Annotated in this window: 46 protein-coding genes; 20 read left to right on the top strand and 26 right to left on the bottom strand. The window is 71.6% G+C overall.

What is annotated here, in order from left to right; translation table 11 throughout:
- Positions 1-77 precede the first annotated feature (77 nt).
- From AB0M47_RS24210 to AB0M47_RS24220, 3 genes are read left to right on the top strand one after another with little or no spacing between them, the layout of a single operon-like run.
- Positions 78-800 (top strand): ATP-binding cassette domain-containing protein, encoded by a 723-nt coding sequence (locus AB0M47_RS24210; RefSeq protein WP_363417826.1) that lies wholly within the window; start codon positions 78-80, stop codon positions 798-800.
- Entirely contained in the window at positions 797-3,580 is a 2,784-nt protein-coding gene (locus tag AB0M47_RS24215) for a branched-chain amino acid ABC transporter permease/ATP-binding protein (protein WP_363417829.1), read from the top strand. The genes AB0M47_RS24210 and AB0M47_RS24215 overlap by 4 nt, the downstream gene beginning before the upstream one ends.
- A gap of 27 nt (positions 3,581-3,607) precedes the next feature.
- Positions 3,608-4,198, top strand: coding sequence for a neocarzinostatin apoprotein domain-containing protein (locus AB0M47_RS24220; RefSeq protein WP_363417832.1), 591 nt, complete (start codon positions 3,608-3,610; stop codon positions 4,196-4,198).
- Between the two features lie 63 nt (positions 4,199-4,261).
- On the opposite strand, the gene AB0M47_RS24225 is transcribed toward AB0M47_RS24220, so the two are convergent.
- From AB0M47_RS24225 to AB0M47_RS24265, 9 genes are read right to left on the bottom strand one after another with little or no spacing between them, the layout of a single operon-like run.
- Positions 4,262-5,005: an arylmalonate decarboxylase gene (locus AB0M47_RS24225; RefSeq protein ID WP_363417835.1), complete on the bottom strand. Its 744-nt coding sequence runs from the start codon at positions 5,003-5,005 to the stop codon at positions 4,262-4,264.
- The gene (locus AB0M47_RS24230; protein ID WP_363417838.1) at positions 5,002-5,619 is read right to left on the bottom strand and encodes a hypothetical protein; all 618 of its coding nucleotides are present in this window, start codon (positions 5,617-5,619) and stop codon (positions 5,002-5,004) included. Before AB0M47_RS24230 ends, AB0M47_RS24225 begins: the two co-directional genes overlap by 4 nt.
- Complete coding sequence (locus AB0M47_RS24235) at positions 5,616-6,401, bottom strand: SDR family oxidoreductase (RefSeq protein ID WP_363417841.1); 786 nt, start codon at positions 6,399-6,401, stop codon at positions 5,616-5,618. Before AB0M47_RS24235 ends, AB0M47_RS24230 begins: the two co-directional genes overlap by 4 nt.
- Positions 6,398-7,345 (bottom strand): hypothetical protein, encoded by a 948-nt coding sequence (locus AB0M47_RS24240; RefSeq protein ID WP_363417844.1) that lies wholly within the window; start codon positions 7,343-7,345, stop codon positions 6,398-6,400. Before AB0M47_RS24240 ends, AB0M47_RS24235 begins: the two co-directional genes overlap by 4 nt.
- On the bottom strand, positions 7,338-8,057 hold the full coding sequence (locus tag AB0M47_RS24245) for a hypothetical protein (RefSeq protein ID WP_363417847.1): 720 nt from the start codon (positions 8,055-8,057) through the stop codon (positions 7,338-7,340). The genes AB0M47_RS24240 and AB0M47_RS24245 overlap by 8 nt, the downstream gene beginning before the upstream one ends.
- Complete coding sequence (locus AB0M47_RS24250; protein ID WP_363417850.1) at positions 8,054-9,247, bottom strand: aromatic ring-hydroxylating dioxygenase subunit alpha; 1,194 nt, start codon at positions 9,245-9,247, stop codon at positions 8,054-8,056. Before AB0M47_RS24250 ends, AB0M47_RS24245 begins: the two co-directional genes overlap by 4 nt.
- Before the next feature lie 5 nt (positions 9,248-9,252).
- Positions 9,253-10,221: a dienelactone hydrolase family protein gene (locus AB0M47_RS24255; RefSeq protein ID WP_363417853.1), complete on the bottom strand. Its 969-nt coding sequence runs from the start codon at positions 10,219-10,221 to the stop codon at positions 9,253-9,255.
- Entirely contained in the window at positions 10,218-11,021 is an 804-nt protein-coding gene (locus tag AB0M47_RS24260) for an oxidoreductase (RefSeq protein ID WP_363417856.1), read from the bottom strand. Before AB0M47_RS24260 ends, AB0M47_RS24255 begins: the two co-directional genes overlap by 4 nt.
- Positions 11,022-11,029: 8 nt before the next feature.
- Positions 11,030-12,622: a nitrilase-related carbon-nitrogen hydrolase gene (locus AB0M47_RS24265; protein WP_363417859.1), complete on the bottom strand. Its 1,593-nt coding sequence runs from the start codon at positions 12,620-12,622 to the stop codon at positions 11,030-11,032.
- 88 nt (positions 12,623-12,710) lie between these two features.
- Here AB0M47_RS24265 and AB0M47_RS24270 point away from each other — a divergent pair, with 88 nt between their 5' ends.
- Complete coding sequence (locus AB0M47_RS24270; protein WP_363417862.1) at positions 12,711-12,992, top strand: Dabb family protein; 282 nt, start codon at positions 12,711-12,713, stop codon at positions 12,990-12,992.
- 55 nt (positions 12,993-13,047) lie between these two features.
- Here AB0M47_RS24270 and AB0M47_RS24275 read toward each other — a convergent pair whose 3' ends face one another.
- Genes AB0M47_RS24275 through AB0M47_RS24300 form a run of 6 tightly spaced genes read right to left on the bottom strand, consistent with a single transcriptional unit; the run spans position 13,048 to position 20,352 of the window.
- Entirely contained in the window at positions 13,048-14,484 is a 1,437-nt protein-coding gene (locus tag AB0M47_RS24275; protein ID WP_363417865.1) for an aldehyde dehydrogenase family protein, read from the bottom strand.
- The gene (locus AB0M47_RS24280) at positions 14,481-15,740 is read right to left on the bottom strand and encodes an NAD(P)/FAD-dependent oxidoreductase (protein ID WP_363417868.1); all 1,260 of its coding nucleotides are present in this window, start codon (positions 15,738-15,740) and stop codon (positions 14,481-14,483) included. Before AB0M47_RS24280 ends, AB0M47_RS24275 begins: the two co-directional genes overlap by 4 nt.
- Complete coding sequence (locus AB0M47_RS24285) at positions 15,737-16,579, bottom strand: isocitrate lyase/phosphoenolpyruvate mutase family protein (RefSeq protein ID WP_363417871.1); 843 nt, start codon at positions 16,577-16,579, stop codon at positions 15,737-15,739. Before AB0M47_RS24285 ends, AB0M47_RS24280 begins: the two co-directional genes overlap by 4 nt.
- Positions 16,576-18,048 (bottom strand): aldehyde dehydrogenase family protein, encoded by a 1,473-nt coding sequence (locus tag AB0M47_RS24290; RefSeq protein ID WP_363417874.1) that lies wholly within the window; start codon positions 18,046-18,048, stop codon positions 16,576-16,578. Before AB0M47_RS24290 ends, AB0M47_RS24285 begins: the two co-directional genes overlap by 4 nt.
- Positions 18,045-19,340 (bottom strand): acyl-CoA dehydrogenase family protein, encoded by a 1,296-nt coding sequence (locus AB0M47_RS24295; RefSeq protein WP_363417877.1) that lies wholly within the window; start codon positions 19,338-19,340, stop codon positions 18,045-18,047. Before AB0M47_RS24295 ends, AB0M47_RS24290 begins: the two co-directional genes overlap by 4 nt.
- A gap of 4 nt (positions 19,341-19,344) precedes the next feature.
- Positions 19,345-20,352: a flavin reductase gene (locus AB0M47_RS24300; protein WP_363417880.1), complete on the bottom strand. Its 1,008-nt coding sequence runs from the start codon at positions 20,350-20,352 to the stop codon at positions 19,345-19,347.
- Positions 20,353-20,476: 124 nt separating this feature from the next.
- Here AB0M47_RS24300 and AB0M47_RS24305 point away from each other — a divergent pair, with 124 nt between their 5' ends.
- A complete protein-coding gene (locus AB0M47_RS24305; protein WP_363417883.1) occupies positions 20,477-21,286 on the top strand; it encodes an IclR family transcriptional regulator in 810 nt (269 codons plus the stop codon).
- 37 nt (positions 21,287-21,323) lie between these two features.
- Here the strand turns inward: AB0M47_RS24305 and AB0M47_RS24310 are convergent, their stop codons facing one another.
- Positions 21,324-22,274, bottom strand: a complete 951-nt coding sequence (locus AB0M47_RS24310) for a hypothetical protein (protein WP_363417886.1) — start codon at positions 22,272-22,274, stop codon at positions 21,324-21,326.
- Positions 22,275-22,323: 49 nt separating this feature from the next.
- A complete protein-coding gene (locus tag AB0M47_RS24315) occupies positions 22,324-23,031 on the bottom strand; it encodes a hypothetical protein (RefSeq protein WP_363417889.1) in 708 nt (235 codons plus the stop codon).
- A 77-nt stretch (positions 23,032-23,108) separates the two neighbouring features.
- On the opposite strand from AB0M47_RS24315, the gene AB0M47_RS24320 reads away from it, so the two are divergent.
- The 11 genes from AB0M47_RS24320 to AB0M47_RS24370 all read left to right on the top strand — a co-directional run bounded on the left by AB0M47_RS24320 (position 23,109) and on the right by AB0M47_RS24370 (position 32,603).
- Positions 23,109-23,609: a MaoC family dehydratase gene (locus AB0M47_RS24320; protein ID WP_363417892.1), complete on the top strand. Its 501-nt coding sequence runs from the start codon at positions 23,109-23,111 to the stop codon at positions 23,607-23,609.
- A complete protein-coding gene (locus AB0M47_RS24325) occupies positions 23,606-24,628 on the top strand; it encodes an LLM class flavin-dependent oxidoreductase (protein WP_363417895.1) in 1,023 nt (340 codons plus the stop codon). The genes AB0M47_RS24320 and AB0M47_RS24325 overlap by 4 nt, the downstream gene beginning before the upstream one ends.
- Positions 24,625-25,818 carry a CoA transferase gene (locus tag AB0M47_RS24330; protein ID WP_363417898.1) on the top strand — a complete coding sequence of 398 codons (1,194 nt, stop codon included), beginning with the start codon at positions 24,625-24,627 and terminating at the stop codon, positions 25,816-25,818. The genes AB0M47_RS24325 and AB0M47_RS24330 overlap by 4 nt, the downstream gene beginning before the upstream one ends.
- Positions 25,811-27,169 carry an MmgE/PrpD family protein gene (locus AB0M47_RS24335; protein ID WP_363417900.1) on the top strand — a complete coding sequence of 453 codons (1,359 nt, stop codon included), beginning with the start codon at positions 25,811-25,813 and terminating at the stop codon, positions 27,167-27,169. The genes AB0M47_RS24330 and AB0M47_RS24335 overlap by 8 nt, the downstream gene beginning before the upstream one ends.
- Before the next feature lie 64 nt (positions 27,170-27,233).
- Entirely contained in the window at positions 27,234-28,208 is a 975-nt protein-coding gene (locus AB0M47_RS24340) for a RidA family protein (RefSeq protein ID WP_363417903.1), read from the top strand.
- Positions 28,205-28,684 (top strand): MaoC family dehydratase N-terminal domain-containing protein, encoded by a 480-nt coding sequence (locus AB0M47_RS24345; protein ID WP_363417906.1) that lies wholly within the window; start codon positions 28,205-28,207, stop codon positions 28,682-28,684. The genes AB0M47_RS24340 and AB0M47_RS24345 overlap by 4 nt, the downstream gene beginning before the upstream one ends.
- The gene (locus AB0M47_RS24350; RefSeq protein WP_363417909.1) at positions 28,681-29,085 is read left to right on the top strand and encodes a MaoC/PaaZ C-terminal domain-containing protein; all 405 of its coding nucleotides are present in this window, start codon (positions 28,681-28,683) and stop codon (positions 29,083-29,085) included. Before AB0M47_RS24345 ends, AB0M47_RS24350 begins: the two co-directional genes overlap by 4 nt.
- Entirely contained in the window at positions 29,082-30,194 is a 1,113-nt protein-coding gene (locus AB0M47_RS24355) for a thiolase (protein ID WP_363417912.1), read from the top strand. Before AB0M47_RS24350 ends, AB0M47_RS24355 begins: the two co-directional genes overlap by 4 nt.
- Complete coding sequence (locus AB0M47_RS24360) at positions 30,191-30,589, top strand: Zn-ribbon domain-containing OB-fold protein (RefSeq protein ID WP_363417915.1); 399 nt, start codon at positions 30,191-30,193, stop codon at positions 30,587-30,589. The genes AB0M47_RS24355 and AB0M47_RS24360 overlap by 4 nt, the downstream gene beginning before the upstream one ends.
- Before the next feature lie 2 nt (positions 30,590-30,591).
- On the top strand, positions 30,592-31,755 hold the full coding sequence (locus AB0M47_RS24365) for an acyl-CoA dehydrogenase family protein (RefSeq protein ID WP_363417918.1): 1,164 nt from the start codon (positions 30,592-30,594) through the stop codon (positions 31,753-31,755).
- Positions 31,752-32,603: a CoA ester lyase gene (locus AB0M47_RS24370; protein WP_363417921.1), complete on the top strand. Its 852-nt coding sequence runs from the start codon at positions 31,752-31,754 to the stop codon at positions 32,601-32,603. The genes AB0M47_RS24365 and AB0M47_RS24370 overlap by 4 nt, the downstream gene beginning before the upstream one ends.
- Here AB0M47_RS24370 and AB0M47_RS24375 read toward each other — a convergent pair.
- A complete protein-coding gene (locus AB0M47_RS24375; RefSeq protein ID WP_363417924.1) occupies positions 32,574-33,614 on the bottom strand; it encodes a hypothetical protein in 1,041 nt (346 codons plus the stop codon). The two genes, AB0M47_RS24370 and AB0M47_RS24375, sit on opposite strands and share 30 nt — an antisense overlap.
- A 254-nt stretch (positions 33,615-33,868) precedes the next feature.
- Between AB0M47_RS24375 and AB0M47_RS24380 the strand changes: the two genes are divergently transcribed.
- Positions 33,869-34,408: a hypothetical protein gene (locus AB0M47_RS24380; RefSeq protein WP_363417927.1), complete on the top strand. Its 540-nt coding sequence runs from the start codon at positions 33,869-33,871 to the stop codon at positions 34,406-34,408.
- Positions 34,409-34,568: 160 nt separating this feature from the next.
- Here the strand turns inward: AB0M47_RS24380 and AB0M47_RS24385 are convergent, their stop codons facing one another.
- The 3 genes from AB0M47_RS24385 to AB0M47_RS24395 all read right to left on the bottom strand — a co-directional run bounded on the left by AB0M47_RS24385 (position 34,569) and on the right by AB0M47_RS24395 (position 38,045).
- Positions 34,569-35,954: an MmgE/PrpD family protein gene (locus tag AB0M47_RS24385; protein WP_363417930.1), complete on the bottom strand. Its 1,386-nt coding sequence runs from the start codon at positions 35,952-35,954 to the stop codon at positions 34,569-34,571.
- 103 nt (positions 35,955-36,057) lie between these two features.
- Positions 36,058-36,849 (bottom strand): cyclase family protein, encoded by a 792-nt coding sequence (locus AB0M47_RS24390; RefSeq protein WP_363417933.1) that lies wholly within the window; start codon positions 36,847-36,849, stop codon positions 36,058-36,060.
- The gene (locus tag AB0M47_RS24395; RefSeq protein WP_363417936.1) at positions 36,849-38,045 is read right to left on the bottom strand and encodes a CoA transferase; all 1,197 of its coding nucleotides are present in this window, start codon (positions 38,043-38,045) and stop codon (positions 36,849-36,851) included. Before AB0M47_RS24395 ends, AB0M47_RS24390 begins: the two co-directional genes overlap by 1 nt.
- Before the next feature lie 79 nt (positions 38,046-38,124).
- Here AB0M47_RS24395 and AB0M47_RS24400 point away from each other — a divergent pair, with 79 nt between their 5' ends.
- A complete protein-coding gene (locus tag AB0M47_RS24400; protein ID WP_363417939.1) occupies positions 38,125-39,552 on the top strand; it encodes a dihydroorotase family protein in 1,428 nt (475 codons plus the stop codon).
- Positions 39,553-39,601: 49 nt separating this feature from the next.
- Here AB0M47_RS24400 and AB0M47_RS24405 read toward each other — a convergent pair whose 3' ends face one another.
- From AB0M47_RS24405 to AB0M47_RS24415, 3 genes are read right to left on the bottom strand one after another with little or no spacing between them, the layout of a single operon-like run.
- On the bottom strand, positions 39,602-40,444 hold the full coding sequence (locus AB0M47_RS24405; RefSeq protein ID WP_363417942.1) for a DUF4437 domain-containing protein: 843 nt from the start codon (positions 40,442-40,444) through the stop codon (positions 39,602-39,604).
- Positions 40,441-41,937, bottom strand: a complete 1,497-nt coding sequence (locus AB0M47_RS24410) for an AMP-binding protein (RefSeq protein ID WP_363417945.1) — start codon at positions 41,935-41,937, stop codon at positions 40,441-40,443. The genes AB0M47_RS24405 and AB0M47_RS24410 overlap by 4 nt, the downstream gene beginning before the upstream one ends.
- Positions 41,938-41,981: 44 nt before the next feature.
- Complete coding sequence (locus tag AB0M47_RS24415) at positions 41,982-42,881, bottom strand: hydroxymethylglutaryl-CoA lyase (protein WP_363417948.1); 900 nt, start codon at positions 42,879-42,881, stop codon at positions 41,982-41,984.
- A gap of 57 nt (positions 42,882-42,938) precedes the next feature.
- On the opposite strand from AB0M47_RS24415, the gene AB0M47_RS24420 reads away from it, so the two are divergent.
- Together AB0M47_RS24420 and AB0M47_RS24425 are read left to right on the top strand one after the other, a co-directional pair.
- Positions 42,939-44,132, top strand: coding sequence for a CoA transferase (locus tag AB0M47_RS24420; protein ID WP_363417950.1), 1,194 nt, complete (start codon positions 42,939-42,941; stop codon positions 44,130-44,132).
- 1 nt (position 44,133) lies between these two features.
- Positions 44,134-44,757 (top strand): isochorismatase family protein, encoded by a 624-nt coding sequence (locus AB0M47_RS24425; protein WP_363417953.1) that lies wholly within the window; start codon positions 44,134-44,136, stop codon positions 44,755-44,757.
- 1 nt (position 44,758) lies between these two features.
- Here the strand turns inward: AB0M47_RS24425 and AB0M47_RS24430 are convergent, their stop codons facing one another.
- Complete coding sequence (locus AB0M47_RS24430) at positions 44,759-45,817, bottom strand: DUF2330 domain-containing protein (protein ID WP_363417956.1); 1,059 nt, start codon at positions 45,815-45,817, stop codon at positions 44,759-44,761.
- Between the two features lie 105 nt (positions 45,818-45,922).
- On the bottom strand, positions 45,923-46,327 hold the full coding sequence (locus AB0M47_RS24435; protein WP_363417959.1) for a hypothetical protein: 405 nt from the start codon (positions 46,325-46,327) through the stop codon (positions 45,923-45,925).
- Between the last annotated feature and the right edge of the window lie 549 nt (positions 46,328-46,876).

The raw sequence follows: 46,876 nt of genomic DNA on the forward strand, positions 1-46,876 counted from the left end.
GTGCTCCTTCAGGAGGGGGTGAGAAACACGTCGTTGCCCCCAAAGCATCGGTTGTGGACGGTCACCGCAGGTGCCCTTTGCCACCCCCTGACCTGCTCACCGTGTCCGGAGTCGACGCCTCCTACGACCGCATCCAAGTCCTGTTCGGAGCGTCGCTGCGGGTCACGGCGGGGGAGACCGTCGCGGTCTGCGGACCCAACGGTGTCGGCAAGTCCACATTGCTGCGCGTACTGTCCGGCCTGCTGCGACCTGACGCGGGCACGGTCACGTTCGACGGCGCGGACATCACCCGGACCCCCGCGGTGCGCCGGGTCCGCTTGGGCGTCACCACCGTCGTCGGTCAGTCCGCGTTCGGCTCACTGTCCGTTGTGGAGAATCTGCGCATCCACGGGTACGCCCAGCGCAGCGCCGACGTCCGGCTAGGCGTCGAGGCAGCGCTCGCGGTCTTCCCGCGCCTCGCCCAGCGGGCGGACCAGCCCGCGGCGACCCTGTCCGGCGGCGAACGGCAGATGCTCGTGCTGGCCAAGGCGCTGATCCAACGGCCTCGGCTGCTCCTGATCGATGAGCTGTCGCTAGGCCTGGCGCCGATCGTCGTCGGCGGGCTGATGCAGATGGTGCGCCGGCTCAACGCCACCGGGCTGACCGTCGTCGTCGTCGAGCAGTCCGTCAACGTCGCCACCATGCTGGCCGACCGGCTGTACTTCCTGGAGAAGGGCGCGGTGGCCGCCGAGCACACCGCCGCCGAGCTGCGGGCGCGGCCCGACCTGGCCGCCGCGTTGACGCTCGGGGGGCACGCGTGATCGACGCCGTCCTCCTCGGTCTGTTCACCGGGTTCACCTACGGTCTGCTCGCGGTCGGGCTGGTGCTGGCGTACCGGTCGAGCCGGTTCATCAACTTCGCGCACGGCTCGGTCGGGGTGCTGGCGGCGGCGGTCTTCGCCGGCCTGGTGACGGATGCGGGCCTGCCGTACTGGTGGGCGTTCCCGTTGGCGCTGGCCACCGGGGCGGCCGTGTCGGCCGGGATCGAGGCCGGAGTGGTACGCCGGTTGCGGGGCCGACCGGCGGTCATCGGGATGATCGCCACGCTGGGCCTGTCGCAGTTCGTGCTGATCCTGGCGCTGCTGGTCAACCGGGACGGGCTGGCCGGAAGCCGGTTCCCGCAGCCGCCGGGGCTGCCGTCGTTCACCGTCAGCCGTACGCCGATCGGCCCGGCGTTCGTCGCGATGGCGCTGCTCACGCCGGTGCTGCTGGCCGCGCTCGGGCTGTTCCTGCGGCGCAGCCGGCATGGGCTGGCGGTGCGGGCGGCCGCCGACGACGGTGAGGCGGCCGTGCTGAACGCCGTCCCACCGGGCCGCATGGCCACGCTCGCCTGGGGCATCGCCGGTGCGGTCGCCGCCTTCTCCGCCGTCCTGGTCACCCCGACGCAAGGTACGCAGTCCATCGAGACGCTCGGCCCGGATCTGCTGTTGCGGGGGCTGGCCGGTGCGGTGGCCGGGCGGATGGCGTCGCTGCCGATCGCGTTCGCCACCTGTGTCGGTCTCGGTGTGGCCGAACAGATCCTGCTCGCCGAGGGCGCCGGGCGCGGGGCGGTGGCACTGGCGTTGGCCGTGTTCATCCTGGTGGCGCTGCTCGCCCAGCCGGTCCTGGGTCGCCGGGCGACGGCCGAACCGGCCTGGCCGGTCCCGCCCGCCCCCACCGGCGTACGCCGATTCGCCGTCGCGGCCGTGGGACTGTTCGTGGCGGCGGCGTTGGCGTACCTGGTGACCAACGAAGTCGCGTCGGTGCTCACCACGATCGTCGGGTTCGCCCTGATCGGGTTGTCGGTGTTCGTCGTGACCGGCATCGGCGGCGAGCTGTCGTTGGGCCAGGTCGCCTTCGCCGGCATCGGTGCGGCAGTCAGCCTGCATCTGGCTGCCGTCACCGGCGACTTCGTACTCGCCGCGGCCGGTGGCTGTGCCGCCGCGGCGGCTGCGGCGGTGCTCACCGGCCTGCCCGCGGTGCGGTTGCGGGGCGTCGCGCTGGCCGCCACCACGCTGGCGTTCGCCTTGGCCACCAGCGCATGGGTGCTGCGGCAGGAGATCTTCCTCGGCGACGGACTGGAAGCGGCCCGGCCGCAGGTGGCCTCCTATCCGCTGGTACTGGCCAAGGACTACTACCTGTTCGCCGTGCTCATGCTCGCACTGGGGCTGTGGATCGCCGACAACGTCCGCCGGTCGGGACTGGGCCGGCTGGTGCGAGCCGCCCGCGACAACGAGCAGGCCGTCCGAGCGTTCGCCGTCGACCCACGCGTGCGGCGGCTGCAGGCGTACGCGATCGCGGGCGTGCTGGCCGGGCTGGGTGGGGTGGTCATCGGCCACGGGCAGAGCCTGCTCACGGTGAACAGCTTCCCCCCGTCGGCCGGCATCGACGTGGTGGCGTTGACCGTCGTCGGCGGCATCGGCCGGTTGTCCGGGCCGCTGCTCGGCTCGGTGCTGCTGGTCGGCGTACCGGGGTTGGTGGATCTGGGCATTCCCGGTCAGGCCGCGTTGACGGTCGGGTGGCTCGCGGTCGTCCTCTTCCTGCCCAGCGGCCTGGGCGGGGCCCTCGCCGGGCTGGCCCAGCGGTTCCGCCTGGCCCGGCCTCGCCGCGCGGAACCAGCGGTACGCGAGACGGCTCCGGCCAGCGAAGCAGCTCCGGTCAGCCGGGCAGCTCCGGTCGCCGGGGCGGCTTCGGTCGATGCGGCGGCTCCGGTCAGCCTGGCGGGGCGGGGGTTGGCCGGCGTCCTGCTTCGGGGTCCGGCTGCCGTCGCGGCCGGCGGCACCGTCCTGGACGTGCGCTCGGTGTCGCGCTCGTTCGGCGGGGTGCACGCCGTCACGGGCGTGGACCTCACCGTCGGAGCGGGCGAAGTCGTCGGCGTCATCGGCCCGAACGGGGCCGGCAAGACCACCCTGTTCGAGATCGTCGCCGGGTTCACCGCTGCGCAGACCGGGACCGTGCGCTTCGCCGGTCGCGACGTCACCGCGATGAGCCCACAACGCCGGGCGCGGTTGGGCCTGGTGCGATCCTTCCAGGACGCCCGGCTGTTCCCGACGCTGTCCGTACGCGAGACCCTCCTGGTCGCCCAGGAGCGGACCACTCCCAGCGGGCTGCTGGCCGGGGTGCTCGGCGCGACCGGGGCGGAGCGGCGCAAGGCGGCCCGGGTGGCGGATCTGCTCGACCTCGTGGGTCTCGCCGGGATCGCGGACCAGCCGGTCGGTGCGCTGTCGACCGGCACCCGCCGGATGGTGGAGCTGACCGGCTTGCTGGCGCTGGAGCCGACGCTGGTGCTCCTGGACGAGCCGTCCTCGGGTGTCTCGCAGGCCGACGGGGTGGCCCTCGGCGCGCTGCTGCGCCGGGTGAACGCCGAACTCGGCGTGGCACTGCTGGTCATCGAGCACGATCTGCCGCTGCTGTCCACCGTCGCCGGCCGCATCGTCGCGATGGAGTCCGGGCGGGTGATCGCCGACGGCGTCCCGGCGGAGATCCTGCGTCACCCGGCCGTCGTCGCCTCGTACCTCGGCGACGATCACGCCGCCGTGCACCGGTCCGGCGTGTCCCTGTAAACGCGCATCCGAAGAGAGGAGAGTCCCATGTGGTTCAGACGCGTGGCGGCGGCCGTCGCTGCGCTGGCGACCGTCGTGCTCATCCTGCCGGGCACCGCCTGGGCGGCGTCCAGCCTGACGCTGAGCAAAGCCAGCGGACTGGCCGACGGCGAGCGCATCACCGTGACCGGATCCGGATTCACCCCGAACATCAAGCAGATCGCGATCGGGCAGTGCATCGCCGAGGTCGCGGGACCCACCGACTGCAACCTGGCCGGTGGCGCCCAGTTCGTCAACGCCGACGCGAACGGCAAGATCCCCTCGGTGACGCTCAAGCTGTCGATCAAGTTCGGCTCGTTCGACTGCACCAAGCGCCAATGCGTCATCGCCGCCCAGCTGCTGCCGTCCGGCGCCAGCGACGACGAGATCAAGAAGAACAAGACCAGCAAGAAGATCAGCTTCGGCAAGACCGGCTCGACGGCGTCGCCGAAGGCCACCGGATCCTCGGCGCCGACGCTGGCCAAGACCGGGCCCGGCGACGAACACTGGGTCATCGTGCTCGGCGCGACGGCGTTGCTGCTCCCCGGTATCGGGCTGGTGCTGCTGATGCCCGCCCGCCTACGACGCCGGCAGGCCTGACGGCTGTCCGGGTGCGCCCGCCGAACTGACGGGCGCACCCGGAGGGCTGAGGAGCAACGCCCGTCAGTGCTCGCGCAGCAGGCTGCCCGCGCCGTAGACCTGATCGGTGATCCCGTTGTCGCGCAACGCCATCCACCACGTCGCCGCGTTGATCGCGATGATCGGTTTGCCGAGCCATCGCTCCGCCTCGTCGGCCAGCCGCACCATCGACAGGTTGGTCCCGCACTGCACGATCGCGTCCACATCCGGCCCGTCCACCGCCAGGATCGCCCGGCGCAGCTCAGCCTCGGTGACGTGGGCGATCGACACAGCGGTGGGGCACTTGAGCCCCTCGATAGCGGCGACCTCGAAGCCGATCTCGGAGAAGAACCGGACCACGTTCTGGTCGCCGACCGGCTGATACGGCGTCACCACACCGATGCGCCGCGCTCCGTACAGTCGCAGCGCTCGCTCGCACGCCTCCGCGCCGGTGGCCACCTGCAGCCCGGTGATGTCGTGGATCTGCCGGACGAACTCCCGGTTGCCCTCGACCCCGCCCCAGAACGTCTCCGCCGACATGCCCATCACCATGTAGTCGGGCTCGCAGGTCAGCACCCGCTCGCAGGCGGCGCCGATCTCGGCGCGGATCTGCACGAGCAGGTTCTCGAAGTTCGCGTCGTCGGACAGGTCCTGGTTGCGGATGTGGATCCGGGAGAAGTGCGCCGTCACACCTGGGACCGTCATGGCATAGAAGTCGGGTTCGACGATCGTGTTGGTGGACGGGGCGATGACGCCGAACTTGCGGCGCCAGCCGAGCGCGTCGGTCATGGTGCGGGCTCCCATCGGCGGCGGGCGGAGACGGTCAGCCAGGCGGCGAGCAGGAACGCCGCCTGCGCGAAGGTGTTGGTGCCCTGTTCGATCCACTGGTACAGCAGGGTCGCGTGGTGGTCGCTGCCGCGCAGCGGGGCGAGCGAGCCGACGGCCACGACGCTCACCACGAACAGCGCGGCCGCGACGACGGCGCGGGCGCGCAGCGCCAGCACCACGCCGGTGACGCTGATCGCGGTCACCCCGAGCGTCGCCAGCAGGAACACCGGCTCCACGCTGCCCAGCGCCACCCCGGCGACGCCGGCGGCGATCACGATGCCGGCGTACGGCCACCAGGGCATGCGCTCGCTGTGCAGGGCCCACAGCAGCATCGCCGCGCCAGCCGCCATCATCGGGAAGAGCAGGCCTTCCAACCACGGCAGATCCGGGCCGCCCGCCGAGACGATCAGCTTCCAGGTCGACTTGGCGACGCCGCCGGCCAGGATCAGCACCGCGCCCGTGCGGCCGACCTGCGGCTGGCGTACGCCGCCGAGCAGGTAGAAGCCGGCGAACGCCAGCAGCGTCGGGACGAAATCCTCGATCGCCAGGACGAGCGGATAGTCGGGGGTGTTCACGCGGCCGGCTCCCCGAACACGTCGCGTCCCCGGAACGCCGTGGCGAACCGTAGCAACACCTTGCCCCGGGTCAGCCACGCGACCCGGGCTCCATGGGGCGCTCCGGCCAGGACTTTGTCGGCCAGCCACGGTGTGACGGTCTCGACGCGGTCGGCGAGGATGTTGAAGATCTTCTTGACCCGGGCCAGTTCCTGTGGCGAGTAGTCGTGGATGAGCAGATCGGTCACGACCATGCCGGGAGACAGATGATGCACGGTCACCTCCGGTACGCCCGCCTGGGCGATCTCCCGGGCCAGTCCGTCGGTGACGTAGGTGACGGCTCGTTTCGTCGCGCCGTAAGTCGTCAGGCCGGGCTGATGCCGGCCGTCGGAGCCGAGCCCTTCCATGTTCCACAACGCGCCCGAGCCCTGACCGATCATCCCGGCCAGCGCGACCGCGCTGGCGTTCAGCAGCGCTGTGACGTTGAGGTCGACCGTCTCCTTCAGGTCGGCCGGGTCCAGCTGCCACAGCGGTCGCCGGGAGGCCGTCCGGCCCGCGTTGTTGATCCAGATGTCGACCCGGCCGAACCGCTCGACCGCGGTGTCCCACAACCGGTGCAGCGCCGCTCGATCGGTCACGTCGGCGACGACGCCGACCGCGCCCGGCACCGCGTCCTGGGCACGGGCGACGCCGTCGGCGGACCGGCCGCAGAACACCACCTGCGCCTGCCGGGCGGTCAGCTCGCGGACCAGGCCGAGGCCGATGCCGCGGGTGCCGCCGGTGACGACGACGACCTTGCTCACGCCGGCTCCCATTCCAGTACGCCGTGCAGCACCGCGTCGAGCCGGTTGCCGTCGGAGATCTCGTAGACGACGGCGAGCCGCCCGCCGGCCGACATGCCCGGTTCGGCGTCGAGGGCGTACTCGCGGGTCTTGAGCTTGGTCGTGCCCAGGAGGTGCAGCGAGCCGAAGACGGCCCGGCCGAAGCCGATCCCGTTGCCCCACGCCTGCGGCCCTTCGACGAAGTGCCGGTTGCCGTCGCGGCGGGCGACCGCCTGCGCGGTGTGCTCGAACGCGCCGGTGAACGTCATCGTGCGGCGGGTGTGCAGCAGGTCGATCGGTTCGAGCGCGATCTCGACGTCGGCCGTGCCGCGCAGTTTCTGGTCGGCGCCCCACACCTCGCAGGCGCCGTGGAAGCGCCCGGAGTGTTTGGTGGGCATTATGAACGGCACCGGGCCGCGCCGGGTCTCGGCGTCGAGGAACTGCGTGACGCGGCTCTGCGTCTGCGGGTTGTCGGCGTGGTCGGTGGTACGCGTGTAGAGCCCGTTGAAGCAGCCGACGACCGACCAGCCCTGGTAGAGCACGGACGAGTAGACCTGGGTCTGCCCGTCGGGCAGCACCTGATTCCAGGTGTTGAGGTCGACCTGCCAGCCCGGCCCGTAGTAGTGCGAGTCGACGAACGAGCCGTAGGGCTGGCCGGTGCCGAAGAAGTCCGGTCCGGTGTAGACGCGATCGGCGTCGGAGTCGACCACGCCGAACGCGAACGGCGCGCCGAGGCGGAACTGCCCGGCCAGCGGCCCGCCGCCGATCAGGCCGCCGTCCATGTAGTACGTGGTGACGCCGTCGTCGAAGACCGACGAGCGGCGGATCTCCTCGAACCCGCACCACGTGCCGGTGGCGTCGAACAGCGACGGACGCCCGTGCCACTCACCGGCGATGCGCTTCTGCCACTCGCTCGGCTCACTCATCGGTCAGTTCCGCCCGGATGGCGTCGGCGGTCGCGTCGCCGAGCAGCCGCGAGACCTGCCCCCACACGGGGTCGACGTCGCGGCTGAACAGGTTGGCGCGCACGGCGGCGTCGCGGGCCGCCAGATCGGTGTCGGCCAGCGAGGCGAGCACGTCGTCCGGCAGGCCCTGGTGGACGAGGGCGGACCAGTGTTCGGCGTACGCGTCCACGAATCGGCCGATCTCGCCGAAGGCCGCCTCGTCGGCGCGGTTGACCAGCATCCACGGTGACATGACCGCCCGCTGCCGGGGGCCGACGGCGGCCGGGGACAGGCCGGGCAGCGCGGCGGCCTGTTCGACGAGCGGGCTGAGCGGATGGAACGCCGCATCCAGGTAGGACAGATGGTTGGCCAGCTCGGCGCGGGGGATCAGGTCCAGGTGGAACGCGTGGTAGGAACCGCCGTAGACGGAGTCGAGCGTGAAGTGCGGCACCGCCGAGGTCGCCGGGGTGAAGGCGAAGATCATGTGGCTGTCGAGGTGGATCGCGGGGACGACCAGCCCGACGTAGACCACCTTCGCCACGGCCTTGCCGCGGAAGACGCGTACCGAGCCGACCGGGTCGGGTGACATGGGGCTGGTCAGCGTGGCCAGCGGCGTCGGCGTCTCGGCCAGGTCCGGATGGCGGTCCAGGATCGAGGTCAGCGTGCGGTCGCACAGGTCGAAGGGCAGGCTCACGGCGTCTCCTCGGCGGCGGCCGCCGCGGCGTCCCAGGCGGCCTGAACGGTGGGGTGCTCGCCGCGGGCCTTGTGCACCCAGGCGCGGGCGAGTTCGGGGTTCTCCTTGCGGGCCGGCGAGGGGATGACGGTCGCCTCGCGGCGGGGCACGTCGCCCATGATCTTGTCCTCGTCGGAGATGAGCCAGCCCTTGGCCGCCAGCTCCTGCCGGCGGCGGCGGTAGTGCACCGCGATCTGGTCGCTCTTGATGTGCAGCTCCGCGCCGAGGTCGAAGGGCAGAAGCTCGGGGCGGACCTTGTCGACCACCGCGGCATCCTGATAGAAGATCTTCAAGGTGCGCTGGACGGCGTTCTTGTCGGCCCACTTGCCCGTGAAGAACGTGCGCAACGCCACCCACTTGACCAGCGTGGTGGTCTCGTCGATCGGGATGTTGGTGTCGTAGATGACCAGATCGCCGATGGGCAGCCGGACATGCAGCTTGATCATGTTCGGCAGCATCCAGCCGGCTGACGTGGTGACCGGTGGGCGGTGCGCCAGATCCGCCCGGTTGCGGTTGATCATCTTCCAGATGCCCCTGGGCGCCGGGGGAAAGAGGTCGACGGTGGCGAACGCCGACCATTCGTCCGGCGACTCCACCTCGTACTCGGCGACCTCCGGACGCTCGGGGTTGCCGAACGCGCCCGCGTGCACGAACGGGGCATGGGCGATGTCGCAGCCGTTCTCCAGGATCCGCTCGTAGTTGGCGTGCCACAGGAACTCGCCGGTCACCGCGCGGAACCGGCCGCCGTCCTGGACCAGGTCGTCGAACTCCGGCCAGACCGGGATCGGCGGGCGTTCGGCCTCGGGCAGGTCGCCGAGGTAGACCCAGAGGAAGCCGTACTTCTCCTGCACCGGATAGGAGTCGACACGAGCCTTGCGTGGGATGGCGCGCCCGGGCAGGTTCGCCGGGATCTTCGTGCACGCGCCGTCCGGCTCGTACTCCCAGCCGTGGTAGGGGCAGACGATGCAGTCGCCTTTGGTCCACCCGCCGGACAGCGCCGCGCCGCGGTGTACGCACAGGTCCGACAACGCCACCGGCCGGCCCTTCGGCGTGCGGTAGAGCGCCAAGTGCTGGCCCAGCACCGTCACCCGCGCCGGCTTGGTGGTGACCCGGTCGGCGAATTCGACGGCGTACCAGAAGTTCTTCAACATGACGGTTACCTCCGCTGGATCGAGGCGATGCCGGGGTGCTGGACGAGCTTTTCCAGGTGGGCGCCCGCCTCGGGCTCGGCCGCCAGGTGCGTGCGCAGGAACGTGCCGAGAAGGTCGGCCAGCAGGTCGCGAGTCTGCGCCGGATCGCCGCCGGCCGGCAGGTCGAGGAAGGCGCGCGCGGCGGTGTGGTCCACGGGGTCGACGATCGCGAAATGGTTCGCGCCGTCGAGGCGTACCAGCAGGTTCTGACCGTCGCGGTCGGGCAGCGCCTCGGCGAAGGTGCGGGAGATCGGGTCCGCGCGGGTCTGAGCGTCCTCGCCGTAGCGGTCGGCGGAGCCGTTGATGACCCCGTCGTTCGTGCCCGCGATCAGCAGGACCGGGCAGTCGGCCTGGGCGGGCAGCACGGTGCCCGCCGGCCAGCCCAGCATGGTGGCGACCATGGTGTGGGCGCCGTAGGTCGCCACCGCCCGGACCTGTGGCACGAACCGGGCGGACTGCAACGCGACCGTCCCGCCCGCCGAGTGGCCGATCAGCGCGACCCGGTCCGGGTCGAGCAGGCCCGAGACCGGCCCGGTCATCGTGGCGAGCGCGGCCAGCACCGGCTGGAGCGAGGGCGTGGTCGGCCGGGTGCCGTAACCGTCGGGCCGCGCGGCGTCGAGGTCGACCCCGGGCGTGATGCCGTGTAGCCCGCCGAACAGGGTGCCGACCCAGTCGTAGGTGACCGTGACGATGCCGCGGGCCGCCAGTTCGCAGGCCAGCCAGCGGTACGCCTCCTGGCCGACGTTGACGCCGGAGACGATGATCGCCACCGGATAGGGCGCGCCGTCGGGGTCGGCGGCCATCACCCCGGACAGCCGCTCCCGGTCACTGCCGTCGGGCCGGGCCGGGTAGTAGACGCGCAGGTGGGCGGTGTCGAAGGGGGCGTCGTGGCCCGGGATTGCGGCGGCCCACCAGACGGATCGGACGGTGGTCACAGCGGACGGTCCAGGGTCCGGTCGCCGCCCCACAGGCCCCGGACCAGCCGGTCGGTGGTCTCCTGGCCGAAGTAGCGCACGCCCATCACGTTGGCGGGATCCCGCTCGGCGATGTTGCGGCGGATGGCCAGGTCGAGCTCGGCCTGCGCGGCGCGGTCGGCGGCGGGCACCGGTTCGGCCTCGTCGACCCAGCGCAGCCAGCGGTCGACGTAGTCGGTGAGGATGCCGCGTACGACGCCGATGGTGCGCTCGTTGCGCGGGAACGAGTAGCAGTAGGCCGTCGGGCTGAGGCTGGCCCGGATGAAGCCCGCCCGGCTGACGAAGTACTCGAACTCGGGGTCGGCGCGATGGGCGAGCCAGGCCTCGTCCAGGCCGGCGTAGTAGCGGTCGTAGTAGTCGCCGTCGACCATCAGGTTGGTCCGCGGCACGCCGTCGATGTAGAACCAGCCTTCCGGCCACACCAGCAGGGCGATGCCCAGGTGCGGCACCCGGATCTGCGGGCCGAGCCAGACCGTCAGGTGCAGGTTGGCGAAGCTCGCCGCCGGGTTGCCCAGCCACGAGTGCACCATCCAGTCGACCTCCGGCCCGCTGTAGGCGGCCAGCGACCCGCCCGGACCGTCGGGATAGGACCCGTACTGCTCCAAGTCGAGAGTGGACGGATCGCGCTGAAGCTCGAAACGGGCGTCGATCTTCGCCTTGAGCTCGGCCAGGATCTCCTGGAACTGGTGGAACGTGTCGTGGACGTCGATCTGGGGTGCGTTGTCGACCATGTCCTCGACGTGCTGAAGGGTTTCGGCCACCGCGGAGGTCACCTTTCTGTGAGGGCGTCCAGGAGCCGCCAGGGGCGGCCGTCGACCAGGTCGGTGCGTCGGGAGACGAGCCGGTTGGCCGCTTGCGCGGGGGCGACGTCGGCGCGGGCGGCGACGTCGCCGGCGGGAACGTGGTGCACGAGCGGATGGCTGATCCGCCCGGTGAACGGGCCCTGCCAGGCCGTCCACAAGGTGAAGTCGCCGGACAGGGCGAAGATCGCCGAGGGCTGGTCCAGGGGCGCGGCGGCGACGACGTTGAGCCGGTTCTCCGCGGCGCGCTCGGGCAGGCCCAGCGACAGCTCCCAGTCCTCGACAGCGGTGAACGGCGAGGCCACCACGTCGGCGTCGGCCAGCGCCGCCAGCCGGTACGCCTCGGGGAACAGTGTGTCCAAGCCGCCGATCAGGGCCAGCCGCCCCCACGGCAGGTCGAAGGTACGCAGCCCGTCCGCCAGTTCGGTGCCGGGCGCGGCTGCACACGCGTGCAGCGGCGGCTGTACGCCGACGACGCCACTGGCGTCCACGAGAACGACGCCGTCTTCGGTCGCGGTGACGGCGTACGCTGGAGTGCCGGCCAGCGCCTCGGCGAGCCGGGCGGGGTCCGCCTCAGGTGTCACGACGAGCAGTACGCCGTCAGCAGCTGCCTTCGCCGTCTCGGTGTACACAGTGGCCGGGTCACCGCGTACGACGGCGACGGGCAAGGTCGGCGCACCCGGGTCACGGCGGCGACCCTGCGGTGCTTCGGCGATCGGCCGGTAGATCTCGGGCCGGCGGGCGGCGAAGACGTCGACGCCGTCGGGGCGCTGCTTGGCGTCGGCGAGGTCCGGGTCGATGTCGGCGACGACGACCGCCTCACCCGTACGCGGTCCTTTGGCGACGACGGTGCCGTCGGGGGCGACGATCTGGCTCTCGCCTGCCCCGTGCAGCCACTGCGCCGGTACGCCCAGCGCGGCGCTCAGCTGCGGCAGGCGATCCTCGGGCAGCAGCGGCCCGACCTTGTTCGCGGCGACGACCCACGTCTTGTTCTCGGCGGCGCGGACCGGGATGTGCAGCGACGCCTCGTCGAGGGCGAACGAGTTGAGGCTGTTGAGCAGCACCTGCGCGCCGCGGAGGGCCAGCCCGCGGGCGACCTCGTTGATGACCCCCTCCATGCAGGCGTACATGCCGAGGCGGCCGAGCGGGGTGTCGACGACCGGCCCGGCTTCGGTGGCCGGGTCGAGGTGGTCGTTCTCGGCGCCCATCAGGGTCTGCTTGTCGCACTGCGCCAGCGGCTTGCCGTCGGGGCCGAACAGGAAGTTGGTGCCGCCGGTGCGGCCGTCGGCGTACGCGTGGGTGACGTTGATTTTGACGTAGACCTCGTGGCGGGCCGCGCGATCGGCGATCGCGGTGAGGAAGTCGTCGCCGGGGCGGGTGGCGATCCGGTGCGCTTCGGCGCGGTCGGCGTAGAACGACATGTGGTTGCAGAACTCGGGCAGGACGATCAACCGCGCGCCCTGAGCCGCCGCCTCGTCGATCAGCCGGAGGCAGGCGGCGAGATTCGCGTCCACGTCCCGGGACGCCGCGAGCTGCACTGCGGCGACGCGCACCAGGCCCATCTTTCGCCTCCGGTTCCCCTAGCGAAACGCTGTTTCCCGAAAGTACACTCGGATCCGGGTTTGCAACAGGGGTCAACCGGAGGTCGCCGTGCTCGCTCACGTGGTGCTCATGACCTTTGGCGACGCAGCCGATGCTGCCAAGGCCAAAGAGCTTTTGGAAGGGCTTGCCGGCGAGGTGCCGCAGATCCGCACCCTTGATGTCCGACTGGACGAATTGCGTACCCCGGTCTCGGCGCATCTGGTCATGACGAGCACCCACGACGACGCCGACGGACTGCTCGGCTACCAACAACATCCAGCCCATCTGGAGGTCGCGGCCTGGCTGCGGCCCCGGCTCGCCGCGCGCACGGTCGTCGACTACACGATCTGACCGCCCACGGGCCGGTCGGGCTACCCCAGCCGGCCGCGTACCGTAGCTAGGCGCTTCACTGCGGGTAGGCGTTGGCGGGCGCTCCGCCGCCGCCCGCGCGGAACGCCGCCGGGGCGTTCACCGCGCACGTCTGTGCATATTCGACGATGCCCTCGTCGCCGTACTCGCGGCCGTAGCCGGAGCGTTTGACCCCGCCGAACGGGGCCCGCAACGCCATTCCGGTGCGGTTGTGGGTGTTGACGAAGACGAACCCGGCCTCCAGCCGGCGGGCTACCGCGAACGCCCGATCCTCGTCGGCCGACCACACGGACGCGCCCAGACCCAGCTCGTCGGCATTGGCTCGGGCTACCACCTCGTCGATGTCGTCGTAGACCACCAGGGGAACCGTCGGGCCGAACTGTTCGGTGGCCGTCAGCGGCGCGTCGTCGCCGATGCCGTCGACCAGCGTCGGCAGCACGAAATGACCAGCGGCCAAGTCCGTGCCGGGGTCGGCGCGCCCCACCGTGATCACGCGCCCGCCCCGTCCGGCGGCGTCGGCCACCAGATCCTGGACTCGTCGCACCGCCTCCGCCGAGATCACCGGCCCCATGCTGACCCCGTCGGCGAGCGGGTCGCCGGTGCACAAGACCTCGTCGGCCGCCACCCGGTACGCGGCCAGGAAGTCGTCGTGGCGCGACCGGTGCACGTAGAGGCGTTTGGCAGCCATGCAGACCTGTCCGCTAGTGGCGAAGGACGCCATGACCAGCCGCCGCATCGGCTCGGCGGACAGATCGGCGTCGGGCAGCAGCAGCACCGGATCGTTGCCGCCGAGTTCGAGGACGGCCGGGGTGGCGAATTCGGCGGCGGCCCGCGCCACGTGCCGGGCAGTCTGCAGTCCGCCGGTGAACGCGACCTTGCGTACGAGGGGATGGCCGACAAGGGCCGCACCGGTCTCGGCCTCGCCGTGCACCGCTGACAGGACGCCGTCCGGCAACGTCGACGCGAGCAGTCCGATCACCCGGTCGATCGCCAGCGGCGCGAGCGGCGACGGCTTCACCACGACCGCGTTGCCCGCCACGAGCGCCGGGGCGATCTTGAGCATGGCGAGGATGATCGGCGCGTTCCACGGCGTGATCGCCGCGACGACGCCATAGGCTTTGCGCGTCAGTAGCAACCGGCCCGTGCTGTCGTCGACCTCCCGATCGGCCAGCACCTGCGGGGCACGCCCGGCGACCCAGCGCAGGAAGATCATCGCGAAACGCAGCTCGCCCGCACAGTCGGCCCGCACCTTGCCCGACTCCCGGGCCAGCAGCACCGCCAAATCGGCCAGGTGCGGATCGACCGCGTCGGCGGCGGCGTCCAGCATCGACGCCCGCTGCGCCACGGTCCGTGCCGACCAGTCGCGCTGAGCGCGGTCTGCGGCGCGCACCCGGCGGTCGACCTCGGTGGGCGGGGTCTCCCGCAGGGTGCCGACGACCTCGCTCACCCGGGCGGGATTGTGTCGGGTGATCACACCGGCTCCGGCCGCAGCGAGGCGATCATCGAACTGCGCAGCAGGTACGCCCGCGTCCGGGCCGGGTCAGCGGCGATCGCCCGCAGCTCGTCCAGATGAGCGCGGCGCGCGTCGGGGTCGGTGGCCGACATCCGGGCGTAGTTCTGATGCGACACGGTCTGCACGAACTCCAGCGCGATCCGGCGCCGCCGAGCGGCGGCCCGTTCGACCGCCTCGGCAACGCCGTCCCGCGGCTGTGTCACGCCGTCCCGCGCTTGTGTCACGCCGTCGTCCGACGGCCGCGTTCGGTCGCGAGACGCATCGGTGTCGGCGGAGGGGGAGGCGAGGGCGTCGGCGGCGAGGGCGTCGGCGTACGCGACGGCGTCGTGGATGCCGGAGTTCATGCCGAGGCCGCCGAGGGGATTGTTGACGTGCGCGGCGTCGCCGGCCAGCAGCACCCGTCCGGATCGGAAGGTCGCGGCGACCCGCTGATGCACCCGGTAGATGCTCGCGTGCGCCACCCGCCACGGCCGCCCGGGGTCGGCGACCAGCCGCAGCCGGGCGTCCATTCCGGCCAGCGCCGCCTCGTCGGGCACCTCGTCGGCCACCGGCAGCAGCACCCGCCAATGGTCGGGCGTACGCAGCAGCACCGACCACTCGACCGGATCGAAGACGTAGTTCACCTCGGCCAGCCCGGACAGCATGGCCGGCAGATCCTCGACTGTGGACGCGACGAGGAACCGTTCAGGATAGGTGAGGCCCTCGAACGGCACGCCGAGGCTACGGCGTACCGCCGAATGGGCGCCGTCGGCGGCGATCAGCCAGTCGCCGGTGATTTCGCGGCCGTCGGCCGTGCGGGCGGTCACCGCGACATCGGTCTGGTCGACGGCCGCCACGGGCCAGCCGAACCGCACCCGGCCGCCCAGCCGCCGCACGTGCGCCAGGAGTATCGGGGTCAGCTTCGACTGCTCGCACTGCACCCGGAACGGGAACCGCGTGTCGTCGGCCAGGGCCGCTAGATCCATCGTCGCCACCAGACCCTCGACCCGGTCGCGATAGGCGAACGTCGGCGCGGTCAGCCCCCGGTCCATCAGCGTGCCGGCGATGCCGAGGTCGTCGAGCATCTCCAGGGTCGGCGGGTGGAATGTCGACGCCCGCGACTCGGCGGCCAGTCCGTCGCCCGCCTCCAGCACGGTCACTTCGATTCCGCGCTGCGCCAGTGCCAGGGCGGCGGTCAGCCCGACCGGACCCGCTCCGGCTATCACGACATCGGTCATGCGTACCTCGCGTCCAGCGCCAGCGCCTCGTCCTGTCCGACGAGCCCGGTGAACTCGGCCCACGGCAACCGGTCCAGGCCCGCGGCGGTCCCGGTCGCGGCGATCGACGCGTACGCCTGCTGCGCGGCCCGCAGACCGGCCAGCAGCGGGGCGACCGGGTGCAGCACCAGGCGTACGCCGACGGCGTGCAGGTCGGCGTCGCCGTGCACCGGGGCGTCACCGGCCTCGGACCGGTTCAGCACCAACGGCACGCCTGGCATGGCTCGCTGCGCCTGGGCGAGTTCGTCGAGCCCGTTCACGCCTTCCAGGAACACGGCGTCAGCCCCGGCGGCGACGTAGCGCTGGGCGCGCCCGATCGCTTCGTCGAGCCCGGCGACGGCGTACGCGTCGGTGCGCGCGACGACGACCAGGTTCAGCCCCTCGGCGGCGACGGCGCGGATCTTGCGGGCGGCCGAGTCGGCGTCGGCCAGTTCCTTGCCGGCCAGGTGCCCGCATCGTTTCGGCTGCACCTGGTCCTCCAGATGCAGCCCGGCGATGCCGGCCGCGGCGTACCGGCGGGCGGTCCACACGGCTTGGAGCGCGTCGCCGTAACCCGTGTCGGCATCGGCGAGCAGCGGCGTACCGGCCAGCGCGGGCACGATCTGGGCCGCCCGGGCGGCGATGTGGGTGCCGTGCACGTAGCCCAGGTCCGGCAGCCCGAGGTCGAGTGCCGCGCACGCCGCTCCGGACAGGTGCGCGGCCCGATGCCCGGCGCGTACGGCCAGCGCGGCGGTCGGCGGGTCGTAGACGCCGGGCAGGTGCGTGATCGCCGCGGCGTGCAGCAGGTCGCGCAGCGTCATGGCCGGCCGTGCAGCGCGAAGCCGCCCTCGACGCCGACGACGCGGGCGTTGGTGAAGAACCGCAGGGTCTCGGCCGTGCCCTCTTCGGAGATGCCGGACAGGCCCCAGGCGGGCCGGGGTGTGAACAGGTGCAGGCTCATGATGCTGGAGCCGTTGACCTTCACCTCGCCCGCGCGCAACCGCCGGGCGACGGCCAGTGCCGCCGTCTCGTCCGCGCCGGTGACGTACGCCTCCAGCCCGTACGGAGTGCCGTTGGCCAGCGCCACCGCTTCGTCCACGGTGGAATATGGGTGGACGGCGGCGACCGGGCCGAAGATCTCGTTCGTGGTGTGCTCCGGGTCGACGCCGGTGATCAGGGTCGGGGGCAGGTAGGTGCCGTCCGGCGGCACGTCCGTCGCGCGGTGTGCCGTCCCGCCGTGCTCGGTCAGCGTCTGGATCGCCGCCGTGACGAGAAGCCGATGCCGGGAGTGCACGAGCGGGCCGTACTCGGTCGCCTCGTCCAACGGAGGTCCGATGTGGATCCGGGCCAGCCGGGCCAGCACCGCCTCGACGATCTCGTCGTGCCGGTCGGCGGGCACGACGAGCCGCCCCAGCGCCCGGCACCATTGGCCGTTGAGCGTGGTGAGCAGGTCGGCGGCGCAGCGCGCGGCCACGTCGACGTCAGCGTCCGGCAACACCACGAGCGGGTTGTTCCCGCCGAGTTCCAGCTGCACCGGCTTGACCCCGTACGCACACGTGGCGGCGACCGCACGCCCGCCGTCGAGCCCGCCGGTGAACGACACCGCCCGGATCCGTGGATCGCCGACGAGGTGTGCGCCGTGGTGCGCGCCGCCGTGGACGAGCTGGAACACCCCGCCGGGCAGCCCGGCGTCGGCGATCACGCGATGGATCGCCTCGGCGAGCAGTTGGGTGCCGTAGGGGGCGTACTCGCTGGGTTTGACGACGGCGGGACACCCGGCCGCGAGCGCGTTGGCGACCTTGTGCGCGGCCATCGGCGCGGGTGCGTTCCACGGCACCAGGCACGCCGCCGGACCCCAGCCGAGCCGGTCCACGTACGCCTCGCGGCCGTCGTCGCGGGTGACGGCGGTGCTGAGCCAGCCTTGCCGAAGCTGGCCGGCGGCGAGCCGGAACGCGCCGCCGAGGATCACCGACAGGACCGTGGTCTGCTGCACCGGCACACCCGTCGCGTACGCCTCCAGACGGGCGATCCGGGGTGCGACGCCGTCGACTGCGTCGGCGATCGCCTCCAGCAGGGCGGCCCGGTCGTCGACCGGCAACTGCGACCACCCGGGATCGGCGTACGCGGTATCCGCAGCCGCGATGGCGGCGTCGATCCGGTCGGTGCCGGTGCCGACCGCGGCGCGCACGGCGACGCCGGTCGTCGGATCCTCCAGGGCGAATCCGAGGTCGTCCGCGCTGTCCTGCCAGACCCCGTCGACGAGGTCCGCGGTGGCCGGCGGCGTCGTCATCGCGTACCAGCCGGGGCGACCGGAGCGAACAGCGCGTTGGCCCGGTCGGTGGTGAGCATCGACGCGGCCTCCAGTCGCCCGCGCTCCGGTGGGAACGTCATGACCAGGCCCATCGCGAGGTCGCGCAGGGCGCGGCCCATGGTGCCGTGCAGGGTGGCGCCGGAGGTGCCGTTGGCCTTGAACGCGCCGACGGCGACCGCGAACGCCGCTTCGCAGATGGAGCCCTTGGCCAGCCGCCACTGCCGGTAGACGTCCCCCTTGGGCGCCAGCGGCGGTTCGGAGGTCTCCAGCAGCAGCTGGCGGCGCAGCCACAGGTACGCGGTCTCCAGGTTCTCGGTCATGTCGCCGATGATCACCTGGTGCATGGGGCTCTCCGCAATCGGCCGTCCGGTGTCGGCGAAGGTCTTGGCGGTGAGCCGCTGGAGGGTGTCGTCGTAGACGCCCTGGGCGCAGCCGACGTAGACGGCGGTGATCGCGAGCTGGTTGCCGACGAAGCTGCCCCGGCTGCATTGCAGCATCTTCACGAACGCGCCGGGCACGGTGAGCGCCTCGTCGGCGGGCACCCACACGTCGGTCAGCGTGATGCCGTGGTTGGCCGAGCCGCGCATGCCGAACCCGTCCCACGCGGGCCGGCTGGCCACTCCGTCGGACTGCCGGGGCACCAGGAACAGCGCCAGCCCGTCGGCGGTCGTGGTGCCGTCGAGCCGGGCGGTGACGAGGTAGGTGTCGGCCACCCCGGTCGCGCAGCCGAACGACTTCTCGCCGTCCAGCCGCCAGCCGGGTACGCCGTCGCGGGTCGCCGGGCGCGCCGTGGTCGAGATCGCGATGTTGGCGCTGGCGCTCTTGACCGCCTCGCTGGCGAAGTTCGCCAGCCAGGTGCCGCCGGCCATCCGGGTGAGCACCTTCTGCGCGAAGGCGCGTACCTGTGGCACGTCGGCGTCGTCGAACAGGCCGACCTCGATCGCCTCCAGTGGCAGCAGGCCTCTCGATGCGCTGGTGTTGTGGAAGAAGTACGCCAACGCGGTCGACGGGCAGGCCGTGCCGAGTGCGAACGTCGCGGCGGCGAGGTCGCGCAGTCCGCCGCCGAGCCCGCCGAACTCCTCCGGCACGACGAGCCCGAGCAGGCCCGCCTCGCGCAGCAGGGCGATGTGCTCCACCGGGAACTCGGCGTCGGCGTCGGCCCGTTCGGCGTTGGCGCGTACGGCGGGCAGGATCTGTTCCACGCGCTGGGCACGGGCACGCTCGGCGTCGGTCATGTCGTCGACGAGACGTTCGCCGGTGAGGCGGTCCATGCGGTTACTCCCTTGCTTCGAGTTCGGGCAGCACCGCCGGGCAGGCGACGCCGAGTTGCCGGGCAAGCAGCTGCAGATCGTGGGCGGCCAGGCCGCCGGTCGCGGCGTCGAGGACGGCGTCGAACTCCCGGACGCCGCTCTTCATCGCCACGAGGGCGTTGACCAGGCCGAGCCCGTGATGGGCGAGCAGACGCACCCGCAGGCGGCCGGGGCGTACGCGTACCACCGCGTCTTGCAGGACGCGACGGACCTGCAACGGAGACGCGGGCCCGGTCTCGGCGCAGCCGATCTGGACGCCGGGCAGCGTCGCGAGCGCGTCGAGGGTGGCCAGGACGGTGGTCTCGCGGTCGGCGGTGAACGCGTCGTCGACGTACGCGACCACGTGGCCGTCGGCGGCCAGGGCGGCGACCCGGGGGAGGTCGCCGATGTCGCGCACGAGCACGGGCGAGACCGAGCCGGGCCGGTCCAGCACGGAGATGGTGATCTCGTCGGGCAGCGGGTCGGCCAGCTGGCCCCAGGAGCGGGAATGGAACAGCAGCGGCGCGCTGACGCGGGGGATGCCGGCGTCGAGGACCCGCCCGACGAAGATCGTGTGGTCGCCGCCGGGGTAGGCGTGCTCGACCCGGCATTCCAGCCAGCCGGTGCCGTCGGCGAGCCGCAGGCAGCCGGTGGAGCCCGGCTCCCAGGACAGGCCCGCGAACCGGTCGGTGACTTCGGGCCGCATCCCGGCGAAGCGGCGGCCGACGTCCGCCTGGTCCTTGCCGAGGAAACTGACGCAGAACACGCCCGAGGCGGCGACCAGCGCACGGGTGGGCAGATGGTCGCCGAGGCAGATCGAGATCAGCGGCGGATCGAGGCTGACCGACGAGAAGGAACTCGCGGTCATGCCGTGTGGCCGGCGGCCGCCGTCGGCGTCGGTGGCTATCGTGGTGACCACGGCGACACCGCTCGGCCATTGGCCGAGCACCGATCGCAGCTGCGCACTGTCCACCGCCGGGGCTCCGTTTCGCATAAGGAAACGCTGTTCCCGTGAAGGTAACGATTGCCGACAGTCCGTGTCAACGCCCAGCCAGCACGCCCCGATCGGCGGCGCGCGATCTAGACTGGCGCACGTCCATGCCGACAGGAGGGGCCCCGTGCCGACCAGTGCCGCAGCCAAGTCGATCGACGACGACGCCGACAGTCAGTCCCGCTCCATCGCCGCCGTCGAGCGGGCGATGGACGTGCTGCTCTACTTCGGCCGCAGCGGTCAACCCGATCTCGGGGTGACCGAGATCGCCACTGCTCTCGGCCTGACCAAGGCGGCCGTCCACCGAATCCTCACCGCACTGCGCAGCCGCGATCTGATCACCGTGGACGCGACGACCCGGCGGTACGCGCTCGGCCACGCGGCCGCGGCGCTGGGACGGGCGTACCTGGCGCGGACGGACCTGCGCGCGATGTCCGCCCCGGAGCTGCGCCACCTCGCCGAGCACACCGGGGAGACGGCCACGCTGTCGTTGCGCCGGGGTGACACCCGGCTCTACGTCGACCAGGTGGTGCCCGACCAGGAGCTGCGGATGGAGGTCACCCTCGGCATCCCGTACCCGCTGCACGCGGGCGGCTCGTCGAAGGCGTTCCTGGCCTTCCTGCCGAAGGCGGACATCGAGGAGTACCTCAGTCGTCATCCGCTGGCGCCGATGACCGACCGCACCATCACCGACCCGGCCAAGCTGCGCCGGGAGCTGACCTCGATCCGCAAGCGTGGGTACGCCACCTCGCAGGGGGAGCGTCAGGCCGGTGCGGCGTCGATCGCGGCGCCCATCTTCGACCACGACGGACACGTGGTCGCGGTGCTGAGCGTCGCCGGGCCGGCCGCCCGGTTCAAGCCGGAGCAGTCCGACACCGCCGCCGAGCTGCTCGCCGCGGTCGAGCGGATCTCGGCCCAGCTCGGCTACGAGGGCTGATCCGCCGAGCCGGGAGCCGGGCCGAGTCGGTGAGCCGCTACCGGGTGACCTCGGTGGTGACGGCGGTGTCGACCGCGTCGCCGATGCCGTAGACCCACGCGCGCCCGACCGGATCGCCGAGTTGTGCTCGCAACCAGTAGGCGCTCCAGCGGGCTGCCGTCTCGACGCTGGTGGCCTGGTTCAGGGTTTGGGGGGACAGGTCGGGCCGGGCTCCGGCCGGGTTCTGGCCATCGGTCAGGCCGTAGTGGTTGGCCCCGATGAGGTTCACGTAGAGCTTCGGGGAGGTCGTGATCGCCTGGTAGGTGGCGTGGCCTTCGGCCGGCGTGGCGATCCCGTCGGCGCTGCCCTGCACGAGGGCGATCGGCACGACGGCGGCGATGGGCGGGTTGACGCCGGTGGCGGGCACCGTGTTGTTGGTCCCGAAGAACGCCGCCGCTCTCAGCTGGGCCGGGGCGGGCGTCGGCGCGGCGCAGAACGGCGGCGTGCACAGGCCCGAGGCCAGCGTGAGCCCGGCCGCACCGCCGAACGAGTGACCGAGCAGCAGCAGCGTCGAGGAGTCGATCGCACCGGCCAGGGGTGAGCCGGCCCGGGTTTTCTCGGCCGCGGCCCAGGCCACCGTCCACGCGGCCTGCTCGCCCGTCACGTAGAGACCCGGTTGTCCGAACAGGACTTGGAAGTGGTTGGGCACCACGACGACGAAGCCGTAGGAGGCCACCTTCGCCGCGAACGACGCGTAGTCGCCCTTGTCGACATTGGCGCCCTGCAGGAGCAGGACCACCGGCCAGGGGTCGTGCGCGGTGTGCGCGACCGGATGGTGGACGTCGGCGGCGTCACCGTTGACCGACGTCGCGTAGCTGGCGACCGTGCCGTACGCCGCGGCCGCCGGTGCGGGCGTGCCGAGCAGCGTCACCACGGCCGCGAGCACCGTCGCGGCCAGCCCGGCCGCAATGCGTCTGGTGTTTCTTTGTGTGAAACGTTGTTTCGTCATGAGAAACAGTCTGTGCCAGGGTGAGATGGGCGTCAATGGAAGCGGGGCGCTACAAGTCGGCGAACGGCTTGAGGACGCCGAGCGCCGCCGCGCCGAGCACGCTGCCCCAGATGCCCCAGACGTAGGGCAGGCAGCCGTTGATCGCCCGGGTCATCGCCAGTTCCACCGTCGGCGTCGAGCCGCCGCTCATCAGCGCGCCGAACGCCGGGCCGAACGGGCGCAGCGTGAGCCGGATGCCCAGCCCGCACGCGATCGCGGTCGTGTAGAGCAACAGCTTGCCGCCGAGCCACCGCGGATTCGTGGTCACGCCGAACGGCTGGTCGGCGACCAATGTGTACACAGCGACCGTGCCGAGGGCGACGATGAGCGTGATCCGGATCGTCCAGTCCGCGCGGCGTACCCAGCGGCGGCGGCCCGGATGGTGATGGTCGCTGATCGTGGCGGTGAGCCAGGCCGCCGCCAGCAGCCAGACCGCCACGACGATCGGCCACGCGAACGGGTTCAGCCCGAACAGGCTCGCGCCGTGCGGCTCCAGGGCGAGCAGGGTGACGCCGCTGGGCAGAAAGAGCACCAGGCAGATCTTCGGTCCCAGATCCAGCCCGCCCATGATGCGCAGCGCCGTCGCCCGGGCGGCGGGGGACAGGTCGGGGCGCAGGACGAACCTGCTGGACCAGAAGACGCCCAGGTCGCCGCCGAGCCAGAAGACGAACAGGACGAGGTGGAGCAGGATCCACCAGCCGTGAGTGTGCGGTCCCATCGCGCTATGGAAACACTGATTCGCTGTGAGAAACAAGCTCTTGACGGGCAGGTCAGCGCGTGGCTAGCGTCGGCGCCATGGTTGGCCGCTACTTCGAAGACTTCACCGTGGGCGATGTCCATCAGCATCCGCTCGGCCGCACGATCAGCGAGACCGACAACACCTGGTTCACGTTGCTGACGATGAACACCAACCAGAACCACTTCAACGCCGAGTTCGCGGCGCGCGCGCCGTACGGGCGGCTCATCGTCAACTCCGGCCTGTCGGTCGCGATCGTCCTCGGCCTGTCGGTCTCCGACATGAGCCAGAACGCGCTGATGAACCTCGGCTGGGACGAGATCCGGCTGACCCACCCGGTGTTCGTCGGCGACACCCTGTACGCCGAGTCCGTCGTGACCGACGTCCGCCCATCGGCCAGCCGTCCCTACGCGGGCATCGTCGGCTGCCGTACGCGTGGCCTCAATCAGGACGGCGACGAGGTGATGTCCTGGCGGCGGGCGGTCATGGTCTACAAACGCGACGCCCCGCACGACAAGGGCGTCTTCCCGGTCGCCAAGACCGGCCCGATCCAGCCATGATCCGCCTGGACTACCAGCCGTGGGGCGAGACGCTCGCCGAGCTGCGCGACGCCGCCCGCCGGGCCGAGGACGCCGGCGCGGCCGTCGTCTGGGCCCCGGAACTGCACCGCAACGCATTGATCACGGCGACCGCGATGGCCGCCGCCACGAACACGATCGGCGTCGGCACCGGCGTCGCGCTCGCCTTCGCGCGCAGCCCGATGCTGACCGCCCTCGCCGCCCTCGACCTCGACGAGCTGTCCGGCGGCCGGTTCCGCCTCGGCCTCGGCTCCGGCGTACGGCGGCTCATCGAGACCTGGCATGGCGCAGGCTTCGACCCGCCCGTGGCCCGGCTGCGTGACACGGTGGCGGCGATCCGCGCGATCATCGCCCGTGCCCACCTGGGCGAACCGATCCTCCACACCGGACATACGTCGGTGGAGGTCCGCGGCTGGCGGCGGCCGTACGCGCCCGTTCGCGACAGTGTCCCGATCTACCTCGCCGCAGTCGGCCCGGCGATGACAGCGCTCGCCGGTGAGATCGCCGACGGCTGGCTCTCCCACGAACTGTGCCCGCCGCCGGTGCTCACCGAGACGATCCTGCCCGCCCTGCGGCGCGGGGCCGCCCGCCGTCCAACCGAATCCGGTCGGCTGCCCGAGATCGTGGTGTCCGCCTGTTGCAGCGTCGGCTCCGACGCCGCCGCGGCCCGCCACGCCGCACGCGGCGCGGTCGGCTTCTACGCCGGGGTCAAGACCTACGCCGAGCTGTTCGCCGGCGCGGGCTTCGCCGCCGAGCATCAGGCCGCCGTCGACGCGCTGCGAGCCGGTCGCCCCGCCGACCGGCTCGCGGACTGCGTACCGCCGAAGATGGCGGCCGCCTTCACCCTCAGTGGTACGCGCGACGACGTGGCCGAGGGGCTCGCCCGCTACCACGGGCTCGCCGACGCCGTGAAGCTGTCGCCACCTGTCCACGGTCTGGCGCCCCACGAGACCCGGGCAGCGCAGAACGCGATCATCGACCTGATCCGGGAGCTGGCATGACCTCCGCACCCCTGAGCGACGTGCGCATCCTCGCGGTCGAGCAGTACGGCGCCGGCCCGTTCGGCAGCCTGCACCTGGCCGACCTCGGTGCGGAAGTGATCAAGATCGAGGATCCGTCAGCGGGCGGCGACGTCGGCCGCTACGTGCCCCCGTACGCCGACGGCGAGGACTCGCTGTTCTTCGAGACCTTCAACCGGGGCAAGCGTTCGCTGTCGCTGGACCTGTCGGCCGACGCCGGGCGGGCCGTCTTCGAAGACCTCGTCGAGCACGCCGACGCGGTCTACAGCAACCTGCGTGGCGACGTCCCCGCCAAGATGCGGCTGACCCACGCCGACCTGCGGCACCGCAACCCCCGCATCGTCTGCTGCTCGCTGACCGGATTCGGGATGACCGGGCCGCGCAGCGCCCAGCCCGGCTACGACTACGTCCTGCAGGGCCTGGCCGGGTGGATGGCGCTCACCGGCGAGCCCGACGGCCCGCCCGCCAAGTCCGGTCTGTCCATGGTGGATTACTCGGGCGGCTTCGTCGCCGCGATCGCCTTGCTCGCGGGCGTGCACGCGGCCCGGCGCGACGGCGTCGGCCTGGACTGCGACCTGAGCCTGTTCGACACCGCGATCGGTCTGCTGACCTATCCGGCGACGTGGCACCTGAGCGCCGGCTTCACCCCCGTACGCACCCGGCACTCCGCGCATCCGTCGCTGGTGCCGTTCCAGGTCTTCGAGGCGGCGGACGGCTGGCTGGTCGTCGGCTGTGCCAAGGAGAAGTTCTGGCGGCGGCTGGCCGGTGTCCTCGGGCTGCCCGACGATCCGCGGTTCGCGACGTTCGCCGACCGGCAACGTAACGCCGGTGAGCTGCTGGACCTGCTCGAACCCCGGTTCCGTGCGCAGGAGGTGGCCCGCTGGCTGACCGTGCTGGAAGCAGCCGGAGTGCCGTGCGGACCCGTCAACGACGTCGCCGCCGCCCTGCGCGATCCGCACACGCTGGCCCGGGACATGGTGGTCACCACCGAGCACCCGCGCTACGGGACCGTCCACTCCGTCGCCTCCCCGGTACGCGTCGGCGACCGGCCGCCGGCCTACCGGCGAGCCCCCCGGCGCAACGAGGACTTCGCCTACGTGACCGGCGACCTGCTCGGCTACGACGCCGACCGCATCGCCGCGCTGACCGCCGCCGGGGCGTTCGGTGCGTGACCTCGCCGCGTGGACGTCGCGCCTCGACCTGTCGGCCGTGCCCGGCCAGGTGCAGGCCGCAGCCCGTCGTCAGCTGCTCGACGGGCTCGGCTGCCTGATCAGCGCGGTACGCCGAAACGAGGCAAGCGCCGCCACGCAGGTCGCCCAGGGATTGGGTGGTCCGGCCGAAGCGACCTTGGTCGGTACGACGACCCGCGTCGGCGCCCCGGCGGCGGCGTGCGGCAACGCCGTTGCCCTGCACGCCTTGGACTTCGACGACACCCACGCCGCTGGACTCGTGCACCCGACCGCCGTCGTCGCCCCGACCGTGCTGGCCGTCGCCGAGCAGACCGGTGCGACCGGCGCGCAGCTGTTGGCGGCGTACGTCGCGGGGGTGGAGACGATCTGCCGGCTCGGCGCGGCCGCACCGCACGCCTTCCACGCCCGGGGTGTCCACGCCACATCCGCCTGCGGCACCGTCGCCGCCGCCGTCACCACGGCCCGCTTGCTGAACCTCGACGAGGAACGCACCACGGACGCGATCGGCATCGCCGCCAGCGGAGCCAGCGGGCTGCTCGAATTCCTCGCCACCGGCTCGTCGACCAAGCAGCTGCACCCAGGATTCGCCGCCTACAACGGCATCCTCGCCGCTCGGCTGGCCGCTGCCGGGGCCACTGGACCCGTGTCCGCCCTCGACGGTGAGCGTGGCCTCTATCGGGCGCTCGCCGGGCGCGTACCGGATCGGGTGGCGCTGCTCGGCGACCTCGGGCGGCGGTGGGAGACGGCGGCGATCACCGTCAAGCCCTACCCGGCCTGCCAGCTCAGTCACGCCGCTGTGACCGCTGCTATGAAGCTGCGTCAGCAAGTCGACCCGGGCCGGATCACGGCACTGCGACTGCACCTCCACCCCGACGCCGTCCCCATCGTCGGCGATCTCGCCCCGGCGACGGCGTACGCGGCGAAGTTCTCCGCCGCCTGGTGTGCGGCCGTCGCACTGCTCGACGGGACGCTGCCGGTCGAGGCGTTCGACCGGTCCGACCGTCCGGACGCCGCTCGCCTCGCTGCGCGTACGACCGTGCTCGCCTGGCCCGCCGACCAGGCCCAGATGCCCGCCGCCGACGCCCCAGCCCGCATCGAAGCCACTATGGACGCCGATCCAGCACGTGCGCCCGCCGACGCCACTGTGGACGATGGATGGATCGTCGCCGACGCGGAGCACGGCGGCGGCCGCCCCGGCGACCCCGGCCTCGACGACCTCGTACGCCGCAAAGCCCGAGCCGCGCTCGGCGACCGCGCCGACGCCGTGACCGCCGCTGTCGACGGACTCGCCACCGCCGCGACCGTCACCGACCTGATGCGGAGCCTGGCATGACTGCTCGCCTAGCCGTGGGCGCGCTCTCGACCGCCGCCGCCACCGACCTGATCCGGAGCCTGCGATGACGATCCATTTCGCCGCGACCGGTGGCTACGACGCCGCAGCCGCCTCCCTCGCGAGAGCAGGGCTGGCCGGTTCCGACGTCGTGCACCTCGCCGAATACGTGACCGCTGCCGCCGACCGCGACCACCTCGCCGCCGCCCGGTCCGCATTGCTCGGCGACCACGCCGTGCCCGTCTCCACGATCCCCGTACGCGGCTTCCCAGCCAGCGCTGACCCGTATCGCGTGGCCGTGACGGCAGCCGAGGGTGGCGGCCGGGCCTACCCGGCGGGCGAGGACACGGTCATGGTCGCCGACGGCGTCGTCTACCTGCCGAGCGTCCACACCGGCGACGGCGCGTTCCGCGACCAGTACCGCTGGTGCCTGGAGCGTACCGGCGAGCTGCTGGCCGCCGCCGGGCTCGGGCTGGACGCGCTGACGCTGACGACCGACTACACCGCCACCGCCACCCGCGCGGAGTATCCGCGCTGCGGGCGGCCGCGCCGTGACCTGCTCGGCGACGGGCCGGTGCATCCCGCTGCCGCCGGCATCCTGGTCGACACCCCGGTGCGGCCGGGCGCGGCGGTGGCGCTCGACGCGGTGGGCACCACCGGTTCTCGAAGGGCTGTCAACCCGGGCTGGTCCCGCTACGACACGCTCACTTACAAGCCCGCCGTCGTCGCCGGGCGGCACGTGTTCGGCGCCGGGTTCGGCGCGCTCGATCCGGTGACGCAGACCGCTTTGCACGACGGCGATCTGCTCGCCCAGGCCGGGTTCGTCTACGACAGCATCGACACCGTGTTCGCCGCTGCGGGCGGTGTCGACACCGTCACCCTGCTGGAATACCTCACGCCCGCCGCGATCGCCGACCATCCGGCGCTGGCCGATCTGCGGCAGCGGCGCTTCCCCGGCGCGGTCGTCACCTCCGTCGTCTGCGACGCGCTGCTGCGGCCGGAGTTCCTGATCGAAGTCGTCCCCCGGGGAGTGCTGCGATGACCTTGCTCACCGACGAGCTGCGGGCCCAGATCGGCCGGGAGGCGACCTACACCGCGCCGGACGAGATCGGCCGGGCCGCGATCCGCTACTTCGCCCAGGCCATCGGCGCGTCGAATCCCGCCTACCTGGGCGCGGAACCGATCGCCCCGCCCACGATGATCTGCGAGACCAACTCCTACACCGGCCAGGCCGCCGACGCCGAGGGCTACCCGGGCCACGGCTGGGATCTCGACGTGCCCGGCACGCGGCTCATTCGCGGCGGCAACGCGTACGAGTTCCACACTCCGGCCACGGCCGGCGATGTGCTCACCGTCGCGTGGCGGCTCGAGTCGATGACCGAACGCACCACCGCGCAGGGCTTGCAGATGCTGCTGGTGACCTCGGTCGCGACCTACCGCAATCAGCACGGTCACCTGCTGGCCGTCAACACCGAGACTCTCATCTATCTGGCCGATCGGCCCGGGGGCGGCGCATGATTTCCGTCGGGGACGAGCTTCCGGCCCGCGAGCGCACCGTCGGACTCACCGACATGATTTTGTACGCCGGAGCGACGTGGGACTGGCATCGCCTGCACTACGACACCGCGTACGCCGCTCAGCGTGGCCTGGCCGGGCCGGTCGTCGACGGCCAACTGTTCGGGGCGTTGCTCGCCGAGCTGGTGCTGGAGTGGGCCGGTCCCGGCGCTCGGCTGGCCGCACTGCGATTCCGATTCGCCTCGCTGGTATACGCCGGGGAGACGATCCGGTTGAGCGGCCGGGTCAGCGGCGTCGAGGCCGCGACCGTCACCGTCGACCTGGCGGTGCACGTCGTGAGCGACGACCGGATCGCCGTGGGCCCGGCGAGCGCCACCGTGATCCTGCCGACGGACCGGCCATGACGGTCGCGATCGTCGGCGCCGCCGAATGCGACCTGGGCCGTACCGGCCGCCCGGCGTATCACCTGCTGGCCCAGGCGGTGACGCGCGCGCTGGCCGACGCCGGGCTGCCACCGTCGGCCGTCGACGGGATCGCCACCACGGGAGTGGGCCGGTTTCCCGCCACCCAGCTCGCCGAACAGCTCGGCATCTGTCCGTCCTGGACCGACTCGACGACTGCCGGGGGATCGGTCTTCGAGATGTACGTCGCGCGCGCCGCCCAGGCCATCGCCGCCGGCCAGTGCACGGTCGTCGTCATCGCGTACGCCTCTGACCAGCGCAGCGCCCGATCCCGGGCGATCGGCGGCAGCTACGACGCGGCCACCCCAGAGGCCCAGTTCGAGCAGCCCTATCACCCGCTGTGGCCGATGTCGTACTACGCGATGACCGCCCAGCGTTACCTGCACACCTATCAGCTCACCCGGTCCGACCTGGCCCGGATCGCCGTCCGGGCCCGCGACTGGGCGCTGCGCAATCCCGCCGCGTTCCGCCACGGCGACGGGCAGCTGACCGTCGACGACGTGCTCACCGCGCCGATGGTGTCCAGCCCGCTCGGCGTACTCGACTGTTGCCTGGTGACCGACGGCGGCGGCGCGGTCGTATTGGCCGACGCCGCCCGCGCCCGGCATCTGCCCCAGCGCCCCATCCTCGTCCGCGGCTACGGCGAGTCGGTGACGCACGCCGCGATGGCCACACCGGACGACCTGCTCAGCACCGGCGCGGCAGCAGCCGGGGCGCGAGCGTTCGCCCGCGCCGGATGGCGCCCGGAGGATGTCGACATCGCACAGGTCTACGACGCGACCACGGTCAGCGTCGCGCTCGCGCTGGAGCAGCTCGGCTTCTGCCCGCCCGGCGCGGGCACGTTCTTCGACGGCATCCCGGTCAACACGACCGGCGGCGGCCTGTCCTACTGCCATCCGGGCCAGCTCGGGGTGCTGCTACTGGTGGAAGCGGTCCGACAGCTACGCGGCGACTGCGGAGCACGGCAGATCCCGCACGCCCGCACCGCGCTGGTGCATGGGATCGGCGGCATCTTCTCCAGCCACGCCACCGTTCTGCTGGAGGCAGTGTGAACGCGGCCGAGGACGAGCTTGCGGTGCTCTGGTGGGCGGCCACGGCCGAGGAGCGGCTGCTGCTGCAACGCTGTGCCCGCTGCGGTTACCTGCACCATCCGCCGCGGGCGATGTGCACCTCCTGCGGCCTGCTGCTGATCGACTCCGATCACGACTACGTCGAGGCGAGCGGCCGGGGCGTCGTCGACGCGTACACGGTCGTCCATCGCGCTCCGGCTCCCGGCGTCGAGACGCCGTTCACGGTCGCCCGCGTACGCCTGGCTGAAGGCCCGATCCTGCTGACCTGGCTGGTCGGCGTGTCGGATCCGGCGTGTGACCTGCCGGTACGCCTGGCGTGGCGGCGCCTGCCCGACGGCCGCAACCTGCCCGTCTTCACCAGTACGCGCGAGGAGTGACCGTGGATTTCGAGCTGACCGAGGAACAGCGACTGTTCCGCGACACCCTGCGGACCTTCGCCGACCGGGAGATCCGCCCGGTCGCCGCCGAGTGGGAGGCGTCGGGCCGGTACCCGGCCGAGATCGTCGCCACGATGCGCGAGCTGGGCCTGTTCGGGCTGACCGTGCCACCGGAGTACGGCGGCCTGGGCGTGGACCTGGTGTCGTTCGCCCTGGTCTTCGAGGAGATCGCCAAGGCCTGGATGGGGATCGCGGGCATCCTCGGCAGCCATTGCCTGTCGAGCTGGCTCATCGCCCGCCACGGTACGCCCGAGCAGAAGCAGCGCTACCTGCCGGACCTGGCGACCGGCGCACGGCGAACGGGGATCGCCCTGACCGAACCCGACGCGGGCACCGACCTGCAGGGCATCCGGACCGTCGCCCGCCGCGACGGCGACCACTACGTGCTGACCGGCCGCAAGACGTGGATCACCAACGCCCGGCACGCCGACCCGCTGCCGGTGCTGTGCAAGACCGATCCGTCGGCGACGCCCGCCCATCGAGGCATGTCGGTCCTGCTCGTCGACGCGGGACTGCCCGGCTTCGAGGTACTGCGAGACCTGCCCAAACTGGGCTACAAGGGGACCGAGTCCTGCGAGATCGCGTTCGACGACGTCCACGTGCCGGCCGACGCGCTGCTCGGCGGCGTCGAGGGGCGCGGCATGCAGCAGGTGCTGTCCGGACTGGAGATCGGGCGGATCAACGTGGCCGCGCGGGCGCTGGGGATCGCCCAGGCCGCCTACGACGCCGCGCTCGCCTATGCGGGCCAGCGGGAGGCGTTCGGGCAGAAGATCGGCGAGTTCCAGGCGATCCAGCTCAAGCTGGCCGACATGGCGATGAAGGTGCAGTCGTCGCGGCTGATGGTCTACTGGGCGGCGGCCGGAGCCGACGCCGGCCGCCGGGTCGACCTGGAAGCCGGGATGGCCAAGGCGTACGCGTCCGAGGCCGCGGTGGACTGCGCCCTGCTGGCGATGCAGGTCCACGGCGGCTACGGCTACTCGCCGGAGTTCGGCGTCGAACGGCTCTACCGCGACGCGCCGCTGATGATGATCGGCGAAGGCACGAACGACATCCAGCGGGTGATCATCGCGCGGGCCCTGCTCAGCGGCAAAGGCCAGATCGGATGAGGTCCTATCTGTACGTGCCCGCCGACGCCCCGGACAAGCTCGCCAAGGCCGCCACACGAGGCGCGGACGCACTCATCGTCGACCTCGAAGACGCCGTCCCCTACGCGCGCAAGTCTCAGGCACGCGAAGCGGCGGCCGCCTTCGTCCGCGCCGCCTCCGGACTTGCGGTGTGGGTACGCATCAATCCCGGACCGGCCGGGCACGACGACGCCCGTGCGGTGGCCTGGCCGGGACTGGCCGGGCTGTGCGTCGCCAAGACCCAGACGCCGGACGAGCTGGCAGTGCTGGACGCCGTGCTGACCGACGTCGAACGCGACCGTGGCGTACGCCTCGGCAGCACGCCGGTGGTGCCCCTGCTGGAAACCGGAGCCGCCGTCCTCGACGCCGTACGCATCGCCCAAGCGCCCCGCGTCGCCCGGCTGCAACTGGGCGAGGCCGATCTGGCCGCCGACCTCGGGATCACGCCGGGGCCGGACGAGCGGGAACTGCTGGCGGTGCGGTCGCACGTCGTGCTTGCCAGCGCCGCAGCCGGGATCGACCCGCCGGTCGCCCCGGTCTCGACGAACTTCCGGGACCTGGATGCGTTGCGCGACAGCACATTCGCGTTGCGCCGACTGGGATTCTCCGGCCGTGCCTGCATCCATCCGGCGCAGCTGCCGATCGTGCACGAGGTCTTCACCCCGACCGCGCAGGAGATCGCGGCCGCCGCCGACCTCGTGGCCCGATTCGACGCCGCGCAGGCGTCCGGGTCCGGGGTCTGCCTCGACGCCGCCGGTCGCATGGTCGACGAGGCAGTCGTACGCGCCGCCCGCCGCCTCCTACGCGCCGCCGATGTCCGCTCGGGGTGATCCTGCGGCAGGGTTGGCCGCCGCGAGCTGTGCGGCGTTGACGATCGACAGCAGCAGAAGATCGACCGCGAGTGCCGGAACCGCCGCGAACTGGTTCAGGGTGAACTTGAAGACCTGGCCGATCATCAGGTCGATGGTCAGGGCCAACCCGAACCATCGCATCGCGGCGGCCCGATCACGACGCAACCGGTACGCGCCCACGATCCCCAACGCGGTCATCACGAGCGTCACCAGAACCGCCACCACCGTCGGTTCCGTTTCGAGGCGTCCGGCGTCGATGGCGACGCCGATCACCGGGAACAGCACCGGCTGAGCGATGATCCAGCCCGCCGCGACGTTGACGGTCCACTGCCGCTGGGCGAGCCGGTCGCGCGTCGCGCCGGCCCAGTCGGTCAGGCGGCGCCACCAGGGCCGGCCGGCGGTCTCGTCGCGCGCGGGCAACGCTTCGAGCAGGTGCAGCACCGCGCGGTCCAGCTCATCATCCGGTACGCCGACCGACCGAATCGCGTCCGCCCGCTGGCGTTCGGTCACCCCGACGACGATCCCGCCGAGGGCCAGGTCCACCGCGTCCGCCCGGCGTTGGTCGCGAGTCGGCACGGCCCGGTTCCGCCACCGGCGGTCGAGCAGGAGCAGAATCGCGAAAACCAGGTAGATGATGCTCGCCGCCGGGCGATAGAAGTAGTCGTTGTCCTGGGTGATGAACTTGCCGACCTCGTCGACGAACAGCCCGAAGCCCACACCGCCCACCACCGCTGCGGCGAACCGGGCGCTTCGCCCGTAGAGAATCGTGGCCGCACCGATGGCCACGACCATCAGCAGTCCGCCCCACAACATGTGCGCGATGTGCAGGTTGCCGCCGCCTAGCTTCGGGTAACCGGTCATGCCCAGGTAGACGCGGATCAGCAGGACGGTGCCGATGCCGGAGAAGACGAAAGCGCGCAGGTATCGTGCTGCGTTGCCGGCGCGTACGGCTCGCCAGGGGACCACTGCTTGACCAAGATCCAATGCCACCTTGCCAGCATCGCCCAGCCCGGCGTCGCGTACATCGGGAAGTAACCCTGATCACGCCACCAGGGCTTTCCCTTAGTCCCCCCGTCGCGGAGCGAGCCCTGCCAGGCCGAAGCGGCCGCAGCTGGCGCGGGCGAGCGAGACGGGGCGAGTATCGCTCGGCATGACAACCATCTCGGACCTCAAGCCTGTGTACATCATGGACAGAGCGGCCGATCGCCGACTCGCCATCCGTCGCAGCGCATTGGAGAGCAGACATGCACACAGCACGACGAACTCTCGTCGGAGCCGTCCTCACCGTCCTGGGCGTCCTCGGGTCACTCCTGGTGGTTCCGTCACCGGCTCAGGCGTACGGCACTCTCACGGTGAAGTTCGCCGTCGTCGACACCGGCAACTGCGCTCGTGTGCGCGGCAACCTGCCGGTCACCAAGGTCACCGGTGGCTGCATGCTCTACGACGGCTTCGACGACACGTACTTCAAGACCGATCCCGGCGGCGTGGCCGTCAAGATCGAGATGTACGACAGCAACGGCATGGTCGCGAAGGTGGAGTTCCACCCGGACGACGAGCTGCTCTGGATCTACGACACCCGCAACGACGGCGACACCGTCTACGTCTACGTCAACTCCTATTGGAACAACTGGATCTACGGGCCGTTCCACGCCGAGGGCACGGACGACGTGCTGGATTACGAGGTGGTCGACCTCAGCTTCGACGAGGGGGTCTCGCTCGGCATCGGGGTGAAGGACAGCGAGAACATCTACGACCCGATCTTCAGCGAGAGCGCCGTCGCGTAACACCCACCGGCTCGGGCCCCGCCGCCCTTTGGCGCTGGATCAGGGTTCCGTGTCGAATCTTGGAGGATGATTCGACCGAGATCCGTGATCCAGCGCCCAAAAAACGCGGTGCGGGCGGGGGCAGCGCGAGCAGGGTGCAGCGCCCGGCGGGGGTAGCGGGTCAGGGGCGGCAGCCGGCGAGGATCGCTGCGGCGCTGCCCCGGCCGAGCACGGTGGCGATCAGCGCGTCCGCGCGGGCCGAGGTCAGCGTCGCCTGGGTGTTGACGGCGAACTTCAGGCCGAGTTCGTCGGCGGTCAGCGGATGCTCCGGCCCGCCCCGGGAGGACTCGACCCGGTGCTCCAGCCGAGCCCCACTGTGGGTCACCACGCGGAGGACCGCGCCGAACGCCTCGGGGAAGCGTTCGGTGGCCCGCTCGTCGGCGACGCAGCGTACGCGAGCCGCCAGCGCCAGCCGGTCCTGGCGTAGCTCGGTGAAGTCGTCGAGGGACAGGCCGAGTCCGCCACCGCCGGTCAGCGCGGCCGCGACGGTGTAGGGCCCGGAGAACTTCGCGTGGTACGCGGTACGCGGCCGGGCTTTGTCCGCCGCCGGTTCAGCGATCGTGCGCAGGGTCGGCGCTGCGACACCGAGTTCCGCTTCGGCGACGTCGTCGGGGTCCAGCCCGGCTGCCCGCAACGCGAGTGCGCAATCGACGCCGGGATGCGTGAAGTGGTTGGTCGGATAGGGCTTGTAGACCGTGCGCAGCAGTTCCCACCGGCTACCGAGGTCGCCGAGCAACGCGTCGGCGTCGAACCGCCCGTCGGTGTACGCGGCGAAGAAGCCGAACCGTCCTTCCAGGACTGTCGGCGGCCCGGTGAGGCCCTCCGCGGCTAGGACGGCGGCAGACACTCCGGCGTGGGCGGCCCATCCGCTGTGGACCTTCTTCACCGTCCCGCCGGTCCGGTTGGCCTCGATCAGTCCGGCGCCCATGCTGGCCGCGACGCCCATCGCCGACGCGAGGCCGGCTCCATCGAGGCCGTGCAGCAGCCCGGCGGCCACGGCCGCCCCGACTGCGCCGCAGATGGAGGTCGCATGGAGGCCGCGCTCGAAGAACACAGAGTTGCGCAGCTCCCGGTCGTACGCGGCCATGCCGAGCCGGTTGCAGATCTCGATCCCGGCGGCGACGGCGGCGATGAGCTGGTCGCCGTCGGCGTCGACCGATTCTGCGGCGGCCAGGGCGGCGGGCACCACTCCGGCGCTGGGATGCAGCACGGACGGCAGGTGGGTGTCGTCGAAGTCGAGCGCGTGCGCCAGTGTTCCGTTGACCAGCGCGGCGAGGGGAGCGGGCAGGCGTTCACCGGTGCCGAACAGGGTGGCCTCGCCGACACCGCCCCAGCGCCGGGCGGCGCGGGCGACTGCGGGTGCGGCGTCGGCGTTCGGTTCGGCCAGGGCGGCCAATGCGAGTCCGGCGATGTCGAGGACGCGGCGCGGGACGTCGTCGGCGACCGCGACGGGCAGGGACGCCCGGCATCCGGCGGCGAACGCGGCCAACTCGGCAACTGCGGTCACACGATCACCGTCCTGCGGCGGGCGCTCGCGTGACTCGAACTGCGCTTGCCGATGACCAGCCTGCGGCCGGTCAGCCCGATCGGCACCCAGCGGCCGGGGCCGGTCATGGGAGCACCGCCAGGGGGCGTACGGGTGATCCGGTCGCGCCGGCGATCGGCAGCGGACTCACCACGAGCAGCGCTTCGCGTACGCCGGTGTCCAGCAGTTCGGTCAGCCGCATCGTCTCGATGATGTGGATGCCCGATTCGACGAGCAGGATCCGGTGCCCGGGCAGGACGGCGTGCCCACGCCCGGCGGGGATGTGCTCGAAGGCGATGGTTTCCGCGCCGACGAGCCGGGGCCGATGGGCGGCCAACCAGCGCGCGGCGTCGGCCCCCGGTCCGGGTGCTCCGCCGGTGAGGCCGATGAACACGTCGCGGTCCTCCCAGTGCCGGGACCAGCCGGTGCCGACCAGGATCGCCTCGCCGGGAGAGAACGACACCCCGGCGGCGGCTTTGTCGAGGTCGGCCGGGGTCACCTCGTAGCCGGCGGGCAGCACCTCGACGCCGTGCGCGGCGGCGACGTCGAGGACGGCGACCCGGCCGAGATACGGCGTGAACGTCTCGATGCCCAGTTCGCGGAATCCGTCGTGGGACTGCAGGTCGGCGGCGGGGCGGCCGCCGTGCAGCAGCCCGTCGTGCGAGACGTGGGCGAGCGCGTCGATGTGCGTACCCGCGTGTGCGCCGGTGACGATGATCTCGTTCGCGGCCGATCCGCCGTCGGCGCGTACGACGTCGCCGTGGCGGCGTTCCAGGGTCATCCGGAACGGCGGATGGTTGGGCGACTGCGGCATGCCGCGGCGCATCGGGTGGGCGAGGTCGATCACGCGGGCGTCGCGCAGGCTGTCCCACAGCATCAGACGATTCCCTTCTCGGCGAGGTCGGCGATGCGGTCGCTGGTCAGCCCCAGCCGGTCGCGGAGGACGGCGGCGGTGTCGGCGCCCCGGGGGCGGCCGGTCCAGCGGATGCGGCCGGGGGTGTGGGAGAGCCGGTAGAGGACGTTGGGCATCCGGACCGGGCCCAGCGCCGGGTCGTCGACGGTGGTGACGCTGTCCAGATGGGCGTACTGGGGGTCGTCGAAGACGTCGGTGATGTCGTAGATCGGGGCGACCGCTGCTTCGGCGCGTTCGAACGCCGCGACGACGTCGCCAAGGTCCCGGTCGGCGATCCAGGCCGCGACGGCCTCGTCGAGCACGTCGGCGTGGGCGGCGCGGCCGGCGCCGGTGGCGAACCAGGGTTCGTCGACGACCTGGGGGAGTCCGACCAGGCGCATGACGCGTTCGGCGATCGCCTGGGCGCTGGTGGACACGGCGACCCAGCGGCCGTCGCGGGTCTGGTAGGTGTTGCGGGGCGCGTTGTTGACGGAGCGGTTGCCGGTGCGCTGCTGCACGATGCCGAGCTGGTCGTAGGCCATCGCCTGCATCCCGAGCACGGTCAGCATCGGCTCGATGATGGCCAGATCGAGGACCTGCCCGGGGCCGCCGCGGGCGTCGCGGTGATACAGCGCGGTCATGATCGCCTGGGCGCACGCCAGCGCGGAGATCCCGTCGGCGAGGCCGAACGGGGGCAGCGTCGGCGGCCCGTCGGCCGGCCCGGTGATCGCGGCGAATCCGCTCATCGCCTCGGCGAGCGTGCCGAAGCCGGGCCGCCGTGCGTACGGGCCGGTCTGGCCGAAGGCGGTGACCCGGGCGAGGACGAGCCGTGGGTTGATCGCGTGCAGCACGTCGGGCCCGAGCCCCCAGCGTTCCAAGGTCCCGGGGCGGAAGTTCTCCACCAGCACGTCGGCGTCAGCCAGCAGGCGTAGCGCCAGCTCCGCGCCTTCGGCCCGTCCGAGGTCGAGGGTGACCGTCTGTTTGTTGCGGCCGAGCATCGTCCACCACAGTGGTACGCCGTCCTTGGCGGGCCCGTGCCCGCGTGACGGGTCGCCCTTGGCCGGGTGTTCGACCTTGATGACGTCCGCGCCGTAGTCGCCGAGGATCGTGGCGGCCAGCGGCCCGGCGAACAGGGTGGCGGCGTCGACCACGGTGATGCCGGCGAGGGCGGCGGGCGTCATGGCGGAACCGTACCGGGCTATCCGCAAAAAGGAAACCCCGTTACAGTGTGCGAAACGCATGATCCCTGGAGGTGCGGCCGTGAGCCGATACGACCTGCTCGTCAAGGGAGGCACGCTGGTGCTGCCCTACACCGGAACCGTGCGTGCGGACCTCGCAGTGCGCGGCAACCGGATCGCGGCGATCGCCGACGAGATCCCCGTGTCCGACGCCGTCGAGGTCGTCGACGCCCGGAACCGGCTGGTCTTCCCGGGAGCGGTCGACGCGCACTTCCATCTCGGCATCTATCGGCCACTGGAAGTCGACGCAGCGGAGGAGACCCACTCGTCGCTGGTCGGCGGCGTCACGACGGTGCTGTCCTACTTCCGCACCGGCCAGCACTACCTCAACCGCACCGGCCCGTACGCCGAGATCTTCCCCGAGGTGCTGGCCGCCGTCGCGGGCCGATCCTGGACCGACTACGGCTTCCACCTGGCCCCGATGGACACCGCCCAGGTCGGGGAGGTGCCGGCGCTGGTCGACGAGCACGGGGTCAGCTCGTTCAAGTACTACATGTTCTACAAAGGATTCAACCTGTCGGCGGACTCGCGGGACGCCAAGGCGTTCACCATGAGCGACGAATACGACCTCGGCCACCTCTACCAGATCATGGAGGCGGTCGCGGCGAACCAGCGTCCCGGCCGCCGGGTGTCGCTGTCGCTGCACTGCGAGCAGGCCGAGCTGATGCGCCTGTTCATCGACCGCGTACGCGCGGCCGGCGACCCGCAGACTCTCAAGGCGTACTCGGACGCGCGGCCGCCGTTGACCGAACGGGTCGCCATCGGCGAGGCCACCACCCTCGCCCAGGCGACGAACTGCCCGGTCAACCTGCTGCACCTGTCGTCGGCGGACGCGATCGCCGCAGCGGGTACCGCGAAGCGCACGCTCGGGTTGGACCTGCGCTGCGAGGTGACCTTGCACCACCTGTGCCTGGATCACGACGAGCTGGATCGCCGTGGCGGGCTCGGCGGCAAGGTGAACCCGCCGATCCGGTCGGCCGAGGACAACGAGGCGCTGTGGTCGGCCGTCGCCGACGGCACCGTGGACTGGGTCGCCTCCGATCACGCCTGCTGCCTCGAAGAGCACAAGGGCGACCAGTTGTGGCCGGCGCTGCCCGGGTTCGGCGGCACGGCGTTGCTCTATCCGGTGCTGATCAGCGAAGGCATGCACAAGCGCGGGCTGAGCGCGCAGCGCGTCGCCGAATTGGCCTCGGCCAACCCCGCGAAGGCGTACGGGCTCGCCGGTCGCAAGGGCAGCCTGATGGTCGGCGCCGACGCCGACATCACCATCATCGACCCCGAGAAGGAGCAGCTGGTCACCGCCGAGCTGCTGCTGTCGGGACAGGATCACTGCCCGTTCGACGGGCGTACGGTCAAGGGCTGGCCGGTCGCCACGATCGTCGGCGGGCGCATCGCGTACGACAAGGGTGAAGTGATCGGTGAGCCCGGCGGCTCCTATGTGACCCGGTGACCGTCGGGAATGGATGTGGCCGGTGCGGGTGACCGCACCGGCCGGTGTGTCACATGCCGTCGCCGGACCACGGACCGCGCGACCGGGAGCGGACCGGCATCGTGGAGATGACCGGCGCGTGGTGGTCCTCGTAGTTCTCGGCGGTACCGCCCCACTTGATCCACTCTTCGGTGGTGTACCAGTTGATCAGCTCGCCGTCGGACCGGATGATCCAGTCGATCTGCGTCTCGGCGACGAAGTGGCCGTGCTTGACCCCGGCGGGCCGGAAGCAGTAGGTGCCGTCGTCGATGTCGCCGAAGTTGTACGCCATCTTCCCGGCCAGCGTGTAGAACTCCTCGTAACAGGGGTGGTGCGCCAGCCGGTGATCGGTCCAGCCCTGCTCGGCGTGGATGAGTCGGGTGTAGAAGCCGGTCTTCGGATCACGGTGCAGCAGCTTGATGTACAGGGGCGTGATCGGCCCGACGGTCGGCGCGGCGGTCCACTGCATCGCCTGGGAGTCCACGACGGACACCTCGCCGACCGCGTCGGCGTGCCGGGCAGCGTCGGGGTCGAACCCGCAGTCGCCGTACTCGCGCCAGTGCAGGATGCGGCTGCCCTCGCGGACCTTGATCCAGTCCATCGGCACGCCCAGGGGGACCTGCACGTAGCCGCCGGGTCCCAGCTCCCGCCCGCCGTAGAGCAGGGAGCCGGAGACCACATAGAACTCGGTGTCGGCGTGCGGGACGCCGCCGCCACGACCCCAGTCGTCGGGGAACTCCAGCGACAGCGACGCCGATCCGTCCTCCTCGTCGACGGAAAGCCGGCGCTCGCGGACCTTCCCCTCGCCGAACGGCAGCTCGCCGGCGTGCCAGATGTAGTCGTCCTCATGGATCAGTTCGACGTGTGCTCTCACGGTTCGGGGCTCCTCAGCTGTCGTTTGACTACCTTGCCGGCCGCGTTGCGGGGCAGCGAGGCCGGAAACCGATACGCCTTGGGCAGCTTGTATCCGGCCAGCCGTGGGCGCAGATGGGCGTCGAGGTCGGCCGGGTCGACCGTGGCGCGGCACACGACGTGCGCGACGATGCGCTCACCCCAGCGTTCGTCCGGCTCGCCGACGACGGCCGCCTCGATCACGGCCGGATGGGTCACCAGGGCTTCCTCGACGTCGCGCGGATAGACGTTGACCCCACCGGTGATGATCATGTCCTTCTTGCGATCCACGATGCTGATGAAGCCCTCGTCGTCGGCGATCGCGACGTCGCCCGAGGTGAGGAAACCGTCCGGGGTCGTGCAGGCCGCGGTCGCCGCGTCGTTGCGGTAGTAGCCGTTCATCAGGAACGGCGAGCGGCTGTACAGCTCGCCCGGGACGCCCGGCGGCACCGCCTCGCCGTCGTCGCCGACGATGCGTACCTCGGTCGCGAACCACGGGTGCCCAACCGATCCGGCCTTGCCGCGGGCGTGGGACGGCCGCAGGTTCGTCACCACCCCGGCTTCGGTCGAGCCGTACAGCTCGTGGACGCCGACGCCCGGGAAGGCGTCCAGCACCCACTCCTTGAGCGGGCGGGGCAACGCCGCCGCGTTGAAGTACAACGTGTCCAGAGAAGACAGATCCGCGTCGGCCGCCGGCTCCGCGGTCAACGCCCGCAGGAGCTGCGCGTGCGTGGGGACCAGGAAGACCGACTGGGCACGCTCGCGGGCGATCATCTCCAGCACCGCGCCCGGGTCGAACGTCCGCAGCATGCTCACGGTTCCGCCGCAGAACACCGACGCGTACGCGAACGCGAAGCCCGCGCCGTGGTACATCGGCGCGACCGCGATGCCCCGGCGACCGGGTCCGAGCCCCCATTCCAGCGCGGTCGCGTAGAACGTCAGGACCCGGGAACGGTGCGAGATCTGCACGCCCTTGGGGTCGCCGGTGGTGCCCGACGTGTACGCGACGCAGAACGGGCTGTGCTCGCTGACGGGGATTCGGGGATCCCTCGGATCGCTGCGCGCCAGCAGTGCCTCGTACGCGTCCCCGACGATCAGCCGATGATCCAGCGGCGGGGCGAGCTGCTCCAGCGTCTCGTCGGCGATGATAGCCCGCGCCCCGGAGTGCTCGGCGATGAAGGCGATCTCCGGCGCGGTGAGCCGTGGGTTGAGCGGGACCATGACCAGCCCGGCTTTGGCGAGCCCAGCGGCGATCTCGCAGTACTCGAGCCGGTTGCCCAGCAGCAGCGCCACCCGGTCCCCGGTACGCAGACCGGCGGCGAGCAACGCGGTGGCCAGCCGGGACGAGCGGTCGTCGAGCTGGGCGTAGCTGAGCCGCCGGTCCCCGTCGATCACGGCGACGGCGTTCGGCGTGGCGCGGGCGAACTCGCGGATCCCGTTCGCGATCGACAGGTCGGCGCCTCCGGGTAGCAGCATGGCTCAAATGGAAACACCGTTTCCATCCGGTGGCAAGGGTTCGGTCAGCCCGCCTCCACCGGCGGGAAGACGTCGGTGCGGCCCAGTAACGCGGGCGTCGCGACCCCCAGCAGCCCGGTGATCCAGGTGCCCGTCTCCGCGAGCGCGCGCTCGTCCACCCCGTCGAGCAGCCCCGACCGCCGCAACAGGTACGCGAGATCCTCGGTGGCGATGTTGCCGGTGGCGGCCGGAGCGAACGGGCAGCCGCCGATGCCACCGGTGCTCGCGTCCAGCGCCGTCACCCCGTTGTCGAGGGCGGCCACGGCGTTGGCGTACCCGGTGTTGCGGGTGTTGTGGAAGTGGGCCCGCAGCCGAACCCCTGGCGCGGCCTCGCGAGCGGCCGTCACCAACCCCGCGACCTGCACCGGTACGCCGACGCCGATCGTGTCGGCCAGGCAGATCTCGTCCGGCTGCGCCTGCGCGGCGGCTGCGACCAGATCGCGGACCCGGCTCACCGGCACCTCCCCGGTGAACGGGCACCCGAACGCCGCGGCGATCGTGACCGCCGTACGCAGCCCGGCCGCGCGCGCCGCTGCGGCCACCGATTCCCACTGCCGCAACGATTCCGCCGTCGTCATGCCCTGATTGCGCCCGGAGAACTCGTCGGTGGCGACCAGCACGTAGTTCACCTCGTCGACGCCGGCACCGGCCAGTGCCCGGTCGAGGCCGCGCAGATTGAGCACCAGCCCGCTGTAACTGACCCCCGGATGGCGGGGGAGCGCGGCCAGCACCGCCTCCGCGTCGGCCAACTGCGGTACGCGAGCCGGGTGCGCGAAGCCGACTGCTTCCACTCGCCGGATGCCCGCCCGCACGGCCCGTTCGATGTACGCCACCTTCGTCGCGGTGTCCAGCAGCGTGCGCTCATTCTGCAGCCCATCGCGCGGGCCGACCTCGACGATCTCCATGTCCGCCCCTCGGGTTCCCTCTAGCGAAACGGTGTTTCCCAAGCATAGGATGCGGCCGTGACTGGGGCGCTATCCGACATCCGGGTGATCGAGACCGGAACCCTGCTGGCCGGGCCCTTCTGCGGCCAGTTGCTCGGCGACTTCGGCGCCGAAGTGATCAAACTCGAAGACCCCGGCAAGGGCGACCCCATGCGCCAATGGGGCCGGGAGAAGCCGCACGGCCAAAGCCTGTGGTGGCCGGTCGTGGCCCGCAACAAGAAGTCCGTCACCTGCAACCTGCGTACGCCGGCCGGCCAGGACATCGTCCGCAAGCTCGTCGCCCGGTCCGACGTGCTGCTGGAGAACTTCCGCCCCGGCACCCTCGAACGCTGGGGCCTGGGCTACGACGTGCTCAGCGAGATCAATCCGCGGCTGATCCTCGTCCGCGTCACCGGCTACGGCCAGACCGGGCCGTACGCGCCGCGCGCCGGCTTCGGTTCCATCGGCGAGGCGATGGGCGGCATCCGCCACGTCACCGGCGAACCCGACCGAGCGCCCTCCCGAGCCGGGATCTCCCTCGGCGACTCCCTCGCCGCCACGTACGCCGCCTACGGCACCCTCGCCGCCCTGCACGCCCGTGAACGCACCGACCGGGGGCAGGTCGTCGACTCGGCCATCTACGAAGCCGTCCTGGCGATGATGGAATCCCTGCTGCCCGAATGGGCCGTCGCCGGGTACCAGCGCGAACGCACCGGCGCGATCCTGCCCAACGTCGCGCCCAGCAACGTCTATCCCACCGACGACGGGGCGGACGTGCTCATCGCCGCGAACCAGGACACCGTGTTCCGCCGCCTCACCGAGGTGATGGCCCGCCCCGACCTGGCGGCCGACCCCCGGTACGCCACCCACGGCGCCCGCGGTGCGCACCAAGCCGAACTCGACGACATCATCGCGGCCTGGACGCGTACCCGTCCCGCGGCCGAACTCCTCGACGACCTGCACGCCGCGGGCGTACCGGCCGGTGGCATCAACACCGCCGCCGACATCCTCGCCGACCCGCACATCGCGGCCCGCGAAGCCGTCGTCCGCGTGCCGCATCCCGACTTCGGCGAACTGCCGATGCAGAACGTCGCCCCCCGGCTGTCCGCCGACCCCGGCTCGGTGCGCTGGGCCGGTCCCGCCCTCGGGCAGCACAACGACGAGATCTACGGCGACCTGCTCGGCCTGAGCCCAGCCGACCGCGACGACCTGCGTACGCGAGGCGTGATCTGACATGGGCCTCTCCGGCGACTACGCCACCGCCGGGTTCGCCCAGCGACTCGGCTGGGGGCGCAGCCCGGCCGTTCTGCTCGTCGACCCGGTCACCGCCTACACCGATCCGGCTTCGCCGCTCTACCTGACCACCGCCGACGCCGCCCTCGCCGCGATGTCCACATTGCTGACCACTGCCCGCGCCGCCGGCCTTCCCGTGATCTACACCGGCGTCCGGTACGCCGACGCCACCTGCGCCGAAGCGCCCCTGTTCGCCGCGAAGGTGCCCGTCCTGGCAGTGTTCGCCGAGGCCAGCCCCTGGGGGGCGTTCCCCGCCGACATCGCCCCGGCGGCGACCGACCACGTGGTGCTCAAGCACTACGCGAGCGCGTTCGCCGGCACCTCGCTGGCCGCGTGGCTGACCGCCGCCGGCATCGACACCCTGGCCATCGGCGGCTTCTCCACCAGCGGCTGCGTACGCGCCTCGGCCGTCGACGCGCTGCAGAACGGGTTCCGCCCCATGGTCGTGCGGCAGGCCTGCGCCGACCGTCATCCGTCGCCGCACGAGGCGAACCTGTTCGACCTCGACGCCAAGTACGCCGACGTCGTCGACCTCGACGCCGCGGTGCAGGCGTTGACGACCTGAGTCAGACCCGCGTCTTGAGGCGGCGTACGAGCATCGTGACCGCGACGGCCACCGCCGCCAGGACGATCAGAGCCAGCAGGAGCAGCGGCACGCCCGGCATCGGCCACGGCGACTGGACGTACTTCGTGACGGTGACGACCGCGCGATAGTGCTCATCGGACGCCGACTGCGTCAGCCGGATGTCCTCGGTGATCTGCTTCGGATTGAACACCGCGTCGTAGCGCGTCAGAAAGCGCGGGCCGGTCAGCAACGCGGACACCGTCGGGTGCTGCGGGTCCGCCGTCACCTCGTCGGCGTACGTGAGGTCCGCCGCGCTGCTGCCCTTCGGAGCCGGGTTGCTCATGTCCATCCGGTGATCCGCCAGCACATACAGCCGCAGCGGCTGCCTGAGCTCCGCCGTCGAAGACAGCCGCATCGGGTAGACCGGCGACTCCGTCTCGAACGCCACTCGCATCGGTGGCAGGCCGTCGGAAAGGCTGCCCGAGGTCGGCGCCAGGCGTACCGCGACGACGAGCCAACCCTCGGCGAGGTAAGGCCGCAGCGCCCCGCCGAGCGCCTCGGGCAAGGTGAAGCCGTTGTCGGTCAGCCATCGCGACACCGCGCTCGCGTCCGTGCCGCTGAGCTGAGCGACCTCGTACGGGCCGACCTCGACGTGGTCGACGACGGTCACATCGTTGGCCGACTGCCCCGGAGGCGCGCCCGCGCCGTCCCCGCTGACGGTCACGCGCCGCACCTTCACCTCGGGACGGCTGATCTCATCCAGCTCGGTGAACAGCTTCGCGTCAGCGATCTCGAACCGGGCGCGCGCCGGAACCGGCATCAGAAACGCCGCCTGATTCGCCTGCGAACTGGTCTGCACCGACAAGGTGATCGACTCGCTGCGGCCGGACAACTCCACCAACGCGGTCTCCCGCTGCGGATACAGCTTGTCGTTGGCCACGAACGCCCCGCAGGCGCACGCGCCGGACGTCGCGGGATCGGCCGCCAGCATCGTCACGCCCAGCGCGAGCACCACAGCGAAACGGGTCACGAACCGGCGGGTGGTCGCGGTCACAGTCACGGCCTACTCCTGTCACGTCGAAGCCATCAGTGTGCCGCAACCCGATCGGTGGTCGAACGCACGGTCCACTCCCTCGTCCGGCTACGCCTGACCGACTGCCGTTCGCTAGATGTCGAGCAGGTTCGCGTCGTACCACACATCTTCATATCCCGGCGCCAAGACCACGCCCCACCCTGGCGGCAGTGCCAGGTAAGGAGCAAGTTCTGGTGCGTGCACATCGAGGTGCTCGACGTGCAATGGGCTGAAGAACTGATCGTCGTCGCGCGGAATCGAGGGTCCGCGCCACACGAACCATCCATTGCCGGCACTTGTGACAGGGTGGCGCAGCGCGTTGAGCGGCTCGAGCGTTCGTGGGCGAGTCAGCGCCAGGCCGATCATCGTCCGCGGTTGCGGCAGCAACGGCTCCGCTCCGAAGCGCCGACAGATCTCGCGCTGAGCCGCTGAGATCGCCGGGCGTCCGCCTCGCCACCTCACAGTGATCCCTTCCGGATGCAGATCACGATTATGCATGCATCCCAGGGCGTCGGAAGCATGCATAACCGTGATCTGCAAGCGAGTCAGATGTAGCCGCTCCAGAACGGCACGGCGGTGCAGGTGTCCCGGAACTCTCGGGACCGAACTTCACCGATCCCAGCTGGCGTAGCCGGCGTGCCGCCTCGGCTCCCAGCGCTCCGCCACCCCTGATTTCCATCCGGGCAGCCTAATAGACGGCTCTCCCGCTGGAGGGCGGCCAAGGGGTTCGTTGCCGACGGCGCCGGCTCCGTTGGCGTGGCGTGCACGGCGTTGGCGATGAAACTGCTCGGGCGCGGCGGCGGGTGTCTGTCCCTGAGAAGAGTGATCGCTTGCAGTCGATCGCTGGCCATCCTCGGCATCTACAAGGGGCGATGCCTTTCCGGTACATACAGGTATTGCTAAATGGAAACCTTCGCAGGAGACTCTCAGTCAGCTCCGACCCGGAGTGCCCCGAGAGGAGTCCATGATGGACCGTCCTGGCCGCCGCCGCGTTGTCGCGGGGTTCCTTCTCACGGCTGTGATGTTGCTGGTCACAGCCACTCCGCA

This window comes from Hamadaea sp. NPDC051192, from assembly GCF_040682475.1.
Taxonomy (GTDB): domain Bacteria; phylum Actinomycetota; class Actinomycetes; order Mycobacteriales; family Micromonosporaceae; genus Hamadaea; species Hamadaea flava.

What these genes read in the sequence shown, in the direction of transcription:
- AB0M47_RS24220 (WP_363417832.1), top strand. Translation starts at nt 3,608, where the DNA reads ATGTGGTTCAGACGCGTGGCGGCGGCCGTCGCTGCGCTGGCGACCGTC.
- AB0M47_RS24225 (WP_363417835.1), bottom strand. Translation starts at nt 5,005, where the DNA reads ATGACCGACGCGCTCGGCTGGCGCCGCAAGTTCGGCGTCATCGCCCCG.
- AB0M47_RS24240 (WP_363417844.1), bottom strand. Translation starts at nt 7,345, where the DNA reads ATGAGTGAGCCGAGCGAGTGGCAGAAGCGCATCGCCGGTGAGTGGCAC.
- AB0M47_RS24250 (WP_363417850.1), bottom strand. Translation starts at nt 9,247, where the DNA reads ATGTTGAAGAACTTCTGGTACGCCGTCGAATTCGCCGACCGGGTCACC.
- AB0M47_RS24265 (WP_363417859.1), bottom strand. Translation starts at nt 12,622, where the DNA reads ATGGGCCTGGTGCGCGTCGCCGCAGTGCAGCTCGCGGCGTCCCGGGAC.
- AB0M47_RS24280 (WP_363417868.1), bottom strand. Translation starts at nt 15,740, where the DNA reads ATGACCGATGTCGTGATAGCCGGAGCGGGTCCGGTCGGGCTGACCGCC.
- AB0M47_RS24285 (WP_363417871.1), bottom strand. Translation starts at nt 16,579, where the DNA reads ATGACGCTGCGCGACCTGCTGCACGCCGCGGCGATCACGCACCTGCCC.
- AB0M47_RS24290 (WP_363417874.1), bottom strand. Translation starts at nt 18,048, where the DNA reads ATGACGACGCCGCCGGCCACCGCGGACCTCGTCGACGGGGTCTGGCAG.
- AB0M47_RS24295 (WP_363417877.1), bottom strand. Translation starts at nt 19,340, where the DNA reads ATGGACCGCCTCACCGGCGAACGTCTCGTCGACGACATGACCGACGCC.
- AB0M47_RS24300 (WP_363417880.1), bottom strand. Translation starts at nt 20,352, where the DNA reads ATGCGAAACGGAGCCCCGGCGGTGGACAGTGCGCAGCTGCGATCGGTG.
- AB0M47_RS24310 (WP_363417886.1), bottom strand. Translation starts at nt 22,274, where the DNA reads ATGACGAAACAACGTTTCACACAAAGAAACACCAGACGCATTGCGGCC.
- AB0M47_RS24315 (WP_363417889.1), bottom strand. Translation starts at nt 23,031, where the DNA reads ATGGGACCGCACACTCACGGCTGGTGGATCCTGCTCCACCTCGTCCTG.
- AB0M47_RS24320 (WP_363417892.1), top strand. Translation starts at nt 23,109, where the DNA reads ATGGTTGGCCGCTACTTCGAAGACTTCACCGTGGGCGATGTCCATCAG.
- AB0M47_RS24325 (WP_363417895.1), top strand. Translation starts at nt 23,606, where the DNA reads ATGATCCGCCTGGACTACCAGCCGTGGGGCGAGACGCTCGCCGAGCTG.
- AB0M47_RS24330 (WP_363417898.1), top strand. Translation starts at nt 24,625, where the DNA reads ATGACCTCCGCACCCCTGAGCGACGTGCGCATCCTCGCGGTCGAGCAG.
- AB0M47_RS24340 (WP_363417903.1), top strand. Translation starts at nt 27,234, where the DNA reads ATGACGATCCATTTCGCCGCGACCGGTGGCTACGACGCCGCAGCCGCC.
- AB0M47_RS24345 (WP_363417906.1), top strand. Translation starts at nt 28,205, where the DNA reads ATGACCTTGCTCACCGACGAGCTGCGGGCCCAGATCGGCCGGGAGGCG.
- AB0M47_RS24350 (WP_363417909.1), top strand. Translation starts at nt 28,681, where the DNA reads ATGATTTCCGTCGGGGACGAGCTTCCGGCCCGCGAGCGCACCGTCGGA.
- AB0M47_RS24355 (WP_363417912.1), top strand. Translation starts at nt 29,082, where the DNA reads ATGACGGTCGCGATCGTCGGCGCCGCCGAATGCGACCTGGGCCGTACC.
- AB0M47_RS24370 (WP_363417921.1), top strand. Translation starts at nt 31,752, where the DNA reads ATGAGGTCCTATCTGTACGTGCCCGCCGACGCCCCGGACAAGCTCGCC.
- AB0M47_RS24380 (WP_363417927.1), top strand. Translation starts at nt 33,869, where the DNA reads ATGCACACAGCACGACGAACTCTCGTCGGAGCCGTCCTCACCGTCCTG.
- AB0M47_RS24390 (WP_363417933.1), bottom strand. Translation starts at nt 36,849, where the DNA reads ATGCTGTGGGACAGCCTGCGCGACGCCCGCGTGATCGACCTCGCCCAC.
- AB0M47_RS24395 (WP_363417936.1), bottom strand. Translation starts at nt 38,045, where the DNA reads ATGACGCCCGCCGCCCTCGCCGGCATCACCGTGGTCGACGCCGCCACC.
- AB0M47_RS24410 (WP_363417945.1), bottom strand. Translation starts at nt 41,937, where the DNA reads ATGCTGCTACCCGGAGGCGCCGACCTGTCGATCGCGAACGGGATCCGC.
- AB0M47_RS24415 (WP_363417948.1), bottom strand. Translation starts at nt 42,881, where the DNA reads ATGGAGATCGTCGAGGTCGGCCCGCGCGATGGGCTGCAGAATGAGCGC.
- AB0M47_RS24425 (WP_363417953.1), top strand. Translation starts at nt 44,134, where the DNA reads ATGGGCCTCTCCGGCGACTACGCCACCGCCGGGTTCGCCCAGCGACTC.
- AB0M47_RS24435 (WP_363417959.1), bottom strand. Translation starts at nt 46,327, where the DNA reads ATGCATAATCGTGATCTGCATCCGGAAGGGATCACTGTGAGGTGGCGA.